This is a genomic window from Leisingera sp. ANG-M6 (genome assembly GCF_000813905.1).
GTDB lineage: Bacteria > Pseudomonadota > Alphaproteobacteria > Rhodobacterales > Rhodobacteraceae > Leisingera.
Window position 1 is genome coordinate 423 of sequence record NZ_JWLG01000004.1, and the last position, 55741, is coordinate 56163.

Annotated in this window: 58 protein-coding genes and 1 pseudogene (1 of these 59 running past the window's edge); 47 read left to right on the plus strand and 12 right to left on the minus strand. The window is 60.6% G+C overall.

Translation table 11 applies throughout. From position 1 onward, the window contains the following. The 4 genes from RA24_RS02185 to RA24_RS02200 all read left to right on the plus strand — a co-directional run. Positions 1-1416, plus strand: a 1416-nt coding sequence (locus RA24_RS02185; RefSeq protein ID WP_241480881.1) for an aminomethyltransferase family protein, incomplete at its 5' end; no start/stop codon positions are given. A gap of 37 nt (positions 1417-1453) precedes the next feature. Beyond that, complete coding sequence (locus tag RA24_RS02190) at positions 1454-2422, plus strand: ABC transporter substrate-binding protein (RefSeq protein ID WP_039147979.1); 969 nt, start codon at positions 1454-1456, stop codon at positions 2420-2422. 74 nt (positions 2423-2496) lie between these two features. After that, positions 2497-3546, plus strand: coding sequence for a quaternary amine ABC transporter ATP-binding protein (locus RA24_RS02195; protein ID WP_039147976.1), 1050 nt, complete (start codon positions 2497-2499; stop codon positions 3544-3546). 11 nt (positions 3547-3557) lie between these two features. Continuing rightward, positions 3558-5075, plus strand: coding sequence for an ABC transporter permease (locus RA24_RS02200; protein ID WP_039147973.1), 1518 nt, complete (start codon positions 3558-3560; stop codon positions 5073-5075). Positions 5076-5258: 183 nt separating this feature from the next. On the opposite strand, the pseudogene RA24_RS02205 reads toward RA24_RS02200, so the two are convergent. Both RA24_RS02205 and RA24_RS02210 read right to left on the minus strand, forming a co-directional pair. After that, a pseudogene (locus tag RA24_RS02205) lies at positions 5259-5480 on the minus strand (YdhR family protein); the annotation flags it as partial. Positions 5481-5649: 169 nt separating this feature from the next. Next, on the minus strand, positions 5650-6672 hold the full coding sequence (locus RA24_RS02210; RefSeq protein WP_039189492.1) for a LacI family DNA-binding transcriptional regulator: 1023 nt from the start codon (positions 6670-6672) through the stop codon (positions 5650-5652). 113 nt (positions 6673-6785) lie between these two features. On the opposite strand from RA24_RS02210, the gene RA24_RS02215 reads away from it, so the two are divergent. The 5 genes from RA24_RS02215 (at position 6786) to RA24_RS02235 (ending at position 12751) form a co-directional block, all read left to right on the plus strand. Continuing rightward, positions 6786-8297, plus strand: a complete 1512-nt coding sequence (locus RA24_RS02215) for a tripartite tricarboxylate transporter permease (protein WP_019296376.1) — start codon at positions 6786-6788, stop codon at positions 8295-8297. Continuing rightward, on the plus strand, positions 8294-8749 hold the full coding sequence (locus RA24_RS02220) for a tripartite tricarboxylate transporter TctB family protein (RefSeq protein ID WP_019296375.1): 456 nt from the start codon (positions 8294-8296) through the stop codon (positions 8747-8749). Before RA24_RS02215 ends, RA24_RS02220 begins: the two co-directional genes overlap by 4 nt. A 41-nt stretch (positions 8750-8790) precedes the next feature. Continuing rightward, a complete protein-coding gene (locus RA24_RS02225; RefSeq protein ID WP_019296374.1) occupies positions 8791-9750 on the plus strand; it encodes a Bug family tripartite tricarboxylate transporter substrate binding protein in 960 nt (319 codons plus the stop codon). 68 nt (positions 9751-9818) lie between these two features. Next, the gene (sauS, locus tag RA24_RS02230; protein ID WP_039189495.1) at positions 9819-11240 is read left to right on the plus strand and encodes an acylating sulfoacetaldehyde dehydrogenase; all 1422 of its coding nucleotides are present in this window, start codon (positions 9819-9821) and stop codon (positions 11238-11240) included. Next, positions 11237-12751, plus strand: a complete 1515-nt coding sequence (locus tag RA24_RS02235) for a class I adenylate-forming enzyme family protein (RefSeq protein ID WP_039189498.1) — start codon at positions 11237-11239, stop codon at positions 12749-12751. Before sauS ends, RA24_RS02235 begins: the two co-directional genes overlap by 4 nt. Before the next feature lie 729 nt (positions 12752-13480). Here the strand turns inward: RA24_RS02235 and RA24_RS02240 are convergent. Continuing rightward, positions 13481-15070 (minus strand): GMC family oxidoreductase, encoded by a 1590-nt coding sequence (locus tag RA24_RS02240; RefSeq protein WP_039189501.1) that lies wholly within the window; start codon positions 15068-15070, stop codon positions 13481-13483. A gap of 108 nt (positions 15071-15178) precedes the next feature. Here RA24_RS02240 and RA24_RS02245 point away from each other — a divergent pair, with 108 nt between their 5' ends. The 4 genes from RA24_RS02245 (at position 15179) to RA24_RS02260 (ending at position 19327) form a co-directional block, all read left to right on the plus strand. After that, positions 15179-16411 carry a TRAP transporter substrate-binding protein gene (locus RA24_RS02245; RefSeq protein ID WP_039189504.1) on the plus strand — a complete coding sequence of 411 codons (1233 nt, stop codon included), beginning with the start codon at positions 15179-15181 and terminating at the stop codon, positions 16409-16411. A 102-nt stretch (positions 16412-16513) separates the two neighbouring features. Then, positions 16514-17182 carry a TRAP transporter small permease gene (locus tag RA24_RS02250; protein ID WP_019296369.1) on the plus strand — a complete coding sequence of 223 codons (669 nt, stop codon included), beginning with the start codon at positions 16514-16516 and terminating at the stop codon, positions 17180-17182. Further along, complete coding sequence (locus RA24_RS02255) at positions 17182-18540, plus strand: TRAP transporter large permease (protein ID WP_019296368.1); 1359 nt, start codon at positions 17182-17184, stop codon at positions 18538-18540. Before RA24_RS02250 ends, RA24_RS02255 begins: the two co-directional genes overlap by 1 nt. Positions 18541-18553: 13 nt before the next feature. Further along, positions 18554-19327 carry an IclR family transcriptional regulator gene (locus RA24_RS02260; protein ID WP_039189506.1) on the plus strand — a complete coding sequence of 258 codons (774 nt, stop codon included), beginning with the start codon at positions 18554-18556 and terminating at the stop codon, positions 19325-19327. Between the two features lie 252 nt (positions 19328-19579). On the opposite strand, the gene RA24_RS02265 is transcribed toward RA24_RS02260, so the two are convergent. After that, entirely contained in the window at positions 19580-20608 is a 1029-nt protein-coding gene (locus RA24_RS02265; protein WP_039147954.1) for a LacI family DNA-binding transcriptional regulator, read from the minus strand. 132 nt (positions 20609-20740) lie between these two features. Between RA24_RS02265 and RA24_RS02270 the strand changes: the two genes are divergently transcribed. From RA24_RS02270 to RA24_RS02320, 11 genes are all read left to right on the plus strand, one after another. After that, positions 20741-20926, plus strand: a complete 186-nt coding sequence (locus RA24_RS02270; RefSeq protein ID WP_019296365.1) for a hypothetical protein — start codon at positions 20741-20743, stop codon at positions 20924-20926. Between the two features lie 22 nt (positions 20927-20948). Continuing rightward, positions 20949-22094 (plus strand): TRAP transporter substrate-binding protein, encoded by a 1146-nt coding sequence (locus RA24_RS02275; RefSeq protein ID WP_039147951.1) that lies wholly within the window; start codon positions 20949-20951, stop codon positions 22092-22094. A gap of 110 nt (positions 22095-22204) precedes the next feature. Beyond that, positions 22205-22717, plus strand: coding sequence for a TRAP transporter small permease (locus RA24_RS02280; protein WP_039148163.1), 513 nt, complete (start codon positions 22205-22207; stop codon positions 22715-22717). A gap of 13 nt (positions 22718-22730) precedes the next feature. Continuing rightward, positions 22731-24059 carry a TRAP transporter large permease gene (locus tag RA24_RS02285; protein WP_039189508.1) on the plus strand — a complete coding sequence of 443 codons (1329 nt, stop codon included), beginning with the start codon at positions 22731-22733 and terminating at the stop codon, positions 24057-24059. An 11-nt stretch (positions 24060-24070) separates the two neighbouring features. Then, on the plus strand, positions 24071-25378 hold the full coding sequence (gene hisD / locus RA24_RS02290) for a histidinol dehydrogenase (RefSeq protein WP_039189511.1): 1308 nt from the start codon (positions 24071-24073) through the stop codon (positions 25376-25378). Further along, the gene (locus RA24_RS02295) at positions 25371-26132 is read left to right on the plus strand and encodes an SDR family NAD(P)-dependent oxidoreductase (protein ID WP_039189514.1); all 762 of its coding nucleotides are present in this window, start codon (positions 25371-25373) and stop codon (positions 26130-26132) included. Before hisD ends, RA24_RS02295 begins: the two co-directional genes overlap by 8 nt. Next, positions 26129-27109 carry an alcohol dehydrogenase catalytic domain-containing protein gene (locus RA24_RS02300; RefSeq protein ID WP_039189516.1) on the plus strand — a complete coding sequence of 327 codons (981 nt, stop codon included), beginning with the start codon at positions 26129-26131 and terminating at the stop codon, positions 27107-27109. Before RA24_RS02295 ends, RA24_RS02300 begins: the two co-directional genes overlap by 4 nt. Positions 27110-27139: 30 nt before the next feature. Continuing rightward, positions 27140-27550 (plus strand): universal stress protein, encoded by a 411-nt coding sequence (locus tag RA24_RS02305; protein ID WP_019296358.1) that lies wholly within the window; start codon positions 27140-27142, stop codon positions 27548-27550. Between the two features lie 37 nt (positions 27551-27587). Continuing rightward, positions 27588-28094, plus strand: a complete 507-nt coding sequence (gene comD / locus RA24_RS02310; RefSeq protein WP_019296357.1) for a sulfopyruvate decarboxylase subunit alpha — start codon at positions 27588-27590, stop codon at positions 28092-28094. Then, positions 28091-28645 carry a sulfopyruvate decarboxylase subunit beta gene (comE, locus tag RA24_RS02315; protein ID WP_019296356.1) on the plus strand — a complete coding sequence of 185 codons (555 nt, stop codon included), beginning with the start codon at positions 28091-28093 and terminating at the stop codon, positions 28643-28645. The genes comD and comE overlap by 4 nt, the downstream gene beginning before the upstream one ends. Continuing rightward, positions 28645-29751, plus strand: a complete 1107-nt coding sequence (locus tag RA24_RS02320) for an alpha-hydroxy acid oxidase (RefSeq protein WP_019296355.1) — start codon at positions 28645-28647, stop codon at positions 29749-29751. Before comE ends, RA24_RS02320 begins: the two co-directional genes overlap by 1 nt. A 633-nt stretch (positions 29752-30384) precedes the next feature. Here RA24_RS02320 and RA24_RS02325 read toward each other — a convergent pair. Continuing rightward, positions 30385-31200: a response regulator gene (locus RA24_RS02325; RefSeq protein ID WP_039189518.1), complete on the minus strand. Its 816-nt coding sequence runs from the start codon at positions 31198-31200 to the stop codon at positions 30385-30387. A gap of 92 nt (positions 31201-31292) precedes the next feature. Here RA24_RS02325 and RA24_RS21895 point away from each other — a divergent pair, with 92 nt between their 5' ends. Genes RA24_RS21895 through RA24_RS02345 form a run of 4 tightly spaced genes read left to right on the plus strand, consistent with a single transcriptional unit; the run spans position 31293 to position 35271 of the window. Next, entirely contained in the window at positions 31293-31493 is a 201-nt protein-coding gene (locus tag RA24_RS21895; RefSeq protein WP_082008917.1) for a NepR family anti-sigma factor, read from the plus strand. Then, positions 31486-32043: an RNA polymerase sigma factor gene (locus tag RA24_RS02335; protein WP_019296352.1), complete on the plus strand. Its 558-nt coding sequence runs from the start codon at positions 31486-31488 to the stop codon at positions 32041-32043. The genes RA24_RS21895 and RA24_RS02335 overlap by 8 nt, the downstream gene beginning before the upstream one ends. A gap of 50 nt (positions 32044-32093) precedes the next feature. After that, the gene (locus RA24_RS02340; RefSeq protein WP_241480882.1) at positions 32094-33809 is read left to right on the plus strand and encodes a sensor histidine kinase; all 1716 of its coding nucleotides are present in this window, start codon (positions 32094-32096) and stop codon (positions 33807-33809) included. Further along, positions 33787-35271: a phospholipase D-like domain-containing protein gene (locus RA24_RS02345; RefSeq protein ID WP_039189525.1), complete on the plus strand. Its 1485-nt coding sequence runs from the start codon at positions 33787-33789 to the stop codon at positions 35269-35271. The genes RA24_RS02340 and RA24_RS02345 overlap by 23 nt, the downstream gene beginning before the upstream one ends. Positions 35272-35376: 105 nt before the next feature. On the opposite strand, the gene RA24_RS02350 is transcribed toward RA24_RS02345, so the two are convergent. Beyond that, positions 35377-35502, minus strand: a complete 126-nt coding sequence (locus RA24_RS02350) for an entericidin A/B family lipoprotein (RefSeq protein ID WP_019296349.1) — start codon at positions 35500-35502, stop codon at positions 35377-35379. Positions 35503-35512: 10 nt separating this feature from the next. Further along, a complete protein-coding gene (locus RA24_RS02355) occupies positions 35513-35998 on the minus strand; it encodes a hypothetical protein (RefSeq protein ID WP_019296348.1) in 486 nt (161 codons plus the stop codon). A gap of 157 nt (positions 35999-36155) precedes the next feature. Between RA24_RS02355 and RA24_RS02360 the strand changes: the two genes are divergently transcribed. From RA24_RS02360 to RA24_RS02400, 10 genes are all read left to right on the plus strand, one after another. Then, positions 36156-36794, plus strand: coding sequence for an MgtC/SapB family protein (locus tag RA24_RS02360; RefSeq protein ID WP_082020185.1), 639 nt, complete (start codon positions 36156-36158; stop codon positions 36792-36794). A gap of 147 nt (positions 36795-36941) precedes the next feature. After that, positions 36942-37109: a NepR family anti-sigma factor gene (locus RA24_RS22420; RefSeq protein WP_019296346.1), complete on the plus strand. Its 168-nt coding sequence runs from the start codon at positions 36942-36944 to the stop codon at positions 37107-37109. Continuing rightward, positions 37106-37654 carry an RNA polymerase sigma factor gene (locus RA24_RS02365; protein WP_019296345.1) on the plus strand — a complete coding sequence of 183 codons (549 nt, stop codon included), beginning with the start codon at positions 37106-37108 and terminating at the stop codon, positions 37652-37654. The genes RA24_RS22420 and RA24_RS02365 overlap by 4 nt, the downstream gene beginning before the upstream one ends. An 891-nt stretch (positions 37655-38545) precedes the next feature. Beyond that, a complete protein-coding gene (locus RA24_RS21900; protein WP_019296343.1) occupies positions 38546-38707 on the plus strand; it encodes a DUF1328 domain-containing protein in 162 nt (53 codons plus the stop codon). 55 nt (positions 38708-38762) lie between these two features. Next, entirely contained in the window at positions 38763-39044 is a 282-nt protein-coding gene (locus tag RA24_RS02375) for a hypothetical protein (RefSeq protein ID WP_039189529.1), read from the plus strand. A gap of 178 nt (positions 39045-39222) precedes the next feature. Continuing rightward, positions 39223-39408: a PLD nuclease N-terminal domain-containing protein gene (locus RA24_RS02380; protein WP_019296341.1), complete on the plus strand. Its 186-nt coding sequence runs from the start codon at positions 39223-39225 to the stop codon at positions 39406-39408. A gap of 50 nt (positions 39409-39458) precedes the next feature. After that, on the plus strand, positions 39459-39983 hold the full coding sequence (locus RA24_RS02385; protein WP_152612796.1) for a hypothetical protein: 525 nt from the start codon (positions 39459-39461) through the stop codon (positions 39981-39983). Further along, positions 39970-40371: a phage holin family protein gene (locus RA24_RS02390; RefSeq protein ID WP_039147925.1), complete on the plus strand. Its 402-nt coding sequence runs from the start codon at positions 39970-39972 to the stop codon at positions 40369-40371. The genes RA24_RS02385 and RA24_RS02390 overlap by 14 nt, the downstream gene beginning before the upstream one ends. Next, positions 40358-41119 (plus strand): hypothetical protein, encoded by a 762-nt coding sequence (locus RA24_RS02395; RefSeq protein ID WP_019296338.1) that lies wholly within the window; start codon positions 40358-40360, stop codon positions 41117-41119. The genes RA24_RS02390 and RA24_RS02395 overlap by 14 nt, the downstream gene beginning before the upstream one ends. A gap of 50 nt (positions 41120-41169) precedes the next feature. Beyond that, positions 41170-42153 (plus strand): AI-2E family transporter, encoded by a 984-nt coding sequence (locus tag RA24_RS02400; RefSeq protein WP_241480883.1) that lies wholly within the window; start codon positions 41170-41172, stop codon positions 42151-42153. A gap of 34 nt (positions 42154-42187) precedes the next feature. Here the strand turns inward: RA24_RS02400 and RA24_RS02405 are convergent, their stop codons facing one another. Next, positions 42188-43720: a mechanosensitive ion channel domain-containing protein gene (locus RA24_RS02405; protein ID WP_237754568.1), complete on the minus strand. Its 1533-nt coding sequence runs from the start codon at positions 43718-43720 to the stop codon at positions 42188-42190. A gap of 418 nt (positions 43721-44138) precedes the next feature. Between RA24_RS02405 and RA24_RS02410 the strand changes: the two genes are divergently transcribed. From RA24_RS02410 to RA24_RS02420, 5 genes are all read left to right on the plus strand, one after another. Further along, entirely contained in the window at positions 44139-44555 is a 417-nt protein-coding gene (locus tag RA24_RS02410; RefSeq protein WP_241480884.1) for a hypothetical protein, read from the plus strand. Between the two features lie 121 nt (positions 44556-44676). Continuing rightward, on the plus strand, positions 44677-44844 hold the full coding sequence (locus RA24_RS22425; RefSeq protein WP_019296334.1) for a hypothetical protein: 168 nt from the start codon (positions 44677-44679) through the stop codon (positions 44842-44844). A 44-nt stretch (positions 44845-44888) separates the two neighbouring features. Beyond that, positions 44889-45161 (plus strand): YhjD/YihY/BrkB family envelope integrity protein, encoded by a 273-nt coding sequence (locus tag RA24_RS22945; RefSeq protein WP_082008914.1) that lies wholly within the window; start codon positions 44889-44891, stop codon positions 45159-45161. A 95-nt stretch (positions 45162-45256) separates the two neighbouring features. Next, complete coding sequence (locus RA24_RS02415) at positions 45257-45454, plus strand: CsbD family protein (protein ID WP_039189532.1); 198 nt, start codon at positions 45257-45259, stop codon at positions 45452-45454. Between the two features lie 270 nt (positions 45455-45724). Then, entirely contained in the window at positions 45725-46966 is a 1242-nt protein-coding gene (locus RA24_RS02420) for a cation:proton antiporter (protein ID WP_039189550.1), read from the plus strand. Between the two features lie 40 nt (positions 46967-47006). Here RA24_RS02420 and RA24_RS02425 read toward each other — a convergent pair whose 3' ends face one another. Continuing rightward, positions 47007-47423, minus strand: a complete 417-nt coding sequence (locus RA24_RS02425) for a hypothetical protein (protein ID WP_039172711.1) — start codon at positions 47421-47423, stop codon at positions 47007-47009. Positions 47424-47510: 87 nt separating this feature from the next. On the opposite strand from RA24_RS02425, the gene RA24_RS02430 reads away from it, so the two are divergent. Together RA24_RS02430 and RA24_RS21910 are read left to right on the plus strand one after the other, a co-directional pair. Continuing rightward, entirely contained in the window at positions 47511-48242 is a 732-nt protein-coding gene (locus RA24_RS02430; RefSeq protein WP_039147917.1) for a Crp/Fnr family transcriptional regulator, read from the plus strand. 274 nt (positions 48243-48516) lie between these two features. Continuing rightward, entirely contained in the window at positions 48517-48687 is a 171-nt protein-coding gene (locus RA24_RS21910; protein WP_019296329.1) for a DUF1328 domain-containing protein, read from the plus strand. A gap of 420 nt (positions 48688-49107) precedes the next feature. On the opposite strand, the gene RA24_RS02440 is transcribed toward RA24_RS21910, so the two are convergent. From RA24_RS02440 to RA24_RS02450, 3 genes are read right to left on the minus strand one after another with little or no spacing between them, the layout of a single operon-like run. Further along, positions 49108-50400, minus strand: coding sequence for an aspartate aminotransferase family protein (locus tag RA24_RS02440; protein WP_039189535.1), 1293 nt, complete (start codon positions 50398-50400; stop codon positions 49108-49110). A gap of 4 nt (positions 50401-50404) precedes the next feature. Further along, positions 50405-51553 (minus strand): mandelate racemase/muconate lactonizing enzyme family protein, encoded by a 1149-nt coding sequence (locus tag RA24_RS02445; RefSeq protein WP_052254238.1) that lies wholly within the window; start codon positions 51551-51553, stop codon positions 50405-50407. Then, positions 51550-54003 (minus strand): FAD-dependent oxidoreductase, encoded by a 2454-nt coding sequence (locus tag RA24_RS02450; RefSeq protein ID WP_039189537.1) that lies wholly within the window; start codon positions 54001-54003, stop codon positions 51550-51552. The genes RA24_RS02445 and RA24_RS02450 overlap by 4 nt, the downstream gene beginning before the upstream one ends. Positions 54004-54074: 71 nt before the next feature. Between RA24_RS02450 and RA24_RS02455 the strand changes: the two genes are divergently transcribed. Together RA24_RS02455 and RA24_RS02460 are read left to right on the plus strand one after the other, a co-directional pair. Beyond that, positions 54075-54962, plus strand: a complete 888-nt coding sequence (locus RA24_RS02455) for a MurR/RpiR family transcriptional regulator (protein WP_029204827.1) — start codon at positions 54075-54077, stop codon at positions 54960-54962. Beyond that, positions 54959-55741: the 5' portion of an aromatic ring-hydroxylating oxygenase subunit alpha gene (locus RA24_RS02460; RefSeq protein WP_019296324.1), read on the plus strand. Its footprint extends 306 nt past the window's final position; the window shows 783 of its 1089 coding nt (coding positions 1-783); its start codon is at positions 54959-54961; its stop codon lies beyond the right edge, outside the window. Before RA24_RS02455 ends, RA24_RS02460 begins: the two co-directional genes overlap by 4 nt.

Genomic DNA, 55741 nt, shown 5'->3' on the forward strand with positions numbered 1-55741 from the left:
CCGCGCGCGGCCTGGCCTGCGATCAATTTCTTCTGGAACACCTGGGTCGATCCCAATTCGCACCACATCCTGACCGAGGAATCCCACTCCCGTCCCGGCGACTACGTGGCGATGCGAGCGCTGGAAGACCTGGTCTGCGTCTCAACCGCCTGCCCGGACGACATTGACCCGATTAACGGCTGGAACCCGACGGACGTGCACGTCCGCATCTACCGCCCCGAAACACCTCTGCGCCGCGCTGTTGCCTACCGCGAGAAGGAAGACGCCCCGATGTCGATCAGCCAGAATTCCGCCTTTCACGAGCGGCTGGAGCCGCTGACCCAGCATTTTGCCCCCGCGCGTGATCTCTGGGCGCCGGTGAGTTTCCCGTCGCATGGCACCACAGGCGAATACTGGGCCTGCCGCAATGCAGTGACGCTGCAGGACATGAGCGGGCTGCGCAAATACGACATCGCCGGCCCCGACGCCGAAGTGCTGCTGCAGCAGGCCACGACCCGCAACGTCGCCAAACTGGCGGTGTGGCGCGGCTCCTATACGCTGATGTGCGACCAGGCTGGAACGGTGATCGACGACGGCACCCTGTTCCGGCTCGCCCCCGACCTGTTCCGCTGGTGCTGCGGCTCCGAGGAAAGCGGCCGGGTGCTGGAGACGCTGGTGCAGCAGATGGGCCTGCAGGTCCGCATCCACGACATGCGCGGCGCATTGCCCAATCTGGCCATCCAAGGCCCCAGGTCGCGCGACCTCCTACGCAAGATCGCCTTCACCCAGCCGCATGTGCCGCAGCTGGACCAGCTCAAATGGTTCGGCGTCACCGTGGCGCGGCTGCACGACCGCGAGGGTGCGCCCTTCATGCTGTCCCGCTCCGGCTACACCGGCGAGCTGGGCTATGAGATTTTCTGCTCCCAGGCCCACGCGCTGGAAATCTGGGACGCGGTGATGGAGACAGGCGAGGAATTCGGGGTCACCCCGATGGGCTCCGCCGCGCTGGAGATCATCCGGATCGAGGCCGGGCTGGCGGCCGCCAACGCGGAATTCGCACCGGGCGTGGAGGCGTTTGAGGCGGGCCTGGGCTTTGCCGTCGACCTGACCAAACCGCAATTCACTGGCAAGGTGGCGCTAGAGCGCAACGCGCGCGAGCCGCGCCGGGTGCTCAAGGGCCTGCTGCTGGGCTGCAATGACGTGCCGTTGCACGGCAGCCCGGTCTATGCCGGCGCACGGCAGGTCGGCACCCTCACCTCCGCCACCCGCTCGCCGATGCTGGAACATGCCATCGCCATCGCCCGGCTTGGTGTCGAGCACGCGGAAAACGGCACCCGGCTGGAAATCGGCCAGCTCGACGGCCGGATGAAACGCCTCGGTGCCACCGTCACGGATATTCCTTTCTTAGACCCGCAGCGCAAGCGGGCGCGCGCCTGAGGCGCTTGAAACAAACACCAACAGGAGAGAGAAAACGATGAAAAATATCATCTTCGCCACCGCCGTTACCGCCCTGGGCGCAGCTGCGGCCACTAGTGCCACGGCACAGGAGAAAGTCATGGTGGGCGAGCCCAGCTGGCCCGGAGCCAAGATCATGAGCCGGATCATCGGCCAGGTGATCGAAACCCGCCTCGGCAGCGAGGCCGGCTACGCCCCCGGCGCCAACGCGGTGATCTTCGCCTCGATGGACGGCGGCCGCGGCGACATCGACGTGCACCCGGATGTCTGGCTGCCGAACCAGGCCTCCTTCACCGATGAATATGTCGATCAGAAAGGCTCCGTGGCCCTCTCTTCCGGCAGCTACGAGGGCCGCGCAGGCATCTGCGTGCCCAACTACATGGTCGAGAAACACAACATCAAATCGATCTTCGACCTCGCCACCCCCGAAGCACAGGCACTGTTTGACAGCGATGGCGACGGCATGGGCGAGGTCTGGGTCGGCGCTTCCGGCTGGGCCTCGACCAACACCTTCAAGGTGCGGGTGCGCGACTACGGCATCGAAACCTTCCTGACCCCGACCACCGAAGACGAAACCGTGTTCTACTCCCGCCTCAAGGATCTGGTCGGCCAGGAGAAAGGCGCCGCCTTCTACTGCTACGCGCCGCACTATGTGCACGCGCTCTATGACGTGACCATCCTGGAAGAGCCGGAGCATGACGCAGCCACCTACAAGATGGTGCAGCCGGATCAGCATGCCGATTGGTACAACAACTCGCACATCTCCACCGGCGAGCCGGTCAAGACCGTGACCGTGGCCTATTCCAGCTCCTTGAAGGACCGCAACCCGGCCGCTGCCTCCTTCCTGTCCAGCATCGACATGAGCGCCGAAGCCCTGTCCGAACTCACCTACGAGGTGGTGGTCAAAGGCAATGAGATCGACGCGGTTGTTGCAGACTGGATCGCCGACAATGGCGATACCGTCGATACCTGGCTTGGCCTGAAATAACACGCCCTCCCACACGCGCGCTCCGGCGGCGGCCTGCCGCCGGGGCACCTTCATTAAGTTAGACGGGGGTCCGGATGGAAAAGGACATTGCAATCGACGCACGCGGCGTCTGGAAGATCTTCGGCGCACGCTCCGCCGAGGCGCTGAAGGCCATTCACGCCGAACGGCTGACCAAGCCGCAGGTGCTGGAGCGGTTCAACTGCGTGGTCGGCGTCGCCGATGCCAGCTTCCAGATCGAACGCGGCGAGCTGTTCTGCGTGATGGGCCTGTCTGGCTCCGGCAAATCGACGCTTGTGCGCCATGTGAACCGGCTCTTGGAGCCGACCGACGGCCATATCTACATCAACGGCGACGATGTGATGGGGCTGAACGCCGAAGGCCTGCGCGACCTGCGCAACCGCCGGGTTGCCATGGTGTTCCAGAACTTCGGCCTGATGCCGCACCGCACGGTGCGCGACAACGTGGCGATGCCGCTGGAAATCCGCGGCACCGGCAAGGCCCGCCGCTGGGAGGAAGCCGACCGGGTGCTGGAGCTGGTGGAGCTTTCGGGCTGGGAGGACAAATACGCTCATGAGCTGTCGGGCGGCATGCAGCAGCGCGTCGGGCTGGCCCGCGCCATCGCCTCCGACCCCGAGATCCTGCTGATGGACGAGCCGTTTTCAGCGCTGGACCCGCTGATCCGCAAGCAGCTGCAGGACCAGTTCATGGAGCTTTCCCGCAAGCTGGGCAAAACCACCATGTTCATCACCCATGACCTCGACGAGGCGATCCGCATCGGCCACCGCATCGCCATCATGAAGGACGGCCGCATCGTGCAGATCGGCACGCCGGAGGAGATCATCCTCAACCCGGCTGATGACTACGTGGCGGATTTCGTGGCTGGCATCTCCAAGCTCAACATGATCTTCGCCCATTCGGTGATGAAGCCGGTGGCGGAGTTCGAAGCCACCCACGGCGCCCTGCCCGCCGACGCCAGGGAGGCGCGGCCCGACATGGACCTAAGCGGCCTGATGGAACTGGCAGTGGACGGCCACGGCATCGTCAAAGTGGCGGATGATGGCGCCACCGTCGGGGTGATCAACCGCGCGGGCCTGATCCGCGCGATTCAGGACAGCCAGGCGTAAGGAGAAGGGTGATGCAACACATCGACCAATCACAGATCAAACCGGAGACCGCCGGACGCCTGAATGCGCTGGTGGCGGAATTCACCGGTCAGTCGCAGGCCTATTACCAGCGCGTTTTCTCCTACATGATGGAGGCGCCCGGTTACCGCTTCACCCTGAACCGCGCCGCCGCGCTGCTGGGGCCAGTCTGGTTCGGCGCCCGGGGCCTGTGGTCCTGGTTCCTGGGCTTTCTGCTGCTGGAAACGCTGGCCTATATCCAGATCGCGATGGGGCTGTTCGGTGACCTCGGCCGGGTCTCCCGCCTGCGCGCGGAACAGATTGCCCAGACGCTGGACCTGCGGCACCAGCAGATCGCTGCAGCCGAGGCCTCGGGCGCGTCCTCGCTCGAGTCCCTGAAACGCGCGGCAGAGTCGCTGGAGGCGGCGATGGCCGGCGCACAGCAGGCCGCGGCAGCCGCCAATGCCAGCGGCACCATCTACCTGATCGCCGGCGCGGCGCTGTTGCTGGCGGTCAAGTTCCTGGCGGCGTCGCTGGCGAACTGGACGCTGGAGGGGCAGTTTGCCCGCTGGCGCTCCGACCGCCGGGTCGCCAGCGGCTGGTCACTGCCGCGGCTAATCGTCTCCTCCGTGCTGGCCGCCGCCGTGGTCGTGCTGTCGGCGCTGAAATTCGCGATGCCCGATGCCTTCTCGCTGCTGAACGCCTTCCCCACCAACCGCGACTGGCGGCTGAACGTCGGCGACGGGGTGCAGGCGGCGTTCGACTGGACCAAGACCTCCGGGCGCGGCTTCTTTGACGGGCTGACCGCCGGCATGCGCACGCTTCTGGACTGGATCGAGGTGGTGCTGGTCGATACCCCCTGGCCGGTGGTGGCGCTGGTCATTGTGATGCTGGCCTACCTGTCGGCAGGCGCCCGGGTGGCGATCTTCACCGGCGCGGCGCTGGCCTACCTGGGCCTCTTGGACTTCTGGGAAAAGGCGATGACCACCATTGCCCTCCTGGGCGCCGCGGCGCTGATCTCGATCACCCTGGGTATCCCGCTCGGCATCTACTGCGCCCGCCGCCCCAAGGTTTTTGCGGTGGTGCGCCCGGTCTTGGACTTCATGCAGTCGATGCCCTCCTTCGTCTACCTGATCCCGGTGGTAGCCTTCATCGGCTCCGGCAAGCCCGCGGGCGTGGTCGCCACCATGATCTTCGGCAGCCCGCCGGTGATCCGCTTCACCGTGCTGGGCCTGCAGCAGGTGCCGGAAACCGTGCGCGAGGCCGCGCTCGCCTTCGGCGCCACCCCGCGTTACCTCCTGTGGCGGGTGGACCTGCCGCTGGCGCGCAAGACGATCATGGCCGGCGTCAACCAGACCATCCTCTTGTCACTGGCGATGGTGGTCGTGGCCTCGCTGATCGGCGCCAAGGGGCTGGGAGAGGACGTGCTGGAAGCGCTGCAATATGCCGCCGCCGGCCAAGGCATCCTGGCAGGTCTCGCAATCCTGTTCTGCGCCCTGATCCTCGACCGGATCGTGGCAGGCAAACGATGACCTGAAGACGCCGCACCCGGCTTCCGCCGGGTGCGGCTTTCTTGACTGTCCAAAAAACTTCTTCAGCTGTAACCTGCTATCGAAGCTGGAGAGTGCCTCTTCTGATGCTGACAGGAGAGGACGTTTAATTAATAGAGCCTTTAAAAAAACAGTCTGAAACGGGGTGCGGTTGAATTGGCTGGGTCATTCCCTCACATCAAATACGTGGTCGCTGACGATTTCGATGCCGATCGAGGCCAGGTGCGGAATATGCATGGCCTTGTAGGCTTCCAGGTGCTCTAGGGCTTTGATCAGATAGGTGGAGCCAAAGTGTTCGGTACCGGCCTCTTGGGTCCAGATATTCCGGACAACAACTAGGTTCTGGGCCATGCTCTCGGCAAGATTTTTGGTGCCTTGGAGGAATTCTTCGGTGACGGGTCATCATAGTTCAGCTGGATGGGTAATCCCCCTTTTTTCGGAGCGCTTACTCCATCAGGTCCTTAGGATCAGGTTTTCTGGTTCAAATGCAGCATGCTTCTGTATGAAAAGCTGTTGCTTGTGGTGGAGCGGGCTTGTCCAACTGGCGTTGTTGGATTCAAACCGCACCGGTTGTTCCGCGCAAGATGTGCTCCAGTTTACAGCAGATTCTGAACGGCCTAGGCGCATCCGAGGTTATGAAGGCCGTGAACTGCTCGCCGGCGAGCGTCCCGATGGTGCCAGCAGGGATGCGAACCGTTGTCAGCCCCGGTTCGACTTCGGCGGATCCTTTGAAATCGCCGATGCCGATGACCGACAGCTGCTCCGGCACCCGCAGCCCACAGCGCTGCGCTGCATAAAGCGCGCCCTGGGCAATCACGTCATTGCCGCATAGCAGCGCGCTCGGTCGGGACGGTGCCGACAAAAGCGCGAGGGCCGCCTGCTTGGCCTGCGAAACACTGTATGGCGCTTCCGACTTGCGCCCCTCCGGCACCGCCACGCCTGCGGCCTCAAGTGTTTCCAGAACCGCCTCCAGCCGGTGCCGTGCCCGGTCGTTGCCGCTGGTGTCGGGAAAGATTAGGCCAATGTCCCTGTGCCCCAGGGCTACCAAGTGCTCCGCTGCCATCCGTCCGGCCAGTTTGTTGTCGGCGCCGACGCAGGGCAGATCGGCATCCTCTGCATAGTTCCAAATCGCCATTGCCGGCATTTCCTGCTGCGCAATCAGCCGCGCGGTAGCCTCGGAATGCTCCAGCCCGATCAGCGCCACACCATCCACCCGGTGCTCCATCAGCTTGCGCACCATCTCGTATTCCCGCTCCAGATCATAGCCGTGCGAGGCCAGAAGCAGGGTAAAGCCGGCCCGGTCGATCGCATCCGAGAACGCCTGGATCACCTCGGCAAAAATCGCATGGTTGATGGTTGGCACCACCAGCCCGATGGTGCCCGACCGCTTGCCGTGCATCATCTGCGCCGCGCGGTTTCTGACATATCCGAGTTTCTGCACCGCACGGGTGATCTTCTTGCGAGTCGCCGGGCTTACCAGATCGGGGTGATTGAAGGTGCGCGACACCGTTGAGGGCGACACTTTTGCAGCCTTTGCTACCGCAACGATATCCACGTTACCCTTCTGTTTCGGCGCCATAATCTCCCCTCCCCCGGCAAGATTCATGAAAACGTTTGCAATACTATTTTCATAGCCTAACCTGTTTTGTCAACAAATGTAAAAGCGCGATCAGCCGGGTTGGGAGGCCCCGAATGGACTTCATATTTTACTTCGGAGATGTGTTCTCGCCGCTGTCATTCCTGCTGCTGCTGGGCGGCACAATCGGCGGGCTTATCCTGGGGGCAACACCGGGGCTTTCACCGACAATGGCGGTGGCGCTGCTGATCCCCTTCACCTTCCATCTGGAGGCCGTTCAGGGCCTGATTCTGCTGGGCGCCGCCTATACCTCCACCGTGGCCGGCGGCGCAGTCAGCGCGATCCTTCTGAAGATCCCCGGCGCACCCGCAAACATCGCCACCACGCTGGACGGCCACAAGATGGCCAAGCAGGGCCAGGGCGCCAAGGCGCTGCAGCTGTCGTTCCTGGCCTCCGCCGTCGGCGGCATCTTCGGCGTGCTGCTGCTGATCTTCCTGACCCCGCTGCTAGCCCAGTGGGCGCTGGCCTTCGGCCCCTCGCATCTGTTCTGGCTGGCGATCCTGGGCGTCACGGTGATCGGCTCGCTGGACTCGGCCTCCGTGGTCAAGGGGCTGCTCTCGGGCTGCATCGGCTTGTGGCTGGCCACCATCGGGTTCGACGACATCATGGGCGCCCAGCGGTTCATCTTCCATCCGTCGCTTGGCGGCGGTATCAACATCATCGCGGCGCTGATCGGCCTCTTTGCCATCCCGCAGGTGCTTACCATGTTCGCCAAGGGCCGCCGTGCGGACGGCGCCGAGGTGATCGAGGTGCAGAAGCATTCCGTGCTTGACGCCACCCGCGAACTGCTGCGCCGCCCGCGCGCCCTTAGCATCGGCACCATCACCGGCTCCATCATCGGGCTGATACCCGGCGTCGGCGGCCAGATCGCCGGGCTGGTGGCCTATGACCAGACCAAGAAGTTCTCCTCCGAGAAGGAGAAGTTCGGCAAGGGCCACAGCGAAGGCGTGATCGCCGCAGAGGCCGCCAACAACGCCATGGTCGGCCCGTCGCTGGTACCACTCTTGACGTTGTCGATCCCCGGCAGCCCTACCGCCGCGGTGCTGCTGGGCGGGTTGCTGATCCACGGCATTTTCCCCGGCTCTGATCTGTTCGACAATCACCCGGATGTGGCCTGGACCTTCATCAACTCGATGCTGGTCGGCCAGGTCCTGATGTGCCTGTTCGGTCTCTATGTGGCGGGCCTCGCCGCCCGCGTTGCCCAGGTGCCGCAATCGGTGATGGCCGCCATCGTGCTCGCCCTCTCCGCCTTCGGCGCCTACTCGGTGCAAAGCTCGATGGGCGACGTCTACGTGATGGCCTGCCTCGGCATCGGCATGTACTTTCTGGAACGTTTCGGCTTTTCCGCCGCGCCGCTGGTGCTGGGCCTAATCCTTGGTCCAATCGCTGAGGCGAACTTCATCCAAGGCGGCATGATCGCGGACGCCACCGTCGGCAAGGCCAGTTACTTCCTGTCGGGCGGGCTGAACATCTTACTGATCGCCGTGGTCGTCGCCTCCATCGCCTACTCGGCCTGGATGGAACTGCGCAGCCGCCGCTACACCACCAAAGAGGAGGCGCAAGCATGAACCGGTCTCAGCACATCCTTGGCTCCGGTCTGGTCTTTGCCGTCGGCATCTGGGTCGCCTGGGTCAGTTACACCCAGCAGCCTGCCGAGGCCTTCCTGTTTCCGCGCCTGATCGCATCCGTCTTTGTGGTGCTGGCGGGCTGGACCTTCGGCAAGGCTGCCCTCGGCCTCAGCAAGGTCGGCTCCGGCGTGTCCCGGACGATGTTCCTGAACATGGTTCCGGGTCTGGCGGTGATGCTGATCTATGTCTTTTGGGCAGCCAAGGCGCTGGGGTTCTACACCGCCACCGCCATCGGATTTTTCATCCTGCTGTCGCTCTACGACCCGGCGCCGCATTCCGAAGGCAAAACCTGGGTAAAACGCATGCTGGTCACCGCCGTCTTCGTGGCGGTGATGTACGGCCTCTTTGCAAAACTGCTGAGTGTCTACACGCCGCGGGAAATTCTGTTCTAACCGCGGGAACGCGGTCAGAAACCAATAGGGAGGAGAAGAAAATGAAGAAACTGATTGCAGGCGCTGCCATCGCGCTGATGGGCCTGGCAGGCGCTGCCATGGCCGAAGAGTACCCGGAACGCCCGATCATGATGATGGTCTCCTACGGGGCCGGCGGGGCAACTGATTTTCAGGCCCGGATCGTCACCATGACCGCCGGCAACGAGGATGCGCTGGGAATGCCCATCGCCATCATCAACAAGCCCGGCGCGGGCGGCCGTGTCGGCTGGAACTGGTTTGCGACCCAGGCCGATGCCGACGGCTACACGCTCGCGGCCTACAACGTGCCACACTTCATCGCGCAGTCGATCAAGGGCGGCGTGTCCTATTCCGCAGACAGCTTTGAACCCATCGCCAACTGGGGCGCAGACCCGGCGGTCTTTGTGGTCGGTGCTGACAGTCCCTTCAATTCGATGGCGGATGTGGTTGCCTATGCCACGGAAAACCCGGGCAAGCTGACCTTTTCCGGCGCCGGCCTGTTTGTCGGCCACCACATCGCGGCGCTGCAGATCGAAAAGGCCGCAGGCGTGAAAATGGCCTACATCCCGACCAAGGGCGGCGGTGCCGCTGCGATGAAGGCAGTGATCGCCGGTGAGGTAATGGGCGGCATCAACAACCTGTCGGATGCCTACCGTGCGCAGGAGGCCGGCAACGTCAGGATCCTGGGGGTTGCCGACCTGCAGCGCTCCGATTTCCTGCCCGACGTGCCCACCATGCAAGAGCAAGGTCTGGAGGTCGACAATTCCTCCGTCAATTTCCGCGGCGTGATGGTGCCCAAGGGCACGCCGCAAGAGGTGATCGACAAGCTCGCTGCAACCGTGCCTGCGATGTTCGCCAATGACCGGGTCTCCAAGAAGATGGCGGCCGGCGGCTCACCCATGCACATCATGACCCGCGACGAGGTCAAGGAGATGTGGGCCGCCCGCGAACAGACACTGAAAGAGCTTCTGGCAGGGCTCTGATCCCAGCCGGAACTCCTCCGGGGCGCGCACAGCCGCAGCGCGCCCCGGCCTAGAAATCGAGGTAAGACATGAACGCTCAGGACGCACTCGCCTCCGGCGCCGCCGAGGTGGAAAAGATCGTGGTGCGCGCCCGCACCGCCCAACAGGACTTTGAAGCCAAGGGAAGCCAGGCTCTCTATGACAAAGCTGCCCTGGCGGCCGGATGGGCCATCATGGAGCCCGCCCGCAACCGCGCCCTGGCCGAGCTGGCGGTGGAAAGCACCGGCCTCGGCAATGTGCCGGACAAGATCACCAAGAACCACCGCAAGACGCTGGGACTGCTGCGCGACATCGCGGACGTCCAGACCCATGGCATCATCAGCGACGACCCTGAAACTGGCATCACCGAGATCATGCGCCCCATCGGCGTGATCGGCGCCGTTGTTCCCTCGACCAACCCGGCGGCGACGCCTGCCAACAACATCATCAACGCGCTGAAGGGCGGCAATGCCATCGTCGTGGCCCCCTCCCCCAAGGGCGTCGCTTCCTGCGAGTTGCTGCTGGCCTATATCCACGCCGAGTTTGCCAAGCTGGGCCTTAATCCTGATCTGGTGCAGATGATCCCTGCACCCGGTTCCAAAGCCAAAACCCAGGCGTTGATGGGGGCCGTCGACCGGGTGATCTGCACCGGCAGCCAGAACAACGTCCACCGCGCCCAGTCCTGCGGCACGCCTGCCGTGGCCGTGGGGGCCGGCAATGTGACCGTGATCGTGGAAGAAACCGCGGATCTGGCCGATGCCGCGGCCAAGATCACCGCTTCCAAGTGTTTCGACAACGCCACCTCCTGTTCCTCGGAAAATTCCGTCGTGGTGGTGGATTCCATCTATGACCAGTTCATTGCAGCGCTCGCCCAGGAAGGCGGCGCGCTGGTGCCGGAGGCTGAGGCAGATGGCATCATCGCCAGACTCTGGCCGGACGGCCATCTGAACCGCGCGGTCATCGCCCAGGATGCCAGCAAGATGCTGGGCGCATTGGGCATGGCCGGCAAAGTCCCCTCAGACACCAAATTCCTGGCGGTGGAAACCAGGGGCATCGGCCCGGATCACCCGCTGTCCGGAGAGAAGCTGAGCCGCATCCTCGCCGTCTACCGGGCCGCGGATTACGCAGATGCCAAGGCCATCGCTACCCGCATCCTCACCCATCAGGGCGCCGGCCACTCCATCGGCATCCACACCGCCCTGGACGGGCGCGCCGTCGAACTTGGCCGCGAACTGCCCACCTGCCGGGTGATCGTCAACCAGGCGCATACTTTCGCCACCGGCGGCGCCTTTACCAATGGCATGCCGTTCTCCCTGTCGATGGGCTGCGGCAGCTGGGGCGGCAATTCCATCGACACCAACCTCAACTGGCGCCACTTCGTCCAGTCCACCAAGATTGTACGCGAGATTCCCGCCCGCGAACCGGCGCTGGACGACATCTTTGCCACCTACTGGGCGGAGGTGGGCCAATGATGAAACCGCCCAAGGGAACCACCCGTGACTGGCTCGACACACGCGCAGCAGAAGGCGGCACCGGCTTTGTCTTTCCGGACGGCGGCCCAGATCTGAGCTGGCAGGAGCTGCGCAAGACGGCAGAGGCAATCGCCCGCTACCTGACCGCCAAGGGAATCGCCAAGGGCGAAAGCATCGCCATCCTGCACCCCAACGGGCGCGAAGCGCTTGAATGCCTTTTCGGCGTGCTCTACGGCGGCTTCCGCGCCACCATGATCAACCTTGTTGCCGGCAACAGCGCGGTGTCTTACGCCCTGCAGCACAGCGGCGCTCGCTTTGCCTTTGTCCACCCCAGCCAAACGGACCTGTTTCAAGAGACTGCCAGCCTGCCCTTTCTCTCCCCTTTGGACCAGGCGGCAGCAACCGGCGGGTCACCGGCAGAGCTGCACCCGCTTTCTGCCGGTGACCACGCTTTGCTGATGTACACCTCAGGCACAACCGGCCAGCCCAAGGGGGTGGTGCATACGCACGCCAGCCTGCTGGCGGGCGGCTGGACCACCGCCGTGGCGCATGAGCTGACACCGCAGGACCGCGGCCTCTGCGTGCTGCCCATCTACCATATCAACGGGCTCTGCGTGACGGTGATGGGCGCGCTGACCTCTGGCGGCTCGCTGGCCATGTGCGAACGCTTTTCCGCCAGCCGCTTCTGGGCCCATGCCGGCTGGTCGCAGGCCACCTGGTTCTCTGTGGTCCCCACCATCATCTCGCATTTGCTGCACTCGGATCTGGACCCCGTTGACAGCACTAAGGCGCGGCTGCGCTTCGGCCGTTCCGCCTCTTCCGCACTGGCTCCCGACGTTCAGCGCGCGTTTGAGGATCGCTTTGGAGTCCCGATCATCGAGACCATGGGCCTGACTGAGACCGCGGCCCAGATCCTGTCCAACCCCCTGCCCCCGGGCATCCGCAAGATTGGTTCGCCCGGTTTTGCCTACGGCAACGAGGTGACAATCCTCGATGCCCGGCTGCAGCCCGTCAGTGATGGCAGCGAGGGCGAACTGGCGGTGCGCGGCCCCAACGTCATGCTGGAATACCTGAACAACCCGGAAGCCACGGCCGCGACCTTCACCCCAGACGGCTGGCTGCGCACCGGCGATCTGGGCCGTATCGACGGCGATGGCTACGTCTATGTCACTGGGCGGCTCAAGGAACTGATAATCAAGGGCGGCGAAAACATCGCCCCGCGCGAGATCGACGAGGCGCTTTATTCTCATCCTGACGTGATAGAGGCCGCCGCCTACGGACGCCCCTGCAATACCTACGGTGAAACAGTGGAAGCGGCGGTGAAAATCCGCGACGGCTCCAGTCTCACCGCGCTGGAGCTGATTGAAATCTGCCGGTCCCAGCTCGGTAATTTCAAGTCTCCTGACGAGGTCCACATTCTGGACGACCTCCCCAAAGGCCCATCCGGTAAGATCCAGCGGAACAGGATCCTTGAGGAGATCACGGATCGCGTGGCCGGGAAGAGCAGCTGAGAGAAGCGTCAGGCAGGACTTGCTAGTTGGATACAGCGCGACGACGGACCAATACCAGAATAGGATCTGAAACGGTAACGTCGCCGCCAGATGATAAGGTTTCCTCGCGTCGCAATTTGGAAGGAGTGGCAATGGGTCCTAACTGGCTGTAATTCGTGAAGGTAACGGGGCCCGGCACCCGCATGTCAGCAGTGCAAAGCCAGTCGGGGAGATACTGCTTCCTACAGTTCTTCCAGTTGGAAACTATTTTATTGGCTCGTTCCTGAGCGACCAGACATAACTAAGAAAGGGAGTGTATTCGCCATGACCGTGTCGGCCGCGGCATTCCGGATGCCTGGGAATTTGGTATCTGAGCGAACTTGAGGGTCAGCCGTGCCACGCTCTGTTCTGTGGCGTCAGACACCAGCTTCGAAATACGCTTACAGCAATTCGGTGGATGAACTGGGTGCTGCTATAAATTTTCTGCGAGCATATCCGCCTCCAGCTGCATGCATTTTCTTGAAAGCTCAGAATCGCTGTAGCGCACGACTGGTTCACTGTGGTCGGCAGCACAAGGAAATAGTCCCATTCTCTATTCTCCCATCAGCCCCTCAATCAGAACCGGACAGTCTAAGAGGATTGCAAATGCCGCTTGTACGTTGCTGAGGCTGTGTTTGGAGGAAAACCTTGTGCATCCTTGGGTTGACGTCAGGAAGGTAAGTCGCACTCTTGGTTCTAGGTGAACCGAAACTACTGCAATATCAGTTCACTGGCCTTTTCCCCGATCATGATCGCGGGCGCGTTGGTGTTGCCCGACACGATCTCCGGCATGATTGAGCAGTCCGCCACCCGCAGGCCCCGAATGCCATGCACGCGGAGTTCCGCATCAACCACCGCGTCGCCGCCCTGTCCCATCTTGCATGTGCCGGTGGGGTGATAAATCGACGCGGTGTTGCTGCGTGCCCAGTCCAGCGTCGCCTCGTAATCGTTCATCGGCAGATCCGCACTTGGGCGGAACTCCTCAGAGATCTTCGAGGTCAGCGGCGCGTGGCGGGCGATCTTGCGGGCAATGTTCACCCCGGCCACGATGGTCTGGCAGTCGGTTTCGGCCGACAAGTATTTCGGTATGATTTTGGGATAGGTGTTCGGATCGGCGGACACGATCCGGATCTCGCCTTTGCTTTCAGGGCGCAGCTGGCAGACCGACATGGTGAAGGCCGAGAAGGGATCTGCCCCCTTGCCCGGGTTCTCGGCCGACAGCGGCTGCACGTGGAATTGGACGTCCGGGGTCTCCAAGTCGTCGCGGGTCTTCATGAATCCGGTGGCCAAGCTCGCGGCCATTGTCATCGGACCGGCCCGGAATAGCGCATATTTCAGGCCTATCTTGGCCTGGCCGAACAGGGTGCGGACCTCGTCGTTCAGCGTCGGCTCATTGCATTTGTAAACCAGCCGCGCCTGCAAATGGTCCTGCATGTTTTTGCCGACGCCATAGAGGTCTTTTTTGACCTCAATGCCGTGTTCGGCAAGCTGTGCCGCCTCGCCTATGCCCGACATCATCAGGATCTGGGGCGAGTTGATGGCGCCGCCCGACAGTACGATCTCGCGCCGCGCGGTGATGCGCTGCATTTGCCCCGACCTGTCCTTGTACAGAACCGCCACGGCGCGGCCGTCCTGGATGTCGACCTTCTGCACCATCGCTCGGGTGATGATCTGCAGGTTCTCGCGTTTCTTCACCGGATTCAGGAAGGCCACGGCGGCGCTGCAGCGGCGGCCTTTCTTGGACGTGAGCTGGAAGAAACCGACGCCCTCCTGGGTGGCGCCGTTGTAATCCGGGTTGAACGGGTATCCCGCCGCCTGCGCAGCCGCGACCCAGGCATCCGTTATGGGGCGCTGGATGCGCATGTTGGAAACCGACAGCGGACCGCCGGTGCCATGGAATTCATCTTCGCCGCGCTCGTTGTTCTCGGAGCGTTTGAACAGCGGCAAAACATCCTCCCAGCCCCATCCGATGTTCCCCATCTGGCGCCAGCGGTCATAGTCTTGCGGCTGTCCGCGCACATACAGAAGCCCGTTCAGAGAAGATGAGCCACCTAGAACTTTGCCGCGGGGCCATTCGATCGAACGGCCGTTCAGGCCCGGATCCGGTTCGGTCTTGTAGCACCAGTCGACCGAGGGGTTGTGGATCGTCTTGAAGTAGCCAACAGGGATGTGGATCCAGGGATTGATATCCCGCCCGCCTGCCTCCAGCAGCACCACCTTGTTGCTTGGGTTGGCGCTCAGCCGGTTGGCGATGACGCACCCCGATGACCCCGCTCCGATAACAATGAAATCTGCTTCCACGACCTTCTCTCCGGCTTGTGTGGAAAAAACTTCTATACAGATCGCAGGAAATAATCTAGGCTTTTTTGATACGAAACGTCTCAATAATTGATCTTAGGGAGGAGAATTATGGGGCTTACTAACAAACTGAGCCGTATTTCGCGGCGGGATCTGTTCCGCGTTGCAGGCACTTACGGGATGAGCTCGACGCTGCTGGCAGCAGGCGGTTTCGGCGGCGCGATGAGCCTGGCGAATCTCGCCTCGGCTGCGGAATCGATCTATGAGAAGCGCTACGCTAAGCCCGCCAAGCACACGCTGAAGTTCGGCGCTTCCGGCTTCAACGCGCGCAACCTGCTGATCGAACGGGCCGGCGCGCTGGAGTTTGCCCGGGACCTTGAGGCTCGTACCGACGGCGAGATCCGTATAGAGTTCATCGGCGACAACCAGATCTGCGGCCAGCTTAGCTGCGTCGAGAAAACCCAGCAGGGGATTGTCGACATCTACGCCGCTTCAACCCAGAACTCGGCCGGCGGCGCACCATACCTGAACGTGCTGGACTATGCCTTCATGTTCCCAGGCCGCGCGTCCCAGTACCATTTCCTCTATCACCCGAAGAGCCAGGATATCCTGCGCGACCCGCTGGAGAAGCGCCACGGCCTGAAGTTCCTGTTCAGCCATTGCGAGCTGCGCGGCATCCAGCTGGGCTTGAAATACAAGGACCAGCCGACCATCACCAAGCTGGAGCAGCTGTTCGGGACCAAGAACCGCGTTACCGGCACCCAGCTGGGCCGGATTGCGATGAATGCCCTGAACCTGAACCCTGTGCCAGTGGCATGGGAAGAGACCCTCGACGGCCTGAAGCAGGGCCTGATCGACGGCGCCGAAACCTGGGCTTCCGCAGTGGCCTATGCCAACATGGCGCCAGTGGTCTCGCAGTCCGTCGATCTCAAGTTCTTCTGCGGCACCGAGCATACCTCGATGTCGGCGAAGGTCTTCGACGGCCTCGAGGGCTATCTGCAGGACGCGGTGATGGAGAGCGCCTATTGGGCACAGGCCCATGTGCAGGCTGCAAACGAGGCGGCGCTGGTGAAGACCGTCGGCTTCTCCGACCCGCAGCTGCCGGGCACGGTGTTTGCGGAACACGGCGTCCGCCCGGCCTTCCTGCCAGACAGCGAAATCCGCATGGCCGAGGAAATGTGCTCGCCCGAGTTCCAGCCGCAGCTGTGGGAGCAGTGGCGCGACCGCCTGAACAAATGGGCTGGCGGCATCGACACCTACCAGGAAATCTACACCATCGCGCGCGAAGTCGACAAAGACATGAAGCCCGAAAACGTAGAACCGCGCCGCTGGTGGAAGGGCTGACAAAGGCCTGAACAATGAGCATAGGGCCGGTGCCAGATTGCGTCGGCCTTGTTTGCCCGACAGGATCCGGCAGGATCACAGGGGCAATGAGGGGAGGAACACATGCAGCTTTGGCCGGATATCGCTGCCATTTTCAGCGCCTTCGCGTCCCAGGATAGCTGGGAAATCCGCAATGCCCTGGAAAGCAATGCCGCTTGGGTGCTGGGCACCGCCGCCGCCGCGCTCGGCGGCCTTCTGGTGATGCTGGTCTACCGGCTGGTGCCGCTGATGGACCGGCACCTGGAGCGCACCATCATGGTGTGGAGCTACCTGGCGATTGCCTTCATCATTTTCTGGGGTGTGATTGACCGCTTCGTGTTCAAGAACCAGCAGCCCTGGTCCACCACCATTCCGCCGCTGCTGTTCATGATCATGGCTTGGTTCGGGGCCGCCTTCAACGTGCGGCTGCGGACCCATCTCAGCTTCTCGGAATTCCGCACCGTCATGCCCCGCTGGGCGCAGATGGGCTGCCTGACGTTGGATGCGGTCCTGTGGTTCGGCTTTGCGGTGATCGTCTTTGTCACCACCACCCGGCTGACGGCGCTGTCGGCCTCGAACTTCCAGATCGTGCTGGGCACCGACAGCGTGCTGCAGTGGTGGTTCCTGATCACCGCGCCCCTGTCCTTTGTCCTGATGATCGCCCGGGTGTTTGAAAACCTGGCCGACGACATCCGCAACTACCGCAGCGGCGCGCCGCTGATCAAACAGGCTGTGATCGGAGGAGACGTGTAATGGATACGGGAACCTGGGTCACGCTGATCTCGATTGGGGTCACCTTCCTGTTCATGCTGGGCGTGCCGGTGCTGCTGGTGATCGGCTATTGGGTGATCGGTTGCTCCTTCGTGCTGGGGCTGACGCTCGACAACATGGGGGCGGAGCTTCTGAATGTGTTCAACAAGGGCTTTGCGCTCCTGGCGATGCCGCTGTTCATCCTGACCGGCGACCTGATCAACCAGTCCGGCATCGCCCGGCGCCTTTCGGATTTTGCCTATGCCTGCCTTGGCTGGATGCGCGGCGGGCTGGCGATGGCCTCGCTCGGCGCCTGCGGGCTGTTTGCCGCCATTTCAGGCTCTAACTCGGCGACAACGGCCACCATCGGCTCGATGCTGCACCCGGAAATGGTCAAGGGCGGCTATGACGAGCGTTTCTCGGCGGCCACCGCCGCCGCGGGCGGCACCGTGGGCATCATCATCCCGCCGTCGATCATCTTTATCGTCTACGGGTTCCTGATGAACCTGCCGATTTCCGACCTGTTCGTCGCGGGCATCCTGCCTGGCGCGATGATGGTCATCGGCATGCAGCTGGCCTGCTGGATCATCTGCCGCAAGAACGGCTGGGGCTTCCTGATCCCCTTGCAGCTGAACCGGGTCCTGAAAACAGCCTTCGGCGCCTGGCTTGGCTTCTTTGCCATCGGGCTGGTGCTGTGGGGCATCTACACCGGCAAGTTCTCCCCTACTGAGGCGGCGGGCGTTACCGTTGGTTTCTGCGTGATTGCGGGCGTGCTGTCTTGGGTGGTGACCAAAATCACCGGTGCCCGCAGTGACAAGACGTGGGAAGAAAAATCCTATGCTGAAATGCTGGTGGTTGAGGGTTTCACCATCCCGCAGATCCCCGGCATCGTGGTGCGCTCGGCCCAGATCACTGGCATTCTGGCGCCGCTGATCGCGATTTCCGTGGTGATGCAGCAGATCCTGTCGCTCCTCGGGGCGCAGCAGGCGATCGGCGGGTTTGTCACTTCAATGGGTGGCTACCATGCGGTGCTGTTCACCTCGATGGTCATCGTGTTCTTCTCCGGCATGGTGCTGGAAAGCCTGCCGGTGACCATCATCCTGGCGCCGATCCTGGCCCCCATCGCGGCCTCTGTTGGGGTCGACCCGATCCATTTCTCAGTGATCTTCCTAGTCGGCGCCTCCATCGGCTTCATCACCCCGCCCTACGGGCTGAACCTCTACGTCGCATCCGGTGTGACCGGTGTTCCGTATTTCCGCCTGCTCCGCTATACGGTTCCTTACCTTGCAGCCCTGATCGGGGTCTGGGTACTGGTCTCACTGGTTCCTGATTTCGCGCTGGTGCTGCTGCCCAACAAGTAGCGATGAGGCGGCGATGGCAGCAGATGCGCCGGAAAAGAAAGAGGGGCAGATCCCCACCAACCTGCGCCTTCTGGTGCTGCTGGAGGAGGTCGCCCGCCGCGGCGTCGCGGTGAAGCCGGCCGAGATGATCGAGGCGATGGGCCTGCCCAAGCCCACCGTGCACCGGCTGATGCAAACAGCCGAGGCCGAGGGTTTCCTGCAGCGCGACCTCGACGGGCGGGCCTACGGGCCCGGGCCGAGGCTGCGCAAGCTGGCACTTGCTACTATGTCGTCGGAACATTTGAGCACAGCGCGTTTGATCATTCTCAAAGGCGTTGCTGAAGAATTGGGAGAAACATGCAATCTGGCAATCCCGGACCGTGAGGGGATGCTTTATTTGGACCGGGTGGAAACCAAATGGCCACTGCGTATTCAACTGCCAATAGGCACTCAGGTTCCCTTCCATTGCACAGCAAGTGGCAAGATGTATCTATCTACTCTAAAACCAAGCACACGGGTAGCTGTCTTGCGTGCGCGTACTCTCGAAGCGTTAACCGGGCAGACCTGTACGGATCCTGATGCGCTCAGCGAAGAGCTTGAGACGATCGAAAGCCGCGATTATTCCACTGATGATGAGGAATTCATAGCTGGAATGGCCGCCGTTGCTGTTCCAGTCAGGGATGCCCGCAACCGGCTGCTAGCCACACTCTCGGTTCATGCCCCAGTGCAGCGCCGCAGTTTGTCTGAGTTGATGGAGTTCCTGCCGTCCTTGCAAAAAGGAGCCAGAGCTCTTGGGAAATTGATCTGACACGTTTTGGTGCAAAACTCATTAGCCAGTCCGAAACCTGATGTTTCTTGAAGCGGAAGTGAGGTAACTTTCCGGCTTGGCAATTCACCGTTTCATGTTTGGAGGAAAATGCTCCAATCAGACTGTCCTCATTTGGGGCGACCGGGAGCGGTGGTGCCGGAAATGAAACGATCAGGTGAGTCTCGGGCGGACCATTTGGAATTTGCTATTCCGTAAGTGTCAGGTGCACTAACCTATTTTGCGAGTCTTTCTTTATGAAAGAAAAGGCGGCATTGCCAAAGAGTCGCGGGTAACAAGCCTTGTACTGATGCAGATTGTTCTGCCTTCCGACTTGCCTTCAACCATTGCTGTCAGTTCGCACGCTGCCTTGCGTCCCATTTCTCGGTGCGGAACGTGAACGGTGGTCAGGGCTGGGCTAACGATCTCCGCCAGCTCGATATCATCAAAGCCCGTGACGGATACCTGCTCTGGTACCTTAATCCCCAACTTTCGTGCTTCGTGCACGGCCCCTGCAGCCAGTACATCGTTGCCGCATATAACCACTGTTGGGCGAGGCGTCAGGTCCATTAACTGGGCAAAGGCCTCAGCCCCCTTGTCAATTTCATATGCTGTTTCGATCACTTTTAAGTCGCTGGTGTCCAGTCCACCCTCCTCCATTGCCTGCCTGACGCCCTGCAAACGGCCCTGCGCCCGGTCGTTGCCCTGTGTCATGCCCGAGATCATGGCAATCCGCCGGTGGCCGGCCGAAATCACGCTCCGCGCCAGTTCGCACATTGCGTCTGTGTTTCTGAAACCGACAGAGGGCCGCTGTGCCTCGGGATCGTAGGACCAGGCGACCAGTGACGGGATCTGGTGGCGCTCCAGATACTCGTAGATTTCTGCGTCGCGCGCGTGCCCGATCAGCAGCAGCCCGTCGGCGCCGCGGGCCACCAGGGTGCGGATCTGCTCGCGTTCCGCCTCAGGGTCGTAGACCGAACTGGACACCAGGAGCGTATAGCCCTTCTCGTGCAGCTGGTCTTGAAAGGCCTGCAGGCCGCGGGCAAAAATGGCGTTGTCCATGGTCGGAATGATGGCGCCGATGGTGAAGCTGCGTTTGGCTGCCATCACGCGCGCCGCGAAATTCGGCGTGTAGCCCAGTGATTCGACCGCCTGCATCACCCTCTGGCGGGTTGCCTCGATCACCCGATCCGGAGAATTCAGGCAGCGCGACACCGTGGCGGTGGAAACGCCCGCGGCCTTTGCAACATCGTTAAGTGTCGGAGCTGAGCGGGTTTTTCCCATGTGACGTCTGCCATTTCCTTTGCCCCTCGTCATACCACAAAATGCAGCGCTTGCCAGCTATCAATGTAAGCGCTTGCATTATTAATGTAAGCGCTTACAAATGGGATTGGGATAACAAACCGGGAATTTGCGATGTTTCTCTGGGCTGCCGCTGCCGTCTTTGCCGTGTTCTTTGCCAATGTCGCCATGGGTGCGTTTGGCGGCGGCGGCTTCCTGGGCGATGTCGGAGAGATGCTGGTTCTGTTCGCTGCCTCGATCCTGTTCGTGGCGGCCATTCTCAAGCGCGAGGCTGACCACAAGAACAAGAACGGCAGCTGACGGATCTTTAGGGAGGAAGACAATGACGAATGGCAAGGATGGCCTCAAATCTGCTGAGCGCCGCAATTTTCTGAAACTGGCCTCGACCGGCTCTTTCACCGCGGCGCTGGTGGCCGGCGCCGGCGGGGTTCTTTGGTCGTCCGAAGCCGCCGCGCAAACCGCCAAGGAAGAGAAAGAGCGGGAACGTGCAGCGGAGCATATCATGACCGTTGCCACGGCCTATGTGCTGGGCGCGTCGCGCAGCTATCCGATCATGCAGCTGGATCTCAAGGAGAACATCCAAAACGCCACCAATGGCAAGATCTATGTCAAGCTGGCCCCTGGCGGCCAGCTGGGTGCGGGCGGCGCATTGGTGCAGAAGGTGCAGGGCGGAACCATTCAGGCAGCGCAGCATTCGCTGTCGAATTTTGCGCCTTTCGCCTCCACTGTTGACTTGATCAACATGCCCTATCTCTGCGGCTCCAACCAGCGTTTCACCAATCTGGTGACCTCCGATTTCTGGAACGCGGAAGTGCACCCAAAAGTGGAGGCCGCAGGCTTCAAGGCGCTGTTCTATGTCAATATCGACCCCCGCGTCGTGGCGGTGCGCAAGGGCGGCAACGCGGTGATGTCGCCGGGCGACATGGCCGGAGTGAAATTCCGGGTGCCGGGATCCAAGATGCTGCAGCAGTATTACCGCATGGTCGGTGCCAACCCGACGCCGGTGGCCTGGGGCGAGACGCCCTCCGCCATCAAGCAGGGGGTGGCGGATGCGCTCGATCCCTCCGTCGGGGCACTCTATGTCTTTGGCTTCAAGGATATCCTGAGCCATGTGACCTTCACCCAGGCGGTGCCAGACAGTCAGGTCTATTCCTGCAATCTGGAATGGTTCAATTCACTGCCTGCCGACGTGCAGGACGGCGTGATGTGGGGATCGGAAATGACCGCGCATCAGAACCTGTCCAAAGTGCCCTCCGCCCGCGCCTATGCGATGGCGGAACTGACCAAGGCCGGTGTCGAATTCCATGCTCTGAGCGACGATCAGCTGGGCGAGTGGCAGGAAGCCGGCGGCTATCAGCGCAGCGAGTGGGATTCCTTCAAGACCGAGCTGGCAGGCTCGATGGACAACTTCGCCAAGCTGGAAGAGGCCGCAGGCACCCAGGGCAAATACTACGTCCACGACGCCTGAGCCTAAGAGGGCGGGAGCGCCTTCATCCGGCCCCCGCATTTTTCAACAGCAGCCTTCGCAACAGCCCGCCGGGCTGGCTGAGGGGGTGTGCCTGAACCCCGGGAATGGCAATGCACATCCTGCGAAACATCGACAAGAACGCAGAACGCTGGCTGCTCCTGGTGTTCTATGTGATGCTGGTCATCACCATGGCGGTCGAGGTGATCCGGCGCGAGCTGTTTGCCTTTTCCTCGATCTGGGGCGAGGAAATCGTCCGCTATTCCTTTATCTACCTGGCTTGGATCGGCGCCGCGGCGGCGGTCAAGGAGCGCGCCCACATCCGTATCGACGTGATCCTGCATTACCTGGGGCCTCGCACCAAGGCGCTGGTCTACATCTTCGGCGACCTGGTGATGTTCATCGTGGCCTTGGTCGCGCTTTACTGGTCGTTCGAGACGGTGCTGGTCTCCGCCAAATTCGGATCGGTCAGCCACGGGCTGCGCATCTCGATGGTGTGGTTCCTGATGGCGGTGCCCGCGGGCTTTGCCCTGATGATCTGGCGCCTGCTGCAATCCTTCCTGCGCGATTACCGCAGCCTTCGCGACGGCACCCCCGTCTTTGAAGGCGACAAGCTGTTTGATTGAGGGGCCTTAAGCGATGCTGTGGAATTCACTCAACCAAACAGTCGAGCTGGGCTGGGACTTCTACCTGCCAGTGATCATGTTCGTGGCGCTGATTGCGCTGGCAGTGCCGGTCTGGGCCGCCATTGGCGCGGCGGCGATCACCATGCTGGTGATGTCTGGCGACCTGCCGCTCAGCGCCATCGGCGAAAGCCTGTTCACCGGCATCGACGCTTTTGCGCTGACCGCGGTGCCCTTGTTCATCCTGACCGGCGATGTGCTGGTTCGGACCGGGCTCAGCAAGAAGTTCCTGGATGTGGCCGAGGCGCTGACCTGCTGGACACGGGGCGGCTTCGGCTCTGCCACGGTGCTGGTCTGCGGCATGTTCGCGGCGATCTCCGGCTCTGACGCCGCCGGTGCTGCCGCCGTGGGCCGGATGACCATCGCGCGGCTGGTCGAAAGCGGCTATCCGCGGCCTTATGCTTGCGCGCTGGTGGCGGCGGGCGCCTGCACCGGCATCCTGATCCCGCCCTCCATCGCCTATATCATCATCGGTCTGGTACTCGGCATTTCCGCATCCACCCTGTTTCTGGCCGCGCTGATCCCGGGTCTGGCGATCCTGGTGTCGATCCTGGTCACCAACATCATCATGAACCGGCTCTATACCTATGAGACCGGCGGCAATATGGGACTGGGCGAGTGGCTGGGCAACCTGGGCCATGCGCTAAAATCCGGCTGGTATGCCTTCGTCGTGCCGGGGATCATCTTCTACGGCATCTTCTCAGGCCGCCTGACCCCGACCGAGGCCGGCGCCACCGCGGTCGTCGTCACCATCCTGATGGGCTTCCTGCTCGGCACCCTGAAGCTGTCGGACTTCCCGGCGATGCTGGTCAGCTCTGCCAAGGTGAACGGGGTGATCTTGCCGATCATCGCCTTCTCCGCCCCGCTGGCCGAGGCGCTGGCCATCATGGGCGTGCCGCAGGGTTTCGTGACCGCGGTGACCGGGCTGACCGATGATCCCTCGCTGCTGATCCTCCTGATGATCTGCATCCTGATCGCCGCCGGCTGCGTAATGGAGACAACCCCCAACATCGTGATCCTGGCGCCGATCCTGAAGCCCTTGGCGGACAACATCGGCATGAACGAAATCCAGTTCTGCATCATGATGATCACCGCTTTGGGTGTGGGCTTCATCACCCCGCCGCTGGGGCTGAACCTGTTCGTCGTCTCCGGCATCACCGGCGAATCCATCCTCAAGATCGCCGCCCGCGCCGTGCCCTTCGTGCTGACCATGCTGATCGTGGTGCTGCTGATCGCCTATTTCCCGCCGATCTCGACCACGCTGCTTCCTGATATCTACAAGTAGGACCCCCGGAAATGACCCGTGAATACCTAAAAAAAGCCGCCTTGACCCCCAAGTCGGATGCCTCCGAGACTCATAAGATCGTGCAGGGCATCCTGGATGATATTGAGGTCGGCGGCGATGCCAAGGCTCTGGAATATGCCGCCAAATTCGACCGGTACGAAGGCAATGTGCTGCTGACGGCCGAGGAGATCGAGGCCGCCTGTGCGCAAGTGCCGGAGAAGCTGAAGGCCGACATCCGGTTCGCCCACGACAATGTGCGCCGCTTTGCGGAGCTGCAGAAAAGCACGATGCAGAATGTGGAAACCGAAATCTCTCCCGGGTTTGTCACCGGACAAAAGGTGATCCCGGTGGACGCGGCAGGCTGCTATGTGCCTGGCGGGCGCTACAGCCATATCGCCAGCGCCATCATGACCGTGACCACCGCCAAGGTGGCCGGCTGCAAGCACATCGCCGCCTGCTCGCCGCCGCGTCCCGGGGTGGGCGTGGCCCCCGCCATCGTCTATGCCGCCCACATCTGCGGCGCGGACCAGATCATGGCGATGGGCGGCGTGCAGGGCGTCGCGGCGATGACCTTCGGACTGTTCGGTTTGCCCAAGGCCAATATCCTGGTCGGCCCCGGCAACCAGTTCGTGGCGGAGGCCAAGCGCATCCTGTTCGGCCGTGTCGGCATCGACATGATCGCAGGCCCCACCGACAGCCTGATCCTGGCCGACAGCACCGCGGATGCCCATATCGTCGCCACCGATCTGGTGAGCCAGGCAGAGCATGGCTACAACTCTCCGGTCTGGCTGGTGACGGACAACCGCGCCCTGGCGGAAGAAGTAATGCGGCTAGTGCCCGGCTACATCGACGATCTGCCCGAGGTGAACCGCGAGAACGCCACCGCGGCCTGGCGCGACTATGCCGAGGTGATCCTTTGTGCGGCCCGCGAGGATATGGCCGCCTGTTCCGACGAATACGCGCCCGAGCACCTGACCGTGCAGGCAGAGGACCTGGACTGGTGGCTGGAGCAACTGACCTGCTACGGTTCGCTGTTCCTGGGCGAGGAGACCACGGTCTCTTACGGGGACAAGGCGGCGGGCACCAACCACGTGCTGCCGACCTCGCGGGCGGCCAGCTATACCGGTGGTCTCAGTGTCCACAAATACATGAAGATCGTCACCTGGCAGCGCGCCACCCGCGAGGGCTCGAAGCCGGTGGCCGAGGCCACCGCGCGGATTGCCCGGCTGGAGGGGATGGAGGGCCACGCCCGCGCGGCCGACGTGCGGCTGGCCAAGTATTTCCCGGATGAAACCTTTGACCTGACCGCCAATGGCTGACCCGCGAGCCCTGTTCGATCTGGCAGGCCGGACCGCCTGCATCACCGGCGCCAGCTCTGGTCTGGGCCGGCGGGCAGCGATCGCGCTGGCCGCAGCCGGGGCGCAGGTGGTGGTGGTGGCGCGGCGAGCGGAGGCTTTGGAAAGCCTCTGCGCGGAGATCGGGCCGACGGCCGCATATGCGGCCGCAGATGTTGCGGACCGCAGCGGGCTGGAAGCGCTGCGGCAGGCGGTCTCCGCCCCCTTCGGGGCGCCGGACATCCTGGTGCATGCGGCGGGCGTCAACACGCGGCAAGCCGCGGATGAGGTGACAGCGGAGGGCTGGGATCAGACCCTGGCGCTGAACCTTTCGGCGCCCTTCTTCCTGAGCCAGGCGCTGGTGCCGGCGATGAAGGAGCGGGGCTGGGGACGGATCGTCAATTTCGCCTCGCTCCAGACAACCCGCGCCTTTCCCGGCGGCATTGCCTATGGCGCCAGCAAGGGCGGGATTGGCCAGCTAACTCGCGCCATGGCGGAAGCCTGGTCGTCTCATGGAATCACCGCCAACGCGATCGGGCCGGGGTTCTTCCCGACTGAGCTGACCCAGGCGGTATTCGAGGATGACGCCCGCGCCGCCCGCAATGCGGCGCAGACCTGCATCGGCCGCAACGGCCGGATGGAGGATATCGACGGGCCGCTGCTGTTCCTGTGCTCGGAGGCGTCGGCCTATGTCACCGGACAAATCCTGATGGTTGACGGGGGGTTCACGGCGAAATGAAAGCCTTGGTTTATGAAGGGGTTGAAACGCTTGCGCTGCGCGATGTGCCAATGGCAGCGGGCCGGGACGGCGAACATCTGATCCGCATCCGCGCCTCCGGCATTTGCGGGTCGGACATGCACGCCTATCTGGGCCATGACAACCGCAGGCCCGCGCCACTGATCCTGGGGCATGAAGCCGCGGGGGTGATCGAAAACGGACCGCAAGCAGGCCGCCGGGTGACGATCAATCCGCTGGTGACCTGCGGCAGCTGCGCTGCCTGCGCATCGGGGCGCGAAAACCTCTGCGCCAGCCGCCAGATCATCTCCATGCCCCCGCGCGAGGGTGCCTTTGCCCAGTTCGTGGCGATGCCGGAGCGCAACCTTCTGACCGTGCCGGAGGCGGTGCCGCTGGAAAAGGCCGCGCTGGCCGAACCGCTGGCGGTCAGCTGGCACGCCGCCCGGCTGGCACTGGAGGCGCTGCACCCAAGCACGGAGCCCGGCGCGCTGGTGATCGGCGGCGGCGCCATCGGCCTGGCTGCGGCATTGGCGCTCAGGGCGATGGGGGTGGCGGAGGTGACCATCCAGGAGCCGAACGAAGCGCGCCGGGCCTTCCTGACGGACCGCTGCGGGCAAAAGGTGGTGGCGGAGTTTCAGGGCATGGCGACGCTGGTGGTGGACGCCGTGGGCTATGCCGCCACCCGCGCCGCGGCCTCAGCAACTGCCGCGCCCGGCGGGGTGATTGCCCATGTCGGACTGGGCGAGGACGCGGGCGGCCTGGAAATCCGCCGCATGACGCTGCAGGAAATCACGTTCATCGGCACCTACACCTATACCGCGCAGGATTTCCGCGACACTGCGCAGGCAATCTTCGACGGCCGTCTCGGCCCGCTAGACTGGACTGAGCAGCGGCCACTGTCGGACGGCGCAGCTGCCTTCCGCGACCTGCGGTCCGGCGCGGTGGCGGCACCCAAGATCATCCTCGACCCCTGGGCATGAGCCCGCGCACGGAGCAAACGGAGAGCAACCATGTATGACAAAATCCTGGTTCCCATGGCCCTGGATCACGGGGTCTCTGAGACCACGCTGAAGGCCGCCGCCACCCTGTGCAATCCGGGCGGGCAGATCACCGCGCTGCATGTCTATGAGGCGGTGCACAGTTCGGTCACCGCCTACCTGGATGAAGACACCGTGCGCGAAGGCTTCGACAAGGCCCGCCAGTTGCTCGCGGCCAAGACCGCAGGCCTGGACAATGTGACGGCGGAAATCGTCAAAGGCCGGTCCTATCGCGCCATTGTCGAATACGCAGAGCAGCACGGCATGGACTGCATCGTTGTCGGCTCCCACAAACCGGGGCTTAGCGACTTTTTCCTCGGCTCGACAGCCGCCCGCGTGGTCCGCCACGCACCTTGCGCGGTGCATGTCTGCCGCACTTCCTGACTCAGAAACACGACCTCCGAAGCAAAGGCTACCCACCATGAACATAGACAAGAGGATCGCTGACGATCTGGCCGCCAACGGCGTCTCCTTCGTCACGACCGTGCCCTGCAAGCAACTGGCCGGCGTGATCGAGGAGATCGACCAGCGCGACGACATCTTTCACATCCCCTCCAACAAGGAGGACGAGGGCATGGGGCTCTGCGCCGGCGCCTGGATGGGCGGCAAGCGTCCCGCCATCATCATGCAGAACACCGCCATCGGGGTCACCATCAACACGCTGGCAACGCTGATCCAATACTACCGGATGCCGTTGCCGATGCTGATTTCCTACCGCGGCGAGCTGCGCGAGCCGGTGGCCTGCCAGGTTGAAATGGCGGTGCATACCAAGGCGCTGCTGGCCCAGCTCAATATCCCGGCCTACCACTTCCACTGGCAGAAAGATGTCGAGGAGCTGGACAACATCCTGAAATACACCTTCATGTGCAACAAGCCCGTTGCCATCCTGACCGACGCCAACTTCTGGGGAGGCTATGGCGACCAATGATCCGTTCCGAAATCCTGAAAGAGATCGCGCCCATCCTGCGGGACCAGCTGGTGGTCTGTAACATCGGCATTCCCAGCCAGGAGCTGCACGCGATCGACGACCAGCCGACAAATTTCTATATGCTGGGCACCATGGGGCTGGCTTCCTCCATCGGGTTGGGGCTGGCGCTGGCGCAGCCGAAACCGGTGATCGTGATCGACGGTGACGGCTCGATCCTCACCAATCTCGGCACCCTGCCCACCATCGGCAACAATGCCCCCGGCAATTACATCCTGATGATCATCGACAACGGCTCCTATGGCTCCACCGGTGATCAGCCAACCTATACCAGCCAGCGCACCGATCTGGCGGGCATGGCCCGCGCCGCTGGCTGCGCCCGGGTGGTGGAGGTGCAGGACAAGGACACCGGGCCGGCGCTGGAGGAAGCGCTCGCCAGCGGTGAAGCCACCGTGCTGGTGGTCAAATGCGACAGCGGCAACGCCAAGATGCCGGTGATCACGATGGACCCAGTGGTGATCCGCGACCGCTTCATGAAGGCCGTGGCCGGCTGATGGGCGCAGGCGCCATCCATTCCGCCGAGGATGCCCGGCGCCTGGCCCGGCGGCGGCTGCCCTGGATGGTGTTTGACTATATCGACGGCGCCGCCGGACAGGAAACCGGGGCGGCGCGCAACCGCGCTGCCCTGGACGCCATCACCCTGCGGCCCCGTATCCTGCGCGATGTCAGCCAGCGCTCGCTGGCCACCCGGGTTTTCGGTGCCGAGGCGGACCGGCCCTTCGGCATTGCCCCCATGGGCATGTGCAACCTGTCGGCCCCCGGGGCCGACCTGATGCTGGCCCGGCTGGCGGCGCGCTACCGTGTGCCGCATGGGGTTTCCACCGTCGCCTCGACTCCTTTGGAGACCATCCTGGCGGCGTCAGAGGGCTATGCCTGGTTCCAGCTCTATTTCAGCGGCGACGGCACTGGCACCTTCAAGCTGGCCGAGCGCGCCCGCGCGGCCGGCTATCAGACGCTGGTGCTCACGGTCGATGTGCCCGAGGTCGGCCGCCGCCCGCGCGAGCTGCGCCACGGCTTCAAGATGCCGTTCCGCATCGGCCCGCGGCAGTTCATTGATTTTGCCCTGCATCCGCGCTGGTCTCTGACCACTTTGATGAAAGGTAAGCCAGTGATGGCGAATTTCGAGATGGAGGGCTACGAATTCGACCGAACCGAAAGCCGGGCGCGCGCCACTTGGGACACACTGGCGCGGCTGCGCGATCTCTGGCCCGGCAAGCTGGTGGTGAAGGGCGTGCTCGACGTAGAAGATGCCCGCACCCTGGTCGCTGCAGGCGTTGATGCCATCCAGGTTTCCAGCCATGGCGCGCGCCAATTGGAAGCAACTCCGGCACCGATAGAGATGCTCAGGAAAATACGTGCGGCGGTGGGTCCGGAGGCCCCAGTTTTCTATGACAGCGGCCTCCGGTCAGGCGAGGATGTTCTCAAAGCTCTTACAGTGGGTGCGGACTTCGTCTTTATCGGCCGGATTCTGCAATACGCGATAGCGGCTGCTGGTGAGCCGGGGCTGGAACAACTTTGGAATGCCCTTAGCGAAGAATTGAGCATTGCCATGGCGCAAACCGGAAGAACTTCAATCGTTGGTGACGGTCTGCGAAAGTAAGAGGGGTACTGCTCATTCCAAACTCCGCTGCACTTCTAGAGATAACAACTAGCTTGATGTGCAGGACATTTCCGCGGTTTCAGCCCTGATCGGCTGGAAGGAGCTCTTGACCGCCGCCGGGAAAATACCGGCCACAGGAGGCGGTTACAAACAGCTGCTGGTGCATGCGGGCCCTTTCGCGGCCTTCTGTCAACACACGATATGAAACTCATGGATAAGCAAAACTAATGGGGCATTTGCTGCTTCGGCGACTGAATTTGGAAAAAGAGCACAAATTACGTTAGCGCTTGCAGCAACCAAATTTTGCGAGTCTGCCGGTTCCACCAAGTCAGAGCCGGATTGCCACACTGGCGTGAACCCCCACTCATCCGCGCGCGGTATCTGGCTTAAACTGGTATGAAAGGTGCCCAAACTGTCAATCTGTGTTTTAGCTGGCGCTGAAGACTAGTCTTCATTGCGCCAGCAGAATCCAAGACAGCGAAGCAGCAGCAAACAGATTGCTTTAAACGTCTAGAATACAACGTTGTTTGCAGCACCTGCCCAATGGACTTAGCTTGTGCATGACTAACGGAGCATTTATTGCTCCGTTGCCAATACGGACCTGGACTGAGCACCTCTCTCCACTAAGCTTAATCAGGCCTTCAGCGTTTCGGTGGACGAAAAGAACATCGCCTGGCTCACTGCCGAACGCACCTGCTCCTCAGTATAAGGTTTTGAAATCAAGAACGCCGGTTCCGGCCCCTCACCTGTCAGCAGGCGTTCAGGATAGGCCGTGATGAAAATCACTGGCCGTTCGCCATGAGTTGCCAGGATCCCATTCACCGCGTCGATGCCGCTGGAGTTGTCTGCCAGCTGGATGTCAGACAGGATGAGGTCCGCCGAAACCTGTGCGGCCACCTCCTTCGCGCGGGTTTCTGTGCGGGCGATACCCGTCACGCTATGGCCCATTCCGGTCACGATCGCTTCGAGATCCATTGCAATAACCGCCTCATCTTCGATGATCATAACCTGGCCAGAGGTGGCGCGAGCCATTTCCTCGTAAGCAATTGAAATCAGTTCAGAGGCTTCTTTTTCACTCACGCCCATGATTCTGCCGGTATCTTTTGCGCTGAACTCTTCGATGGTGTGAAGCAGAAGCGCTTCTCGGGTGTTCGGTGTAAGCCGCCGCAAGTGTTTCTGTGCCTTGGCTGCCAGACTGGGCTCGTCTTCATTTTCCGCGGCGGGAGCTCCTGAAGAGGACCAGATAGCATGAAAGACGCGGAACAACGCTAATTTGGGAGACAGCGTGCTGTCATAATCTTCTTCGCCAGCAAGAATGCCTTCGAGCGTCGCCAGCGCATACTTGTCACCGGTGTCCTGACTGCCGGTCAGCGCCCTGGCATAGCGGCGCAAATAGGGCAGGTTAGCGCCGATCTGACTGGCGATCAGTTCTCCCGATTGAGCGGTCATTTTGCGTAGTCCCTTTTTTTACAATAGATATGGAACCAAACGCGCCTCAAAGCGTTTAGTTCCAAAAGCTGCGCAGAAAACTGTTGGATTGCATGAAACGACCACAACACGCCCGGCCGCGCAACGAACAGGCCGACCGCGAAATTGATGAGAACCTTAAACGAGCCTTTGATCAGATCGCAAGTGAGCCTGTGCCCGACAGGTTTACTGATCTTTTGAAGAAACTGAAGGAAAAGGAAGCGCTCGAGGCGCACAATCCACATCAGCTAGAAGAGAAATCTTCCGATGACTGAGGCCGCGCCAGATCCCAGAGATGAGTTGGTCAACCACTTGGGTGCACTGCGCGCCTTTGCCATCAGTCTTGCCCGCAATAGCGCCACTGCCGATGACCTGGTGCAAGACACTGTCGTCAAGGCCTGGGCTAATATCGAGAAGTTTAATCCCGGCTCGAACATGCGGGCCTGGCTATTCACCATTTTGCGCAATACTTATTATTCTTTTAACCGCAAACGCAAATCCGAAGTGGAGGACGCTGATGGTGTGCTCACTGGTGCCCTTGCCCAGAAACCCGATCATGACGGGCGGCTCCACATGCAGGACTTCAACGCGGCATTTGAGCACTTAAGTGACGAGCAGCGTGAAGCCTTGGTTCTGGTTGGCGCGGGAGGTTTTTCCTATGACGAAGCCGCAGAGATGTGCGGCGTGAAGACAGGAACGATCAAGAGCCGTGTGAACCGTGCGCGTGCCCGTCTAACGGAGCTGATGGGTCTGGAAGGCGAAGACAAAATGGAACTGACTGATACTGTCACAGCTGGGATCGTTGCCCAGCAAAGCGCCGCATGATCGCAGGGTCACGGCTTCAAGGGAGCCTTCTTACACGGCTGGCCGCGCTGATGACGTTTGCGCTGCTGCCGCTGGGCCTGATTGCGCTGTACCAGACCAACGCCGTGGTCGAGGAAGCCAACCGGTTATCCCATGCGTCTTTGCTGGCACATACCCAGCAAGCCGCAGCCAAGGAACGCGAACTGCTGCAGCGGGCTGGCGGCGCCACTGAGGGGTTGGCTGCCGCGATCCTGCCTATTTACGGCGAGGGCGACCGCTGCACAGACTTGATGACGGCATTTGTTCAAGGCCAGAATCCCTTCACCTTTGCAGCTTTCATCACCCCTGGGGGGAAAATGGAATGCTCATCAGATGGCAGCACGGCGGATGTGTCCGAGAAGTGGATGTTTCTCAAGAGCCAGCAAGCCGCGCGCCTCTCGTTTGCAGTGGGAGACGGGATACTCGGCGCTGGTGGCCCCCAACTGGTAGCAACCAGCCCGGTGCAACGCGCCGGCACCCTTCTAGGATATATCTCCATCGCAATTCCGCACCAGTTGACCAAATCGCTGGCTGGCACCAGATGGGCCGAGCAGGGCATCCGGTTTGTAACCCTGGACGCGCAAGGGGAGATCCTGTCCGCAAGCGTACCGGAGCAGGAGGCCGCACAGGCGTTGCCGGTTTCGGTCCCGCGACGGGAACTTCTGCAGCGCGCCGGCAGCACATTCTTTGAAGATTCGCGTTCCGGCCAGGAGCGTTTTTTTGCCGTGAGCCAAATCCTTCCCGGCCAAGTAGCAGTTGTCGGCAGCTGGCCAGTGGAGAATGCCTTGTCCGTGAGCACCAGCCCGACCTCCTGGATGACCCTGGCCTTCCCGGTGCTGATGTGGATTGCCGGGATATCAGTCGCTGTCCTAGGCTTGCAGCAGATGGTGATCCGCCATCTTAACGCATTGCGAAGAGCAATGCGCCGCTATGCGCTGGGGGAGCGAGAGAACACAACCCTTGAACTCAATTCGCCCCCACGGGAGTTTGGGGAGGCGCAGCAATCCTTCAATCGCATGGTGGCGATCCTGAGTGAAGCAGAAAGGCGGCGCGAGCTTGATCTGGAAGAAAAAACAATGTTGCTGCGCGAGGTGCATCATCGTGTGAAGAACAACCTGCAGCTGGTGGCATCCATCATGAACATGCAAGGCCGGAACGCCCAAACACCGGAGGCCCGGCGAATGCTTGCGCAGCTGCAGAGACGGGTGCGCGGCTTGGCCACCATCCATCGCAGTCTTAACACCAATCCGGACGTTTCCACCGTAGACAGCCGCGAACTTATCAACGAGCTGATAGAAGAGATCGGCACCATGAGTTCTGGCACCGGACAGGATGTAGCAATCGAGACCGACGTTGCGCAAAGACCGCTCAGCCAGGATCAGGCGGTAACCCTTTCGATGCTCGTCTCGGAGGCAATGACCAATGCTGTGAAATACACCGGCGTACCGGAGGGCGGACGGCCGGCAATCAGTGTCAGCCTGCGCGAAACGGCAGAAAACTGGCTGGAGCTTGAGGTGACCAATACCAAGGGGCAACCGATGCTGGACCCTGACGAGGAAATCGGGGGCACCGGTATCGGCGCACGCCTGATGGCAGCCTTTGCCACACAGCTTGATGGTGATGCCACCACCCATGAAACAGAGAGCAGGTATACATACCGTCTGGGGTTCCCCGCCGTTGCAGGGGCATCACCGCCAGAGGCCTCAATGACGGAGCAGGAGCAAGATGCAAAAGAACCCGCCGCATGAACACCGCCGCGGGGATTTTGAGGTACTGATCACCGCCGAGCAGGCCTGGCCCGCCTTCGAACGGGCAGTACTGAAAGCCCGCAAGGAGATCATTGCCAGCTTCCGCTTGTTCGATTTTGCCACGCCTCTTCTTTCTCCGGAAACATTGCAATTCGGGGAAACCTGGGCAGATCTCATTTCAGATGCGCTTCGGCGCGGTGTCCGTGTCAGGCTGGTGGTAAGCGATTTTGATCCGGTCATGGCCACTCCGCTGCATGCAGCTGCACAGAAGACATTGAAGCAAGCACAGCAAATTGCTGACTCTCTCGGGCCTGAGCAGGCGGCCCTGCTCTCGGTCTCCGCCGCGATGCATCCCGCGCGAGCAGGGCTGTTGCCGCGGATAGCCTTTTCACCTTTCGTTTTGCAAAAACTGCGCAACCTGCCCAAACGATTGCGGCCCCAAGCGGCCAGCCGTCAGGGGTTGCCGCAGCTTCACCCGGTTTCTCAACACCAAAAAATTGCGGTGATCGACCGTAAAATCCTTTACATCGGCGGCTTGGATTTGAACCGGCGCCGGTTCGACACTCAGAAGCACGACCAACCAGCGCACGAAACATGGGCTGATGTGCAGCTGATGGTGCGTGGGCCAGAAGCCGCTGAGGCAGCAAACCATCTTGAGCAGTTCCAGGAGGAAATCGCCCTGCGCAAGCGCCCCTCCGAAGGCAAACACATCCGTCGAACGCTTTCTGTGCCGCGCCGCGGCGGGTTTTGGGCGTTGTCGCCACGGACGGTCCTGAAAGAAATTGAGGACGATCACTTAGAGGCCTTCGCACAGGCCCGGCATCTGGTCTACCTGGAAACCCAATACCTGCGCTCCAGCGTAATTGCCCGCGGGCTGGCCGATGCGGCGCGCCGCAACCCGGATTTGTCCTTGATCCTGATTTTGCCTGCGCTGCCCGAGGAGGTTGCTTTTGAGGGCAGCCGTGAATTGGATGCGCGTTATGGCATGGCATTGCAGGCCGAAGCACTGCAGGAGATCAGCACAGCCTTTGGCACACGCGCCTGTATTGCCAGCCCGGTTCAGCCGCGCATGGCGGCCCGCGATGCGCCCTCTGTATTGACGGGATCCCCCATGATCTATCTCCACAGCAAGGTATTAATCACTGACGGGAGCTTTGCTATGGTTGGTTCAGCCAATTTGAATGGGCGCTCAATGCGATGGGATACCGAAGCGGCTCTGCGGATACCGCAGAAGGACAGGGTCAGACAGCTGTGGCATGCGCTGGCGCGGCACTGGTGGCAAGAGGATCTGCCGCTTGAAGCGCTGAACCCGGCAACAGCAGCTCCATGGTGGCAAAATGAGATCCGCCGCAACAACGTGCGGCGCCCGGAAGCGCGCCGCGGTCTACTAGTGTTGCATGATCAGGACAGGATGTCGGATTTGCAGCAACCTTTGCCCGGGGCGACCGAAGACATCGTTTGAACCGCCAGCAGTCAGGATGGCCCGCAGGTGCTTTGCTGCGGACGAAAAAATGGCCCGGCACCCAAATGAGCCGAGCCATTCAGTTTTGGAAGAGCAAGTAAGGCTTTACTGCGCTTCCTGAGATTCTTCGGTGATCTCATTGCCGAGGTTCGAAACATCCCTGCCGAAGCCCTCGGCAGTTTCACATGCGGCCAGACCGACCAGCGCAAAGAACGCGAGAATGATGCGCATAACGTTTTCCTTATTTCAGTTTGGATGCCACGTTACCGGCAAAGGCACCGATGATGGCGGAATAGAACGCTTCGCTGTCAACGGTAACAGTCGCAGGATCGGTGCCCTCAGGGTAGTAGGCATCAAGCTGATCCGCGGAGACCGTGAGATCGTATCGCATGTCCTTGGATGCATCAGGCATGTCGATATCCACATCGCCCTTCAGCACCCATTCGCCGACACCAAGCGCCTGTTCGAAGTTGCTGGCCAGCAGAACCGAGTCAATCTCGACATGAATTTCCGCGCCCTCAGTATCAGCATCCGCGATCTGTCCGATCAGACGCTCAGCGAGCGCCGTCTCCAGGTCGGTTTCCAGGCTGGTCCAAACTGCGGCGGCTGAGTGGTTTTCGATCGCGCTCAGATCTGCTGTTACGTCGATTTCGGAGACTTTGGGGCCGGCCACAGCTGCCGTCGCCATGGCCGAAACGAGGGCGGCGGTTCGGATCAGTTGAGTCATCTTATTGCTCCTTACATTTCTGCCCCGAATGGGGATGCAACGGAGAAACGCACGAGCTTCTTGAACGGTTCCTAAATTGATTGGCTAAAGTTGGAAACGCTCAGGTTCGCTCCTGATTACCACTGAAGAACAAGTGTTGAAATTTGGAAGACGAAGCATGGATGCGCGATTGCGGTCTGTGGAAAAGCCCCCGAATTGTTTCCTGGCAGCTCACCCGAAGATATGCCAGGCTAGGGAACTCTTTGCCGGTTCAAGTGTTTGTCGTGCAGAACCCTGCAGCCGCGCAGGGAAAAGCAGTGGTGCCGGGAGGGTAGGCAGAGTGGACTTTTTCGCGAGCGCAGCAAGCCATTCAACACAGCTGGACTGGGCATTGCGATTGACCGTTGCCCTGGCCGGCGGCGCACTGCTGGGACTGGACAGGGAATTGCGCCACCGCAGGGTAGGCATCCGCACTTACATGATGGTTTCACTTGGTGCAGCGGCTTTCATCATCGTAGGTCTGGAATTTGGCCGTCAGATGCAGGCCGAGGGCCTGTCTTCAGATCCGACCCGCGTGACCCAGGGCTTGATGGGTGCGATAGGCTTCATTGGCGCAGGGGCGATCATCAAGGGCGACAAACGTGTCGGCGGTATCACCACGGCTGCCAGCATCTGGGTTTCTGGGGCGGTTGGAATGGCAGCAGGGCTCGGCTTCACAGTGATGGCCTTTCTTACTGCAGGGTTGGCAGCACTGCTTTTGTCCGTCAGCCGCTTGATGGCACACCGTGGCGCAGATGACCGGCCCGACATGAACTAACTTTCCAGGTCAGATGATGACAGCGACGCGCCAACTGATTTCTGCATGAGGTGAGCAATTGTCCGGGCTAATCCTCTTTTCAGCATCGCAGGAACCATTTCGCTGCTTGACGCGTTGAGAACCTGTGAGCGTCGAGCAGAGGGAACAATGGCGAAGCAAAAGAACATCCACCGCGTCCCCCGTGAAGCGGACCATATCGACCGCAGCCTAAAGCATGCCTTTGACGAGCTGGCGGCGGAACCGTTACCGGAGCGGTTCACTGATCTGCTTGAGCAGCTGCGCAAAGCTGAACTTCACAAGAAGGACATCCAATGACAGCTGATCCGCGAGATGAGTTGACTGAGCATCTGGGCGCGCTGCGTGCCTTTGCGCTCAGTCTCACCAGGAACTCGGCAACTGCAGATGATCTTGTGCAGGACACTCTGATCAAAGCTTGGAGTAATATCGAGAAGTTCAATGCCGGCTCGAACATGCGGGCCTGGTTGTTTACCATTCTGCGTAACACTTTCTATTCGCTGCGCCGCAAGCGCAAGCGCGAGGTTGAGGATGCTGACGGATCGCTGGCCTTGGCGTTGGCTTCAAAACCCGATCACGATGGCCGCCTTAACATGCGGGATTTCATGCAGGCATTCGAAAAACTTCCGGACACTCAGCGCGAGGCGTTGATCTTGGTCGGTGCAGGCGGGTTTTCCTATGAAGAAGCTGCTGAAACCTGCGGTGTCGCTGTCGGGACGATTAAAAGCCGGGTTGGACGCGCGCGTGCATCGCTTGCTGATTTGCTTAGCCTTCAAGATGACGAGGCGCTGGAACTCACAGACAGTGTAACTGCGGGAATTCTGTCCAATGGCCCAGTCAACTGAGGACTCTGCCGGTTTCTGACCCGATTAGTTTGCGGGCCACGCAATCGTGGCCCGCGCCTGTTTTCGTTTCTGGGCATTACCAAATGGGGACAACGCTACGCTCCCCATCCATGCCCTGAAGAAATTGAATGAGTTTTCAGCCGATGCACATGTTTTCGAGAGCGGGGGCTGGTCAATGCCTTTTTTGCTGGGCTAGTCGATAAGGAAATATGTTTGCGTTCAAGGACTTTTTCGGAACCGAACCCGGCATTGTGCGTCTTACAACTGCTGGCAGCCTTAAAGCGCTGCACGACTTGTCCCCAACTTGGTCGTTCCACTGGGCTCCCGACATTGCTGCGGCGGGGGTCATTTTCTCTTGTGTCACCCAGTTTTGCCTAACCGAGACAAGCAGGTCTCCACCGTATTTGGCCGCTGTTCAGGTCCCCTTCCGTCCGCGGCCGCATTGAATGAGGCTTGCAGCCTAAAAAACTGTGTCATGAACCCTCCTGCTTCAATTGCCTTCGATGCGGGCATCCCTTTGCTGGTATTCGGCATCTGCACGAGCGGCATCGGCCAGAGTCTAAGAAACCCGCCTTCCAGACATCGTCGCCTTGGACGAAGGCGGCCAGCTTCTCGAATTTGACGCCGGAGTTGAAAGCATCGAATTCGGCATAGAGGGTGTGTCGGTTACCTTTCCCCGAAATCAAGTTCCAAAAACCTGAAAAAGAGATCCGCAGCGGCAGCTGATCAGGTGCTGGAATACCTGAAACGCAGCTTGGCAGCCGCGCTTTCTCCTGATCCAGCGGAGCTATTACAGCACCGGCGGCAAGGAAATCCGGAACCAATCGCCCGCAAAGCCGTTGATGTTAAAGATGGCGCACAGCAGCGCGTAAACATTGAAGGAGAAGAGTCATGCTTGGCTGGGCAATCACATTTCTAGTAATCGCGCTTGTGGCCGCAATTCTTGGTTTCAGCGGCATCGCCGGAGCCTCCGCCGGGATCGCTCAGATCCTGTTTGTGATCTTCCTGGTGCTCTTCGCTCTCTCGATCATTGTTCGTTTTATCAAGCGCTGACGCGGCAGAGCTCCCGCGGACTGCAGAACGGCAGCTAAAAAAAGGATATCAACACATGACCAACACAGCCGAAGCAAAAAAGCATTCACCTGAGGGCACCGGAGCCACAGCAGAAGCGGCAAACGGCAACCTGACCGGTCGCGTGAAAGAACAGGCCGCAGAGACTGTCCAGCAGGCGCAAGAGCAAATTGGTGCCGGGCTGCAGTACAGTTCTGGTGAACTTCAGCGTGTGGCTTCACAGGGGCGGGCATTTGTAAAAGAAAATCCTGGCCTTGCCATCGCTGGTGCTCTGGGGGCCGGCGTATTGCTTGGTTTGGCCATGCACAGCCGTTTCTAAGACAACGGTTCAAAACAGTAAATGAAAGCCGCGCTTTATGGCGCGGCTTTTGGTTTTTCCAAGCGGTCTGAAAACGGCATCGCCGGTAGCGCGACAAGGAAAATTACCCGGTGTAAGGGAACCATTTTTCTTCCCTGTGCGTTTTCTGATCAGAACAGGAAACTGAAGGGAGACTATCATGGAATATGGGCTGATTGGCCTGCTTGTGCTGGCCGCAGATATCTACGCAATCATTCAAATCTTGTCCTCCGGCGCCTCCACCGCAGCCAAAATCCTCTGGACCCTTGTGATTCTCATTCTGCCCGTCGTGGGCTTTATCATCTGGCTTATTGCAGGCCCGAAATCCTCTGCCGCAAAGATTTGACCAGCCGGCATTGGCCTGAAGCGGTCCGGCAGTTACAGGCCGGGCCCCGTTTGTTCCAAGAGAGCAAACAACGCCAGCGCACGCGTCCTCTTTGTATCCCCGATACCGGAAAGGCTGATGACATGACCGATACTTCTGAATTGGAAAGGCAGGCTCGCGCGCAGGCCGCGGATCTGGGCCGCAAGGCAAAGGATGCAGTTGCAGACACCGTCCGCAACACCGCCGGCGCCGCAAAAGAGCACGCTGCGCGAGAGGTGCAGTCGACTGCAGATGCCGCGGATGCCGCCGCAGATGCATTTGAACCGGGCACCGTTCAGGCGCAGGCGGCGCAGATGATTGCGGGCCATCTGGAGGATGCCGCGCACCGTGTCCGCTCAATGGACTTCGAACAGACGGTACGGGATATCGGTTCATTTGCTCGCAATAACCCACTGCTGTTTCTCAGTGCCGCATCCCTTGCCGGGTTCGCGGCCACCCGCTTTCTGAAGTCGCGTGCACCGGCGGATGCCGCCTCATTTGCTCAGGAAGGAATGCTGAGTCCGGCGCGTGAAGGGAGTGGCCATGACGCATCCTGATTTACGCGCGGCCCCAGAGCTGTTCCTTGGCACTCTCCGTAACTTCGTTGCCCTGTTGCGCAGCGAATCGGAGCTAGCCAAAGGTGAATTAAAGGAGAAGGCCGCGCAGGCTGGAACCGGGCTCGCCTTCATGACTGCCGCTGCCATTGCCGCTCTGGCAGGTTTGCACGTCCTTGCTGCGGCACTTGTCGCTTGGATTACCGCCGCCGGGCTATCCCCAGGCCTTGCCGCCCTTGTAGTAGGCGGCGCTCTTCTGACCGCGGCTGTGTGCTTGCTTCTGGCGGGCAAGTCCCGCCTCAGCAGCAAGGCGCTTCTGCCGTCGCGCACCATTCGCAGTATCAAGCAGGACGCTGCCAGTATCAGGGAGGCTGGAAATGCCGGAAATTGACAACCTCGAAAAAAAGGTGGATGCAGACCGCCGCAAACTGGCTGCCTCGCTGTCGGGAGTGACAGATATGCTCGCTCCGCAATCGGTGACCAAGCAGCTCAAGGCCACGGCTCACGGGTACGGCGGCCAGCTTAGTCAGCAGGCAGTGGCCGCAGCCAAACGCAACCCAGCGGCACTGGTGCTGACCGGCGCGGGGCTTGCCCTGATGTTTGCGGGGACCGGCCGCCGTCCGACTAGCCCCGTCGCCAATCCAACAGCAGTTCCGCTGGAGGACTCCTTTGCCGGTTTTGATAACCGCGTCGCCGCCGCGGATGCTGCTATGAAAAAGGAGATGACCGGGATGAGTAAAGAAAGCTTCCGCTCGACCAATATGCGCGAGACTTTGAACGCAGGACTGGACGGCTTGCCTGAGGCCGCCCGGAAACGTGTGCTCAACGCCCGCAGGGCAGCTCTGCAGGCGCAGGAGAAGCTTGAGGCACACGCATCCAAAGCCGCGGCCAGAGGCCAGACCTTTTTTGAAGAGAACCCACTTGCTGCCGGCGCGATTGCGCTTGGCCTTGGTGCGCTGATCGGCGCCCTGCTGCCTTCCACTCGCCGGGAGGATGAAGTTCTAGGAGCGCATCGAGATGCGCTGGCGGCAAAAGCTGAAAAGGCTTTGCGCGACGAGATGGACAAACTGTATCAAACAGCCAACGCCAAGCTGGATCCATCTGCCAGCAAAAAATCACTGCACACCGCTGCCAGCTAATAATGTCCGGAATTCTAGAAAATGTCCTCAGCGGCCGGGGGGTTCGTGTGATGCTGATGTTTCTGACAATCATCGGCATCACTGCAGCCCTGCACCTGGCACAGCAAGTCCTCGCGCCGATGAGCTTTGCGCTAGTCTTGGGTGTAGTGGTTTCGCCGCTCGCCGACAAACTGGCCCGGTATGGAGTGCCACGGCTGGCGATCGCCCTGTCGCTTTTAATCCTTTCTACGCTGTTCGTAGCAGTCATTCTTTTGCTGATTGAGCCGCTGATCAATGTCCTCATCGAAGAGCTACCCCGCATCAAGTCCGTGATGGGAGCTTTGATCGACCAAGCATCGTCTCTGCTGCGCGGAATCGAGACAATCAGCCAGGAAATTGAGGAAAGCGTAGGCGCCGAAGCCGTGGAACCACAAACTGCGATCCCTTCGGTAGGGGATGCACTCTGGCTGGCCCCCAGCTTCGTCTCCCAAGTGTTCATATTTGTTGGAACGTTGTTTTTTTTCACTCTGACACGCAATGACCTGTACCGCCTGACAGGGCCACTGGAAATCCGATTGAAACACGCCGACACCGTCGTCGCCAAGTATTTCGCTGCCATCACTTTGGTGAATACCGGACTGGGTGCCGTCACCGCGGCTGCACTAATTGCGCTCGGCGTTGAATATGCTTTGATCTGGGGGCTGGCGGCAGCTTTGCTGAATTACGTCCTGTACCTTGGCCCTTTACTGATTGCAGTCAGTCTGGCAATCGCCGGAATGCTTCAGTTCCATGGGTTGTTTGCTGTTTTGCCACCACTGGCGTTTTTGCTGATCAACCTGACAGAGGCTAATATTGTGACACCTCTTGTTGTTGGGCAGCGCATGGCAATAAACCCGCTGCTGATATTCCTGGCAATTGTATTTGGCCTGTGGCTTTGGGGACCGGTCGGAGCATTTGTCACACTGCCGCTTTTGCTTTGGCTGGGGGTTCTGCTAGCCCCGCAGCCCGGGGCCGCGGACGAACCTGCGCAGGACCCCTTAAACAAGGTGATTTGACCGCTGTCCGGCACCGCAGGGGTGCAAAAACTCTTCACTCCGCTTGTTGTTGATCGTCTAAAAGGTTTTCCCCGCCATCCAGCACTTCACGCTCCCGCTCCGCGGCATCCGCGATTGCCGGCTCTGCCCGCGCTGGATCGGCAGCCTCGGGCAATGCTGCCAATTCAGGTTTAGGAGCCCGCTCTTCTTCAACGGAGTCTCGCTTTGCCGCCGCAGTGGCGCTCGCCCCATCCAGCCGCACCCGGTAAATCGGCTCCGGCAGACCAAATCCTGCGCTTTCCAGCGCCATCTTGGCAGCCCGGATCGCCTCACCGCGCGCCTTGGCGAAATTCACTTCCGTCTGGTTCACCCAGCCGGTGAAAGTCAGGATCACATTGGAGTCTCCGACTTCATTGATCCAGGCGCCGACCTCCGGCTCCTTCAGCACGAATTTCTGAGCCTCCAGCGCAGCAACGGCGGTGGCCAGCGCAGCGGCCAAGTCGGCATCTGCATCTACCCCTAGGTCAAAACAGAACCGGCGATGGGGATCACGGGTAAAATTCACGATACGCCCCTTGTACACTGTGGCATTGGGAATGCGGATATGGTTGCCATCGGGTGAGATCAGGATGGTCGCCCGCGACGTCAACCGCGCCACCGTTCCTTGATCCCCTTGGATGTCGACGAAATCATTTGGCCGGAATGGTTGGCGAAGACTGAGAAGAATGGAGGCAATGAAATTCTCAACCGTGTCGCGCACTGCAAAGCCAAGCGCGAGGCCAACCACGCCTGCCGCACCCAGAACTGCCCCGATCAGCGCTGTTGCGTTCATGATATCCAGAGCCAGAACCAGTCCGGTCAGGATGAAAAGGATGCGTGCAACCGCCCTGTAGACATCCGCAATGAAAGCGTTGGGTGCCAGCCGGGTCCAGATGCCTATCCGCGTCGTCAGCAGCCACCCGCCCGCAGCCACCAGCAGAAAAGCCGCCATTGCGACCAGGAAGATCGGACCGTTTGCCAGCAGATTGCGTGTGCGGGCAGCAATCCGCTCCATGGCCGGAGCCAGCCGTTCTTCAAGGGTGCCGCTGATTTCGGTTTCATTCTCAATAGCCACAACACCGGCCACGCGGTTGATGATCTGCGTAAGCCGGTCTTGCGCCGCATTGTCGATTACTTGACCCGAAACACGAACAACACCTTCGGAAACTGACACTTTCACGCTTCCATAGCCGTTGATTTCAGCCAGCAGGTTTTCAATTCTGCTCAGAATCTCACCATCCCGTACGGCCGCATCACCAACTTCGATCAGGCTGTCGGTCTGCACCGGTTCACGAGCTATCTCCGCTTGACCGGCCACAGTTCCCAAGAACAGCACTGCCGATACAGCCACGCAATGCAAGAACAACCGCAGTTTGCTTAGCGGGGCAACGGTGCTTTCCCTGCTTGGTTCAGCAAAACACTCTACGAGTTCCAATTTTTGCATTCTCCCGATCAAATTCGCACCCGCTGCAAAAGACAGGTCCGCGTTGCGCGGATAAAGGCAGTTCACCCGCCATGACGATGCGTTGTCTACCCCCAGTTTCTGCAAGTGTTCAGCAGGAAAGCAGAGGAACACCTCCCGCTGGGTTGCGTTTGGCCCCCACCAATCCGGGATGCCCGCTTCAAATACGCCTGGTTTCCGCCATGTCGTAGGGCCGAGACTGCGTTACCATTGCTGCCAACGGCCGTTTCGCACTTCGCTAGGCCTTCGGATCCAAAGCTGAAAGGAGCGGCTGCAAGATCGGATTGTCACACGACAAGTGACTTCTCAGGGCGATCGGACTGAAATTTGCTTCGGATTTTCTCCATCACTGGGCGCGGCTCCCCGGAGAAACAGCAAATTATTTATATATATCAAATATCTGGCTAGTTTTTGTCTAGCTATTTTTTGTTTTCTCCTTTTGGAGGGGGCTTTGGAAATAAAACGTTTCAATGGCATGGTTTGCCCAGAACTATGTCACAGTTTAATGCATGACGCCTGGCACGGTGCCAAAGTTCCTCCAAAAAATGGAGGCCATATGGGCAGCGAAACTCAAGGTGCGGAAGCACCCGTACTGATCCTTACCAACAACGCGTTTGAAGCAGTTGATATCAGCGATTACCTGACACGCCGTGGTTTGAACGCCATCTTGACCGAAAGTAAAGTCGAGCATTGCACTGGCTTTCTGGAAGACGGATTGCCGCCGCCACGACTGGTGTTCTTTGCCTTCCCGCTCAGCAACCCTGCTGCTCGGGACTGGCTTACCGACGCGCTATCTAAGAAGTGGCGGGTCATCTTGGTCAATGGGGATACGGCCGAGCCAGAATTGAAGGCATTGCCCATGCTTACCCGCCCGTTCAAAACCGCCCATCTTGATGCTGTTATGGAGATGGTCGGCGAATAAGGGCTCCTCAGCGCAACGCAAGGCGGGCGTTCCCGGACTATGATCCCGATCACCAGTTTACCGAGAACACCTATGTGCTGCTGTCGGCGGCTTAGCGGGTATCCGCAGCCGCCGGAGTGCGATGGTCGGGCTGAGAGAGGTTCTGGACTGCAAGGAATCCCGCAGCATTGCGGTGCTGTCCGCCCTGAAACTGGGGCTGTCTCTGTTCGCAATCATGCTGCTGATCGTGGCGGGCACGGTGACGCGCCCTGCCAGCCTTTGCCCGCTGGACCTGCAGATTCTTGCTTGAGCAATTGTTCGGGCTGGCCCGCTTGCCGGTACTGATGCTGACCGGTGCGTTCGGGATATAAGTTCTGTGCGGCTACGGCCAAAACCGCCCGGCTGCCGACCAGCCTTGGATCACCAAGGGGAGCCGCTGCCGCTTGCCTGCTGTGGTTCACCGCCAGCGCAGGGATCACGGTTCATACTGAAACCTTCGACTCCTACAATCAGGTCTTCGGCGTATCGTGCGGCGTCAATATCCGGCTAACCTGGTTGTCGCTTTCGGCTTTTGCCATGCTTCTAGGTGCCGCCTCCGACACGGACACGGACACGGACACGGCGTGATACCGGAACCAAGCAGCCGCTGGCGCGTTTTCTGTCCAAGGGCGCCGCACCGCGACTGACCCGGATTCCAAATGATTTTCAAAGGAGAACGACTCATGGATGACGACCGGTTCACCGGCAAATGGACCGAATTCAAAGGCCGACTTCGCGAGGCCTATGGCGACCTGACTGATGACGAGCTGGAGCAGGCGAAGGGCGAACGCGAGCAGCTGGAAGGGCTGCTGCAGCAGAAACTGGGCAAGACCAAGGATGAAGTCCGCCAGACTGTCGACCGGATCCTGGACAGCATCTGACCAGGCAGGAAAGCCCGGGAGCGAGAGCAATGGGGGCGCAGACTAGATAAGAAATGGGCTTTTCCAACTGGTCTGGTTCAGCATTAAATTAAAAAAGGAGGTGCAAGAAACGCGGCAGGCAACCGAAGCCCGAAGACCTGATCCGAAAATTTTGACAGGTTGACGTAGTGGCGGGCCAGGCCGCACGCTCCTCGGCATGTTAACGGCTGGCCCGTTTATTTTGCTGCACTCAGCAGCGCCAAAGGCCGTATACTCTGCTCGATGGTGCTCATGGATCAATCTGAATTCTTCGGTTTAGCCCCCTATCACCTCATGCTTGCGGCGGTGGGTGTAGTGATCATTCTCGCCCATTGGTCGCCGCGCCTTTTTTCCACAAGGGAACCCGCCGCCGCGCCGCTTCTCATGCTGTTGGGCATGGCGGCATACTGGCTGGTCCCGGGCCTGCCTGAGCTTCCTGATCCGCGCGTTCGCCCGAAGCCTTGGGAAGTCGTCAGCGAGCTGACCGTGATAGTGGCGCTTTTTGCTGCCGGCCTCCGCTTGGACAGCTTGAGGTCGTGGAAAGATTGGGCTCCGACAGCCAGACTCCTCCTCATCGCGATGCCGCTCACAATTCTGGCGGTTGCCTTACTGGGGTGGGGATTGGGCGGCATGACGGCTGCGGGGGCAATTCTTCTGGGGGCCGTGCTGGCCCCGACAGACCCGGTGCTTGCGGGTGACGTGCAGGTTGGTCCGCCTATGGAAGGCAACGAGCATCCGGTGCGCTTTACGCTGACAACGGAAGCGGCGCTCAATGACGGGCTTGCTTTTCCTTTTGTCTATCTCGGTCTCATCGTTGCCGTTCAGGGGCTGAACCCTCAGGCCTGGCTGGCCGATTGGCTGATGATTGACGTCGCCTACCGGATCTCAGCTGGTGTTGTGATGGGCGCCTGCGGCGGATGGGCACTGGGGCAGGTGCTGTTTTTGTTTCCCCGTTCGGCAGTTCTGGCCGACACGGGTTCAGGTGTGGTAGCGATAGCAGGTGTATTGCTGTGCTACGGTTCAACCGAACTGGTCGAAGGCTATGGGTTCATAGCCGTCACCGTTATGGGCCTGGCACTGCGCCGGATCGAAAATGAACACCGGTTTCACCGTAGGCTGCACGACTTCTGCGAAACTATCGAACACGCTTTGACAGCGCTGCTGCTGGTCGCGCTTGGTCACGTCCTTCCAGTTGTTCTGGAGGACTTCACATGGACGCACCTGCTGCTGGCATTTCTGCTCATCCTTGTGATACGCCCTCTAGCAGGCTGGATCTCTTTAGCCGGGTCGCGTCTGCGTAAGCGTGACCGTCTGGTGGTATCCGTATTTGGTGTCCGGGGGATCGGCTCAGTCTACTATCTTTGTTATGCCGGTGCGCATCTGGAGTTTGTCAATGAACCTGAGCTATGGGCTCTAATCGGTTTGACCATCCTGCTGTCGACTATGCTTCACGGCTTCACGGTCGGCCGCGCCATGGATGAGCTGGCAAAGTAAAACAGCCCAGCTGGACCCACACGCGCAGCCAGTCCAACCCCTATCTCAGGCCTGCAAAACACCGTTTACTTCGAATACTGTGCTGCGGCAGCGCCAGCTGTTTCAGTATCATCCGGGTGGAAACTGGCCGGGCAAGCACCGGCCACCTCAAGCGCGGGGAATGCCCGTCCAGTTCATCTTCGGCCGCATTTCCCATCAAGACAAGCCGGCCGCCGCGGCCCTGAACAGCCTGATCTATCTTGAGCTTAGTCACCTGTTCGGACCCCGCCTCCACGAAAGCTACTGCAATCCGCCGCAAAGGCGTGATCGTAACAAGAGCGTGTTCATGCCCCTCTTGCACGCTGATTTCAGCCACCGGATCGAAATCCGAGATGGTATCGCAGATATCGCAAGTGATCAGGTAATTTCTGGACACCACAAGATAAATGTGTGCTCGGTCTTGACTGGGCTCTTCCATTGCTTTCGCCCCCCTACAATGGGACATACTGGAACTTTTTCGGCGCAGGCGCATTTAACTATGACATAGGTACGAAGGGAGAGGGCCATGCCGCCAACAACCTGCCAGAACTGCCCGTTGCGAAAGCGGCCCGTGTTCACACCAATGTCGCGTGAGGAAGTCGCCTTTACCCAAGAGTTCAAAACCGGCGAGCTGACAGTGGATGCAGGCACGACTATCCTTCTGGAAGGCTCGAACAGCCCGCAACTCTACACGGTGCTCAAAGGCATGGGTACGCGCTACACAACGCTGGAAAATGGCCGCCGTCAGGTCATCAATTTTCTTTTTCCCGGCGATTTTGCCGGGCTGCAGGCCAGCCTGATGGGAGAAATGAAGCATTCAGTCGAAGCGTCTACCTCTATGACGTTGTGCGTGTTCCGCCGGGCCGCGCTGTACGAGCTTTTCCAGCACCATCCGGAGCGCGCGTATGATCTGACCTGGATTGCCGCAGTGGAGGAGCATTTTCTGGGTGAAACCATTGCGTCTCTGGGTCAGCGTGATGCCTCACAGCGCATTGCCTGGGCACTAGTGAGGATTTTTGAACGGCTCAGATCAGTCGGCATGGATGTTAAGGACACGGTACCGCTGCCCTATCGCCAGCAGGACCTCGCAGATGCACTTGGCCTGTCTCTGGTGCATACCAATAAGATGCTGAAAACACTGCGGGAGAGCAAAATGGCAAAATGGCAAAATGGAATGCTGAAAGTCAGAAACCTGCCTGCGCTGGCGGAAATGGCAATGATCGAATTGGCCGCACCAGAACGGCGGCCGCTGATCTAATGCAGCCTCCTTGAAGATCGGACGCCAGTTCGATCCATTCTCAGTTTTGAATCTCTGCGGCAGCCCAAGGCTTCGTGAAGCCGCTATCGGAACAACGCCACGAAACACGCCCTGAATGTCGTACTTGCATTATGGGCAATCGACCGCACTGACAGTTGTTCTGACTTACTGCGGCATGCAAGCGGCCATTTACGCGATTTCCTGACGCTGGCGTGGAACTTTTGGCGGCGTCAATAGTTTTCTCAACAGCAACTCGCAACTGAAAGGACACGGCATGCTCTATTGGGCCCTCGTCTTCTTGGTCGTGGCCATCGTTGCCGGCATTTTTGGATTTGGCGGCATCGCAACGGCCTCCGCTGGGATCGCACAGATCCTATTCTTCATTTTTCTGGTGCTCTTCGCACTGGCGCTTATCTTGCGCATCCTCCGCGGTGCCTCTCGCTGACGATCAAGCTGAGCGGCGGCTCAGGTCGTCTTTGGCGATCGCATGCTGCAAGAGACTCGCATACGTCACAATCCGATCCAGTCAACTTCATCACAAGCGTCTAGTAGTGCAATCGCTTCGGCAGTTTTGCTCCCGACGATCGAAAAAACACTAGATTACCAGAGTTAGGTCCGACTCAGCGCAGTGAATACGGAAACAGCTTAGCTTTGTGGCCGCGTATTTGCCCTAGTGGAACTGGCTTTCCGGCAATCGCCTGCTCAGCCTCACGCGGGAGCGCCAACCCGATGGTGAGAGGCTGCTGTTCTAAGGTCATAAGTAGCAGCGTTCGATAATGGGGCGAGAGGCCGCCGCTCTGGAAGAGGGAAATGCCGAACTGACCTTGCCCGTTTTCCGTGTGCAAGACGGTCGCGTTCGTGAAGGCTACGTCGCCTTATTTCCATATTCTGACAAAGCGTTTGCTGCGTGCTGGAAAGCTGAATTGGTCAATTCCAAGTCGCCGGAATTCAAGGCCAGAGACGGATAAAGTTTCCCAGGCGACTTAAAGACGCCTTTGGCGCGCAATGTGCTGTTCCAGTGCGCATTAAGCCCCGGATCGCTATGCTTTGCGCTTCGGTAATCGATCGGCTCCGCATTTGTGAAGAAGATGTCGAACAATGCCGGATCACCGCAAATGCGGTGGGCGATACCCTGCTCGTTGAGTGCGGCGGATTGCATGTCCATCAGGGTTTGCCCCAGTTCGCGCAGCCGCTCATACTGTCCCGGACGCCGCAGGATCTCCATCGTTTTGAGGCCAGCGGCAGAAGCCACCGGATTGCCCGACAGCGTGCCAAGCTGCATGAGCCACCGCTCTGCCCCCACGGCCGCCTTGTCAAAATGCGACATGATTTCGGTGCTGGCACCGAGCGCCGCCAAAGGAAAGCCGCCCCCGATGATCTTGCCGAGCGTGCAGATATCCGGCGTCACGCCGTAACGTTCCTGGGCGCCGCCATAGGCAAGGCGGAAACCGGTGACAATCTCGTCGAAAATCAGCAGCACGCCGTGCCTGTCGCACAAATCGCGCAAGCCTTGCAGGAAGCCGGGCTGGGCAGGGATGATACGCTGCAAGGGTTCTGCGATGATGGCGGCGATATCCTGATGTTCGGCCAAAAGCGACCCGACCGCCTCCAAATCGTTAAACGGCGCGATCAGCATGTCGTCGGCCACGCCTTGCGGGATACCTGCGCTGTCTGGCACGGGCGAGGGGAAGTTGACCTCGCGGGCCGGGGCCAGGCTCATCTGCGCCTCAGCGGACATGCCATGATAGCCGCCCTCGAATTTGAGGATCTTCGGCTTGCCGGTATAAGCGCGGGCGAGGCGGATGGCATACATGTCCGCCTCGCTGCCAGACGTGACAAAACGGACCTGTTCACAGCAGGGCACTGCTTCGACGATAGCCTCGGCCAGTTCGATGCCTTTTGCATTGTTGGCAAAAAAGGTCATGCCCTGGGGCAGCTGTTCCAGCACCGCTTCCATGACTTCCGGATGGCCATGGCCCAAAAGCATCGGGCCGGAGCCGATCAGGTAATCCACGTATTCGCGGCCATCCTCGTCCCAGACACGGCTCCCCTCGCCCCTCGCAATCACGGTGGAAGCGTCGAAGTTGCCGAAACCGGCGGCGGGAAGAACCTCGCGCGCACGGGTGACCCAATCTGCTTGGGAGTGAAGGCGGTTCATGTGGTCAATCCAGTATCAGGTCGGGCGTGCCGAGACGGTCTTGGTCGATAGCGATGCCCAAACCGGGGCCATCGGGCGGAGTTATGCGGCCATCGGCGCGCGTTGGCGCGCCGGGGGCGAGGCGCGGGCTGACATAGCCCGACAGGTCGCAAACGTTCAGAACACGGCTGGGCGGGGTTGCAGCCCCAATGTGCAGTGCTGCCGCAGTAACGATATCGCTGCCCCAGGTGCACTCGATGCACATCTTTGCCCCAAGATGAAGGCACAGGTCGCGCGCGCGGCGCGCAGCCGAAAGCCCGCCGAACTTTGACAGCTTCAGCGCAACTGCGTCCATGATGCCCAGCCGGTGCCCCTGCAGAAGCGTGGCAGTATCATGTGCCAGTTCATCCAGTTTCATCGGCAGACCTGTGGCCGATTGCACCCGCGCGCACTCTTCCAGCGTGGCGCAGGGCTGTTCCAGCATTACGTCCAGATGCGCCACCCCGCGGCCCGTGCGGATCGCGTCCAGCGTGGTCGCGCCGCAGTTCCAATCACCGTAAACCAGCGGGCCGGGCCCAACCGCCTCACGTACCTTTGTCAGCCGTTCGACGTCCGTTTGCCAATCGCCCGATGCACCGAGCTTGACCTGGAACTGGCTAAGCCCCGTCGCCTGCGCCTCACGAGCGATGCGGGCCATTTCTTCCGGATCGACACAGGTGATGGAATGATACAGCGGCAGAGTGTCCTGCCGGCGCCCGCCCATCAGGGCATGGATCGGCAATCCCGCAGCTTGCCCAGTAATATCCCATAGCGCGATGTCCAGCGCGGATTTCGCATAAACATGCCCTGGCAAATAGGCATCGGCCTTGGCCATGAGCGCCTCGGCACCGATAGGATCACCCCCAAGGATTACCGGCGCCAGCTCCTGCAGGGCTGGTGCCACGCCGCGGGCATAGGCAGGCAAGTAATGCGGGATCGGGCAAACCTCACCCCAGCCGGTCAGACCGGCATCGGTGTCGGCTGCGATCACAACAGTTTCGACCGTGTCGCACGTCTTGCCATCGGCCATGTAGTAGGCCGTGTGGCTGGTCAGCGGCATATGCCACAGACGCAACCGCGTGATGCGCGGCTCTACACCGGCAGGCGCGAGCGCTGGAGAGGCAAGCGGGTTCATTCGGCGGGCTCCTGAACAGCATTCGCGCGGGGGAGCAAGCCTTGCGGATCATAAGCCGGTTCGCCCAGTACACGAGCAGCGCGCGGCCGGCCGTGGATGATCACCTCCAATGCGGTGCCGGGTTCGGCGGCATGGGGCTTGATATAGGCAAAGGCGAGGATCTTTCCGGCCGTGTGGCCATAAACAACCGATGCGGTTGAGCCGACGACTTTGCCGCCATGCAGAACAGCCTCGCCGCCGTGCCCGTCGATCTCGCCGTCGGGGTCAATTTCCAGATAGGCGCAGATCCATGGCAGGCCGGTGTTCAGAGTCTTGTCCTTGCCAAGAAAATCTTTATCCGCCTGGACAAAGCGCAAAACGTCTGCCTCAGCCAAGGTGACCTCATTGGTCAGCTCACCCGCGCCTTTGAAGCCTTTCTCCATCCGCATCACATTCATGGCAAAGCTGCCATAGTCAGCGATGCCATGTGCCTGGCCCGCTTGCCAGAGCGCGTCATAAACGTCCGTCATCGCGTCGAAGGGCATGTGGAGCTCCCAGCCCAGCTCTCCTGCGTAGGACATGCGGATGGCCCAGACAGTGTGCCTGGCAACCGTAATCTGTTGCGCCGAGAGCCAGCGGAAGGATGTATTGTCCAGCGGCGTATCGGTGCACGCGCCCAAAACATCGCGGGACTTTGGCCCGTTCAGCGAAAGCGCACCCCAGCTGTCCGAGAGGGCCGTAATGGTCACATCCGCCCCATCTCGATGCGCGGCCAGATGATCCAGGAGGCGCTGTTCAAAGAACGCAGCGCAGACGAGATAGAACCGGTCCTCCGCCATGCGCACAATCGTTGTTTCCAACTCGATCCGCCCGCCCCGGTTCAGCATGTGGGTGAGCGTGATCGACCCTGCCTTCTGCGGCATCCGGTTTGCGGTCAGCCGGTCCAGCAGCGCGTAGGCCTCCGGCCCCTCGATCAGCACCTTGGTGAAAGCCGTGACATCCATGATCCCAACGCGCTCGCGCACCGCCTTGATCTCTGCGGCGACCATGCCGTCTGCAGGCGTGCGGCGGAAGGAATAGTAATCGCGCTGTTCGATGCCTTTGGCAAACCAGCGCGGCCGCTCAAAACCGTAGACTTCTTCAAACACTGCCCCCTTCGCCTTCAGCGTCTCGTGCAGCGGTGACGGCTTGACCGGCCGCCCGGCAAGACGGTTGAAATGCGGGAAAGGGATTTCGTGGCGCAGGCAGTAGTCCTCCTTGGCCTTAATGACCTGCCAGTCCTTGTCAGCGTAAGATCCAAACCGGCGCGGGTCATAGTCGCGCATCGAGATATCCGCCGCGCCATGCACCATCCAGCGCGCCAGTTCGCGTGTCAGGCCCGGGCCCCAGCCGATGCCGATCTGGGTGCCGCAACAGCACCAGTAATTGCGCACGCCAGGCGCGGGGCCTATCAGCGGGTTACCGTCGGGCGGGTGGCTGATGGCGCCATGGACGTCGCGGCTGATGCCAAGTTCAGCGAAAATCGGCATCCGGTTCAGGCTTTCCTCAAGCCAGGGCATGACACGATCATAGTCCGGCGCGAAAAGTTCGTTCTCTGCCTCCCAAGGGCAGTGATCCTCCCACACCGTGTTGGGGTTGGCCTTTTCATAGATGCCGATCAGGCCCTTCTTCTGTTCCATCCGGATGTAGCCCGAGACCTTTCGGTCATCGCGGATCACAGGCAATTCCTGCTCAAGATCGCGGAATTCCGGCACTTCGTCGGTAACGAAATAATGGTGCGTCATCGACGTCATTGGCAGTTGCAGACCCGACCATTCGCCCATCTGCCGCGCATAAGTGCCGCCTGCGTTGACAACGTGTTCGCAGGTGATCGTGCCCTGCTCGGTCTCAACCACCCACTCGCCGTTTGCCGCCTGAGTGATATTCGTGGCCCGGCAGCGGCGGATGATGCGCGCGCCTTTTGCGCGGGCGCCGGCTGCCATGGCCATTGTCACATTGGTTGGGTCCACATGGCCATCATCGGGCGTGTGCAACGCTCCCAAAACGCCGTCGAGGTTATAAAACGGGTGCAGCTGCGCCACGCGGTCCGGGCTGGCAAGCTCGATGTTGAACCCCAAAGACCGGCCGACCGATAGCGTGTGGCGCAGCCAGTCCATCTCATCCTCGGTATAGGCCAGCCGGAACGACCCGCACCCATGCCATGTCACAGCCTGACCGGTTTCCGCTTCCAGCGCGCCGGAATAGAGCCCGATATTGTAATCGACGCATTTCCCCAGCCCGAAACTGCTGGTGGAATGAGTGATCTGCCCCGCTGCATGCCAGGTGCTGCCCGAGGTCAGTTCAGCCTTTTCCAGCAAGACTACCTCTGGCCCCCAACCCTCATGCGCGAGGTGGTAGGCAAGCCCGACCCCCATCACACCACCGCCTACGATGACCACGCGGGCGTGGCTGGGAAACTGCTTTTCCGACATGGTCGCTTCCTTTGTCCGGGAGTCGCAAAACATGTGGACAGGCTAAGAGTACAGATGTATCACTGTCAATCATGAATGACACAAATGTATCACGCCGTGTATTGGACCGCCTCGCCGAAGTGTGGGACGCGCTGACGCCCGAAGCGCAGAAAGCCGCGCGCTATGTATTGGAAAACCCCAATGATGTGGGGGTTTCAACCGTGCGGGAGATCGCCGAGGCAGCCAACGTCAAACCCAACACCTTCGTGCGCATGGCCCGGCAGGTGGGTTTTGAGGGCTACGAGGATTTCCGCGCGCCCTTCCGTGAGGCGATCCGCAATGGGGCCGTCAGCTTTCCTGACCGGGCGCGCTGGCTGCAGGACATTCGCAAATCAGGCGATCTGGGCGGGCTCTATGCCGACATGGCCGAAGGTGCGATCCGCAACCTGGAAGACACATTCGCAAGCATCGGCGCCGAGGCCCTGAAATCCGCGGCGGAGGCGATTTGGGCCAGCCGGCAGGTCTTTACGCTGGGTGTCGGTGTGAACAATGCGAACGCGCGCAACTTCACCTACCTCGCCTCTACCGGCATGGTGCAGTTCCACGCCATCCCGCGCCCCGGCTCCACCCCCACAGATGATCTGGCCTGGGCCGACAGCCGCGACGTGTTGATTGCAATGTCCATGCGCCCTTACCGCAGCGAGGTCATGGCCGCCATCAAGGTGGCTCGCGAACAGGGCATGACCATCATCGGCCTCAGCGACAGCCCGGCCAGCCCGATCATCAGGGCCGCAGACCATGGCTTTGCCGTCGCCGTGGACACGCCGCAATTCTTCCCGTCATCCGTCTCAACCATCGCATTTCTTGAAACGCTTTTGAGTTTCGTGATTGCCGTAGCCAGCGACGAGATCGTTGACCGGGTCGAGACATTTCACAGCCGCCGGCATCAGCTTGGCATTTACATGGAGGAGCCGGAATGAAGGACGAAACACCACCAGTCCGGTCACTGGACGCGCGTTACTACACCGACCCGCAGGTTTTTGAGATCGAAAAGGCCGGGCTGCTGGCGCGCACTTGGCAATTCGCCTGCCACGCCAGCCAGCTGGAAAACCCCGGCGACTACGTGGCCTTTGAGATGGGTGATGAAAGCCTCTTTGCGATCAGGGGCCGCGATGGCGAAATCCGCACCTTCTACAATGTCTGCCAGCATCGCGCGCATCAGCTTGTCAGCGGGATCGGCAGCACCCGCGTCGTAGTTTGCCCCTACCATGCATGGACCTATGAGCTGACCGGCAAGCTGCGCGCCGCACCCAACGCGAAATCCGTGCCGGGCTTCGACGCGTCGGAAATTTGCCTGACGGAGGTTCGGACAGAGGTCTTCCTCGGCTTTGTTTTCGTCAACCTTGATCCCGATGCCGAACCGATGGACGCCTGGTTTCCGGACGCGCGGGCCGAGATCGAGGCATTTGTGCCCAACTGGGCCGATCTGAAGCCATTGGAATGGGTTGAAATCCCGGAGAACTGCAACTGGAAAGTCTCGGTCGAGAATTACTCGGAGTGCTACCATTGCTCGCTGAACCATCCGACTTTCGCCACTGGAGTGATCCGGCCGGAAACCTACGATATCCAACCGCAGGGCTTTTGCCTGCGCCACACGACGGAATGCAATGACCTGAGCCAGATGACCTACGGCATCGACAGCGGGTTCCCTAACAACGACAAGTATTCCAGCTGGTTCCTGTGGCCGATGTTCAGCTTT

Bases quoted from the DNA above. Each gene is read 5' to 3' on its own strand.
- RA24_RS02190 (WP_039147979.1), top strand. From the start codon at position 1,454: ATGAAAAATATCATCTTCGCCACCGCCGTTACCGCCCTGGGCGCAGCT.
- RA24_RS02195 (WP_039147976.1), top strand. From the start codon at position 2,497: ATGGAAAAGGACATTGCAATCGACGCACGCGGCGTCTGGAAGATCTTC.
- RA24_RS02200 (WP_039147973.1), top strand. From the start codon at position 3,558: ATGCAACACATCGACCAATCACAGATCAAACCGGAGACCGCCGGACGC.
- RA24_RS02210 (WP_039189492.1), bottom strand. From the start codon at position 6,672: ATGGCGCCGAAACAGAAGGGTAACGTGGATATCGTTGCGGTAGCAAAG.
- RA24_RS02215 (WP_019296376.1), top strand. From the start codon at position 6,786: ATGGACTTCATATTTTACTTCGGAGATGTGTTCTCGCCGCTGTCATTC.
- RA24_RS02220 (WP_019296375.1), top strand. From the start codon at position 8,294: ATGAACCGGTCTCAGCACATCCTTGGCTCCGGTCTGGTCTTTGCCGTC.
- RA24_RS02225 (WP_019296374.1), top strand. From the start codon at position 8,791: ATGAAGAAACTGATTGCAGGCGCTGCCATCGCGCTGATGGGCCTGGCA.
- sauS (WP_039189495.1), top strand. From the start codon at position 9,819: ATGAACGCTCAGGACGCACTCGCCTCCGGCGCCGCCGAGGTGGAAAAG.
- RA24_RS02235 (WP_039189498.1), top strand. From the start codon at position 11,237: ATGATGAAACCGCCCAAGGGAACCACCCGTGACTGGCTCGACACACGC.
- RA24_RS02245 (WP_039189504.1), top strand. From the start codon at position 15,179: ATGGGGCTTACTAACAAACTGAGCCGTATTTCGCGGCGGGATCTGTTC.
- RA24_RS02250 (WP_019296369.1), top strand. From the start codon at position 16,514: ATGCAGCTTTGGCCGGATATCGCTGCCATTTTCAGCGCCTTCGCGTCC.
- RA24_RS02255 (WP_019296368.1), top strand. From the start codon at position 17,182: ATGGATACGGGAACCTGGGTCACGCTGATCTCGATTGGGGTCACCTTC.
- RA24_RS02260 (WP_039189506.1), top strand. From the start codon at position 18,554: ATGGCAGCAGATGCGCCGGAAAAGAAAGAGGGGCAGATCCCCACCAAC.
- RA24_RS02265 (WP_039147954.1), bottom strand. From the start codon at position 20,608: ATGGGAAAAACCCGCTCAGCTCCGACACTTAACGATGTTGCAAAGGCC.
- RA24_RS02270 (WP_019296365.1), top strand. From the start codon at position 20,741: ATGTTTCTCTGGGCTGCCGCTGCCGTCTTTGCCGTGTTCTTTGCCAAT.
- RA24_RS02275 (WP_039147951.1), top strand. From the start codon at position 20,949: ATGACGAATGGCAAGGATGGCCTCAAATCTGCTGAGCGCCGCAATTTT.
- RA24_RS02280 (WP_039148163.1), top strand. From the start codon at position 22,205: ATGCACATCCTGCGAAACATCGACAAGAACGCAGAACGCTGGCTGCTC.
- RA24_RS02285 (WP_039189508.1), top strand. From the start codon at position 22,731: ATGCTGTGGAATTCACTCAACCAAACAGTCGAGCTGGGCTGGGACTTC.
- hisD (WP_039189511.1), top strand. From the start codon at position 24,071: ATGACCCGTGAATACCTAAAAAAAGCCGCCTTGACCCCCAAGTCGGAT.
- RA24_RS02295 (WP_039189514.1), top strand. From the start codon at position 25,371: ATGGCTGACCCGCGAGCCCTGTTCGATCTGGCAGGCCGGACCGCCTGC.
- RA24_RS02300 (WP_039189516.1), top strand. From the start codon at position 26,129: ATGAAAGCCTTGGTTTATGAAGGGGTTGAAACGCTTGCGCTGCGCGAT.
- RA24_RS02305 (WP_019296358.1), top strand. From the start codon at position 27,140: ATGTATGACAAAATCCTGGTTCCCATGGCCCTGGATCACGGGGTCTCT.
- comD (WP_019296357.1), top strand. From the start codon at position 27,588: ATGAACATAGACAAGAGGATCGCTGACGATCTGGCCGCCAACGGCGTC.
- comE (WP_019296356.1), top strand. From the start codon at position 28,091: ATGATCCGTTCCGAAATCCTGAAAGAGATCGCGCCCATCCTGCGGGAC.
- RA24_RS02320 (WP_019296355.1), top strand. From the start codon at position 28,645: ATGGGCGCAGGCGCCATCCATTCCGCCGAGGATGCCCGGCGCCTGGCC.
- RA24_RS02325 (WP_039189518.1), bottom strand. From the start codon at position 31,200: ATGACCGCTCAATCGGGAGAACTGATCGCCAGTCAGATCGGCGCTAAC.
- RA24_RS21895 (WP_082008917.1), top strand. From the start codon at position 31,293: ATGAAACGACCACAACACGCCCGGCCGCGCAACGAACAGGCCGACCGC.
- RA24_RS02335 (WP_019296352.1), top strand. From the start codon at position 31,486: ATGACTGAGGCCGCGCCAGATCCCAGAGATGAGTTGGTCAACCACTTG.
- RA24_RS02340 (WP_241480882.1), top strand. From the start codon at position 32,094: ATGACGTTTGCGCTGCTGCCGCTGGGCCTGATTGCGCTGTACCAGACC.
- RA24_RS02345 (WP_039189525.1), top strand. From the start codon at position 33,787: ATGCAAAAGAACCCGCCGCATGAACACCGCCGCGGGGATTTTGAGGTA.
- RA24_RS02350 (WP_019296349.1), bottom strand. From the start codon at position 35,502: ATGCGCATCATTCTCGCGTTCTTTGCGCTGGTCGGTCTGGCCGCATGT.
- RA24_RS02355 (WP_019296348.1), bottom strand. From the start codon at position 35,998: ATGACTCAACTGATCCGAACCGCCGCCCTCGTTTCGGCCATGGCGACG.
- RA24_RS02360 (WP_082020185.1), top strand. From the start codon at position 36,156: ATGGATGCGCGATTGCGGTCTGTGGAAAAGCCCCCGAATTGTTTCCTG.
- RA24_RS22420 (WP_019296346.1), top strand. From the start codon at position 36,942: ATGGCGAAGCAAAAGAACATCCACCGCGTCCCCCGTGAAGCGGACCAT.
- RA24_RS02365 (WP_019296345.1), top strand. From the start codon at position 37,106: ATGACAGCTGATCCGCGAGATGAGTTGACTGAGCATCTGGGCGCGCTG.
- RA24_RS21900 (WP_019296343.1), top strand. From the start codon at position 38,546: ATGCTTGGCTGGGCAATCACATTTCTAGTAATCGCGCTTGTGGCCGCA.
- RA24_RS02375 (WP_039189529.1), top strand. From the start codon at position 38,763: ATGACCAACACAGCCGAAGCAAAAAAGCATTCACCTGAGGGCACCGGA.
- RA24_RS02380 (WP_019296341.1), top strand. From the start codon at position 39,223: ATGGAATATGGGCTGATTGGCCTGCTTGTGCTGGCCGCAGATATCTAC.
- RA24_RS02390 (WP_039147925.1), top strand. From the start codon at position 39,970: ATGACGCATCCTGATTTACGCGCGGCCCCAGAGCTGTTCCTTGGCACT.
- RA24_RS02395 (WP_019296338.1), top strand. From the start codon at position 40,358: ATGCCGGAAATTGACAACCTCGAAAAAAAGGTGGATGCAGACCGCCGC.
- RA24_RS02400 (WP_241480883.1), top strand. From the start codon at position 41,170: ATGCTGATGTTTCTGACAATCATCGGCATCACTGCAGCCCTGCACCTG.
- RA24_RS02410 (WP_241480884.1), top strand. From the start codon at position 44,139: ATGCATGACGCCTGGCACGGTGCCAAAGTTCCTCCAAAAAATGGAGGC.
- RA24_RS22425 (WP_019296334.1), top strand. From the start codon at position 44,677: ATGGTCGGGCTGAGAGAGGTTCTGGACTGCAAGGAATCCCGCAGCATT.
- RA24_RS02415 (WP_039189532.1), top strand. From the start codon at position 45,257: ATGGATGACGACCGGTTCACCGGCAAATGGACCGAATTCAAAGGCCGA.
- RA24_RS02420 (WP_039189550.1), top strand. From the start codon at position 45,725: ATGGATCAATCTGAATTCTTCGGTTTAGCCCCCTATCACCTCATGCTT.
- RA24_RS02425 (WP_039172711.1), bottom strand. From the start codon at position 47,423: ATGGAAGAGCCCAGTCAAGACCGAGCACACATTTATCTTGTGGTGTCC.
- RA24_RS02430 (WP_039147917.1), top strand. From the start codon at position 47,511: ATGCCGCCAACAACCTGCCAGAACTGCCCGTTGCGAAAGCGGCCCGTG.
- RA24_RS21910 (WP_019296329.1), top strand. From the start codon at position 48,517: ATGCTCTATTGGGCCCTCGTCTTCTTGGTCGTGGCCATCGTTGCCGGC.
- RA24_RS02440 (WP_039189535.1), bottom strand. From the start codon at position 50,400: ATGAACCGCCTTCACTCCCAAGCAGATTGGGTCACCCGTGCGCGCGAG.
- RA24_RS02445 (WP_052254238.1), bottom strand. From the start codon at position 51,553: ATGAACCCGCTTGCCTCTCCAGCGCTCGCGCCTGCCGGTGTAGAGCCG.
- RA24_RS02450 (WP_039189537.1), bottom strand. From the start codon at position 54,003: ATGTCGGAAAAGCAGTTTCCCAGCCACGCCCGCGTGGTCATCGTAGGC.
- RA24_RS02455 (WP_029204827.1), top strand. From the start codon at position 54,075: ATGAATGACACAAATGTATCACGCCGTGTATTGGACCGCCTCGCCGAA.